General features: G+C 74.6%; 55 protein-coding genes and 1 riboswitch (2 of these 56 running past the window's edge). Of the genes, 23 read left to right on the top strand and 32 right to left on the bottom strand.

Annotation, left to right across the window (positions count from 1 at the left end):
* On the bottom strand, positions 1-648 hold the 5' portion of the coding sequence (locus tag ACZ3IL_RS16405) for an NAD(P)H-quinone oxidoreductase (protein ID WP_467390879.1). The gene continues 315 nt to the left of window position 1, outside the view; the window shows 648 of its 963 coding nt (coding positions 1-648); the start codon lies at positions 646-648; the stop codon falls past the left edge of the window.
* Between the two features lie 205 nt (positions 649-853).
* Between ACZ3IL_RS16405 and ACZ3IL_RS16410 the strand changes: the two genes are divergently transcribed.
* Together ACZ3IL_RS16410 and ACZ3IL_RS16415 are read left to right on the top strand one after the other, a co-directional pair.
* Entirely contained in the window at positions 854-2098 is a 1245-nt protein-coding gene (locus tag ACZ3IL_RS16410) for an NADH:flavin oxidoreductase/NADH oxidase family protein (protein WP_467390881.1), read from the top strand.
* A 162-nt stretch (positions 2099-2260) separates the two neighbouring features.
* The gene (locus tag ACZ3IL_RS16415; RefSeq protein ID WP_467390882.1) at positions 2261-2878 is read left to right on the top strand and encodes a TetR/AcrR family transcriptional regulator; all 618 of its coding nucleotides are present in this window, start codon (positions 2261-2263) and stop codon (positions 2876-2878) included.
* Between the two features lie 148 nt (positions 2879-3026).
* Here the strand turns inward: ACZ3IL_RS16415 and ACZ3IL_RS16420 are convergent, their stop codons facing one another.
* On the bottom strand, positions 3027-3602 hold the full coding sequence (locus ACZ3IL_RS16420) for a type 1 glutamine amidotransferase domain-containing protein (protein ID WP_467390884.1): 576 nt from the start codon (positions 3600-3602) through the stop codon (positions 3027-3029).
* Between the two features lie 118 nt (positions 3603-3720).
* Positions 3721-4065, bottom strand: coding sequence for a DUF3040 domain-containing protein (locus ACZ3IL_RS16425; RefSeq protein WP_467390886.1), 345 nt, complete (start codon positions 4063-4065; stop codon positions 3721-3723).
* A gap of 203 nt (positions 4066-4268) precedes the next feature.
* On the opposite strand from ACZ3IL_RS16425, the gene ACZ3IL_RS16430 reads away from it, so the two are divergent.
* Positions 4269-5189, top strand: a complete 921-nt coding sequence (locus ACZ3IL_RS16430) for a SigB/SigF/SigG family RNA polymerase sigma factor (RefSeq protein WP_467390888.1) — start codon at positions 4269-4271, stop codon at positions 5187-5189.
* Here the strand turns inward: ACZ3IL_RS16430 and ACZ3IL_RS16435 are convergent.
* Positions 5164-5508, bottom strand: coding sequence for an ATP-binding protein (locus ACZ3IL_RS16435; protein ID WP_467390890.1), 345 nt, complete (start codon positions 5506-5508; stop codon positions 5164-5166). The two genes, ACZ3IL_RS16430 and ACZ3IL_RS16435, sit on opposite strands and share 26 nt — an antisense overlap.
* 382 nt (positions 5509-5890) lie before the next feature.
* On the opposite strand from ACZ3IL_RS16435, the gene ACZ3IL_RS16440 reads away from it, so the two are divergent.
* Together ACZ3IL_RS16440 and ACZ3IL_RS16445 are read left to right on the top strand one after the other, a co-directional pair.
* Complete coding sequence (locus ACZ3IL_RS16440; protein WP_467390892.1) at positions 5891-6289, top strand: ATP-binding protein; 399 nt, start codon at positions 5891-5893, stop codon at positions 6287-6289.
* Positions 6290-6498: 209 nt separating this feature from the next.
* Entirely contained in the window at positions 6499-7536 is a 1038-nt protein-coding gene (locus ACZ3IL_RS16445; protein WP_467390894.1) for an NAD-dependent epimerase/dehydratase family protein, read from the top strand.
* 51 nt (positions 7537-7587) lie between these two features.
* On the opposite strand, the gene ACZ3IL_RS16450 is transcribed toward ACZ3IL_RS16445, so the two are convergent.
* The 3 genes from ACZ3IL_RS16450 to ACZ3IL_RS16460 all read right to left on the bottom strand — a co-directional run bounded on the left by ACZ3IL_RS16450 (position 7588) and on the right by ACZ3IL_RS16460 (position 10766).
* Positions 7588-8088: a hemerythrin domain-containing protein gene (locus ACZ3IL_RS16450; protein ID WP_467390896.1), complete on the bottom strand. Its 501-nt coding sequence runs from the start codon at positions 8086-8088 to the stop codon at positions 7588-7590.
* A 101-nt stretch (positions 8089-8189) separates the two neighbouring features.
* Positions 8190-9533, bottom strand: coding sequence for an MFS transporter (locus tag ACZ3IL_RS16455; protein ID WP_467390898.1), 1344 nt, complete (start codon positions 9531-9533; stop codon positions 8190-8192).
* Between the two features lie 168 nt (positions 9534-9701).
* Positions 9702-10766: a C45 family autoproteolytic acyltransferase/hydolase gene (locus ACZ3IL_RS16460; RefSeq protein ID WP_467390900.1), complete on the bottom strand. Its 1065-nt coding sequence runs from the start codon at positions 10764-10766 to the stop codon at positions 9702-9704.
* A gap of 196 nt (positions 10767-10962) precedes the next feature.
* On the opposite strand from ACZ3IL_RS16460, the gene ACZ3IL_RS16465 reads away from it, so the two are divergent.
* Positions 10963-11955, top strand: a complete 993-nt coding sequence (locus tag ACZ3IL_RS16465) for a LacI family DNA-binding transcriptional regulator (RefSeq protein WP_467390902.1) — start codon at positions 10963-10965, stop codon at positions 11953-11955.
* 115 nt (positions 11956-12070) lie between these two features.
* Here ACZ3IL_RS16465 and ACZ3IL_RS16470 read toward each other — a convergent pair whose 3' ends face one another.
* The 3 genes from ACZ3IL_RS16470 to ACZ3IL_RS16480 form a co-directional block, all read right to left on the bottom strand.
* A complete protein-coding gene (locus ACZ3IL_RS16470; protein ID WP_467390904.1) occupies positions 12071-13696 on the bottom strand; it encodes an FAD-dependent oxidoreductase in 1626 nt (541 codons plus the stop codon).
* A gap of 193 nt (positions 13697-13889) precedes the next feature.
* Positions 13890-14852 (bottom strand): AurF N-oxygenase family protein, encoded by a 963-nt coding sequence (locus tag ACZ3IL_RS16475; RefSeq protein ID WP_467390906.1) that lies wholly within the window; start codon positions 14850-14852, stop codon positions 13890-13892.
* A 53-nt stretch (positions 14853-14905) separates the two neighbouring features.
* Positions 14906-16417, bottom strand: a complete 1512-nt coding sequence (locus ACZ3IL_RS16480; RefSeq protein ID WP_467390908.1) for a flavin-containing monooxygenase — start codon at positions 16415-16417, stop codon at positions 14906-14908.
* A gap of 220 nt (positions 16418-16637) precedes the next feature.
* On the opposite strand from ACZ3IL_RS16480, the gene ACZ3IL_RS16485 reads away from it, so the two are divergent.
* The gene (locus ACZ3IL_RS16485; protein ID WP_467390910.1) at positions 16638-17390 is read left to right on the top strand and encodes a TetR/AcrR family transcriptional regulator; all 753 of its coding nucleotides are present in this window, start codon (positions 16638-16640) and stop codon (positions 17388-17390) included.
* 97 nt (positions 17391-17487) lie between these two features.
* Here the strand turns inward: ACZ3IL_RS16485 and ACZ3IL_RS16490 are convergent, their stop codons facing one another.
* The 3 genes from ACZ3IL_RS16490 to ACZ3IL_RS16500 form a co-directional block, all read right to left on the bottom strand.
* Positions 17488-18432 carry an arsenic resistance protein gene (locus tag ACZ3IL_RS16490; protein WP_467391339.1) on the bottom strand — a complete coding sequence of 315 codons (945 nt, stop codon included), beginning with the start codon at positions 18430-18432 and terminating at the stop codon, positions 17488-17490.
* 287 nt (positions 18433-18719) lie between these two features.
* The gene (gene gap / locus ACZ3IL_RS16495; RefSeq protein WP_467390912.1) at positions 18720-19718 is read right to left on the bottom strand and encodes a type I glyceraldehyde-3-phosphate dehydrogenase; all 999 of its coding nucleotides are present in this window, start codon (positions 19716-19718) and stop codon (positions 18720-18722) included.
* A 115-nt stretch (positions 19719-19833) separates the two neighbouring features.
* The gene (locus ACZ3IL_RS16500) at positions 19834-20790 is read right to left on the bottom strand and encodes a GlxA family transcriptional regulator (RefSeq protein WP_467390914.1); all 957 of its coding nucleotides are present in this window, start codon (positions 20788-20790) and stop codon (positions 19834-19836) included.
* Positions 20791-21016: 226 nt separating this feature from the next.
* Between ACZ3IL_RS16500 and ACZ3IL_RS16505 the strand changes: the two genes are divergently transcribed.
* Entirely contained in the window at positions 21017-22297 is a 1281-nt protein-coding gene (locus ACZ3IL_RS16505) for a serine hydrolase domain-containing protein (protein WP_467390916.1), read from the top strand.
* A 55-nt stretch (positions 22298-22352) separates the two neighbouring features.
* Here the strand turns inward: ACZ3IL_RS16505 and ACZ3IL_RS16510 are convergent, their stop codons facing one another.
* Both ACZ3IL_RS16510 and ACZ3IL_RS16515 read right to left on the bottom strand, forming a co-directional pair.
* Positions 22353-22886: a GNAT family N-acetyltransferase gene (locus ACZ3IL_RS16510; RefSeq protein ID WP_467390918.1), complete on the bottom strand. Its 534-nt coding sequence runs from the start codon at positions 22884-22886 to the stop codon at positions 22353-22355.
* A gap of 108 nt (positions 22887-22994) precedes the next feature.
* Positions 22995-23750, bottom strand: coding sequence for an alpha/beta fold hydrolase (locus ACZ3IL_RS16515; protein ID WP_467390920.1), 756 nt, complete (start codon positions 23748-23750; stop codon positions 22995-22997).
* Positions 23751-23916: 166 nt separating this feature from the next.
* On the opposite strand from ACZ3IL_RS16515, the gene ACZ3IL_RS16520 reads away from it, so the two are divergent.
* Positions 23917-24354, top strand: a complete 438-nt coding sequence (locus ACZ3IL_RS16520; RefSeq protein ID WP_467390922.1) for a nitroreductase family deazaflavin-dependent oxidoreductase — start codon at positions 23917-23919, stop codon at positions 24352-24354.
* A 382-nt stretch (positions 24355-24736) separates the two neighbouring features.
* Positions 24737-25186, top strand: coding sequence for a hypothetical protein (locus ACZ3IL_RS16525; protein ID WP_467390924.1), 450 nt, complete (start codon positions 24737-24739; stop codon positions 25184-25186).
* Between the two features lie 182 nt (positions 25187-25368).
* Here the strand turns inward: ACZ3IL_RS16525 and ACZ3IL_RS16530 are convergent, their stop codons facing one another.
* The 3 genes from ACZ3IL_RS16530 to ACZ3IL_RS16540 form a co-directional block, all read right to left on the bottom strand.
* Positions 25369-26445, bottom strand: a complete 1077-nt coding sequence (locus tag ACZ3IL_RS16530) for a hypothetical protein (RefSeq protein ID WP_467390926.1) — start codon at positions 26443-26445, stop codon at positions 25369-25371.
* 205 nt (positions 26446-26650) lie between these two features.
* The gene (locus ACZ3IL_RS16535) at positions 26651-27487 is read right to left on the bottom strand and encodes a class II fructose-bisphosphate aldolase (protein WP_467390928.1); all 837 of its coding nucleotides are present in this window, start codon (positions 27485-27487) and stop codon (positions 26651-26653) included.
* A gap of 42 nt (positions 27488-27529) precedes the next feature.
* On the bottom strand, positions 27530-28453 hold the full coding sequence (locus ACZ3IL_RS16540) for an SIS domain-containing protein (protein WP_467390930.1): 924 nt from the start codon (positions 28451-28453) through the stop codon (positions 27530-27532).
* A 149-nt stretch (positions 28454-28602) separates the two neighbouring features.
* Here ACZ3IL_RS16540 and ACZ3IL_RS16545 point away from each other — a divergent pair, with 149 nt between their 5' ends.
* Complete coding sequence (locus ACZ3IL_RS16545) at positions 28603-29409, top strand: DeoR/GlpR family DNA-binding transcription regulator (RefSeq protein ID WP_467390932.1); 807 nt, start codon at positions 28603-28605, stop codon at positions 29407-29409.
* A 365-nt stretch (positions 29410-29774) separates the two neighbouring features.
* Here the strand turns inward: ACZ3IL_RS16545 and ACZ3IL_RS16550 are convergent, their stop codons facing one another.
* A complete protein-coding gene (locus ACZ3IL_RS16550; RefSeq protein ID WP_467390934.1) occupies positions 29775-30404 on the bottom strand; it encodes a DUF6197 family protein in 630 nt (209 codons plus the stop codon).
* A 375-nt stretch (positions 30405-30779) separates the two neighbouring features.
* A riboswitch (cyclic di-AMP (ydaO/yuaA leader) is annotated at positions 30780-30963 on the top strand.
* A 4-nt stretch (positions 30964-30967) separates the two neighbouring features.
* Here ACZ3IL_RS16550 and ACZ3IL_RS16555 point away from each other — a divergent pair.
* Positions 30968-31897 carry a LysM peptidoglycan-binding domain-containing protein gene (locus ACZ3IL_RS16555; RefSeq protein WP_467390936.1) on the top strand — a complete coding sequence of 310 codons (930 nt, stop codon included), beginning with the start codon at positions 30968-30970 and terminating at the stop codon, positions 31895-31897.
* Here ACZ3IL_RS16555 and ACZ3IL_RS16560 read toward each other — a convergent pair.
* On the bottom strand, positions 31881-33212 hold the full coding sequence (locus ACZ3IL_RS16560) for a phosphoribosyltransferase family protein (protein ID WP_467390938.1): 1332 nt from the start codon (positions 33210-33212) through the stop codon (positions 31881-31883). The genes ACZ3IL_RS16555 and ACZ3IL_RS16560 overlap by 17 nt on opposite strands.
* Positions 33213-33568: 356 nt before the next feature.
* Between ACZ3IL_RS16560 and ACZ3IL_RS16565 the strand changes: the two genes are divergently transcribed.
* Positions 33569-36088, top strand: coding sequence for a GAF domain-containing SpoIIE family protein phosphatase (locus tag ACZ3IL_RS16565; protein WP_467390940.1), 2520 nt, complete (start codon positions 33569-33571; stop codon positions 36086-36088).
* A 192-nt stretch (positions 36089-36280) separates the two neighbouring features.
* Entirely contained in the window at positions 36281-36541 is a 261-nt protein-coding gene (locus ACZ3IL_RS16570) for a type B 50S ribosomal protein L31 (RefSeq protein WP_467390943.1), read from the top strand.
* A 119-nt stretch (positions 36542-36660) separates the two neighbouring features.
* On the opposite strand, the gene ACZ3IL_RS16575 is transcribed toward ACZ3IL_RS16570, so the two are convergent.
* From ACZ3IL_RS16575 to ACZ3IL_RS16600, 6 genes are all read right to left on the bottom strand, one after another.
* Complete coding sequence (locus ACZ3IL_RS16575) at positions 36661-37158, bottom strand: peptidylprolyl isomerase (RefSeq protein ID WP_467390945.1); 498 nt, start codon at positions 37156-37158, stop codon at positions 36661-36663.
* Positions 37159-37301: 143 nt separating this feature from the next.
* Entirely contained in the window at positions 37302-37520 is a 219-nt protein-coding gene (locus ACZ3IL_RS16580; protein ID WP_467390947.1) for a hypothetical protein, read from the bottom strand.
* Positions 37521-37550: 30 nt separating this feature from the next.
* Positions 37551-38192: a DUF6629 family protein gene (locus tag ACZ3IL_RS16585; protein WP_467390949.1), complete on the bottom strand. Its 642-nt coding sequence runs from the start codon at positions 38190-38192 to the stop codon at positions 37551-37553.
* A 117-nt stretch (positions 38193-38309) separates the two neighbouring features.
* On the bottom strand, positions 38310-38813 hold the full coding sequence (locus tag ACZ3IL_RS16590) for an NUDIX domain-containing protein (protein ID WP_467390951.1): 504 nt from the start codon (positions 38811-38813) through the stop codon (positions 38310-38312).
* 123 nt (positions 38814-38936) lie between these two features.
* Complete coding sequence (locus tag ACZ3IL_RS16595) at positions 38937-39806, bottom strand: YhjD/YihY/BrkB family envelope integrity protein (protein WP_467390953.1); 870 nt, start codon at positions 39804-39806, stop codon at positions 38937-38939.
* Between the two features lie 102 nt (positions 39807-39908).
* Entirely contained in the window at positions 39909-40274 is a 366-nt protein-coding gene (locus ACZ3IL_RS16600) for a luciferase domain-containing protein (RefSeq protein WP_467390955.1), read from the bottom strand.
* Positions 40275-40435: 161 nt separating this feature from the next.
* Between ACZ3IL_RS16600 and ACZ3IL_RS16605 the strand changes: the two genes are divergently transcribed.
* Positions 40436-41020: a nucleosidase gene (locus ACZ3IL_RS16605; RefSeq protein ID WP_467390957.1), complete on the top strand. Its 585-nt coding sequence runs from the start codon at positions 40436-40438 to the stop codon at positions 41018-41020.
* A gap of 116 nt (positions 41021-41136) precedes the next feature.
* Here the strand turns inward: ACZ3IL_RS16605 and ACZ3IL_RS16610 are convergent, their stop codons facing one another.
* Together ACZ3IL_RS16610 and ACZ3IL_RS16615 are read right to left on the bottom strand one after the other, a co-directional pair.
* Entirely contained in the window at positions 41137-42507 is a 1371-nt protein-coding gene (locus ACZ3IL_RS16610; protein ID WP_467390959.1) for an APC family permease, read from the bottom strand.
* Positions 42504-43436, bottom strand: coding sequence for a carbon-nitrogen hydrolase family protein (locus ACZ3IL_RS16615; RefSeq protein ID WP_467390961.1), 933 nt, complete (start codon positions 43434-43436; stop codon positions 42504-42506). The genes ACZ3IL_RS16610 and ACZ3IL_RS16615 overlap by 4 nt, the downstream gene beginning before the upstream one ends.
* Positions 43437-43613: 177 nt before the next feature.
* Here ACZ3IL_RS16615 and ACZ3IL_RS16620 point away from each other — a divergent pair, with 177 nt between their 5' ends.
* Positions 43614-44387 (top strand): TetR/AcrR family transcriptional regulator, encoded by a 774-nt coding sequence (locus ACZ3IL_RS16620; RefSeq protein WP_467390963.1) that lies wholly within the window; start codon positions 43614-43616, stop codon positions 44385-44387.
* Between the two features lie 21 nt (positions 44388-44408).
* Here the strand turns inward: ACZ3IL_RS16620 and ACZ3IL_RS16625 are convergent, their stop codons facing one another.
* Positions 44409-45902 (bottom strand): MFS transporter, encoded by a 1494-nt coding sequence (locus tag ACZ3IL_RS16625; RefSeq protein WP_467390965.1) that lies wholly within the window; start codon positions 45900-45902, stop codon positions 44409-44411.
* Positions 45899-46459, bottom strand: a complete 561-nt coding sequence (locus ACZ3IL_RS16630) for a TetR/AcrR family transcriptional regulator (protein ID WP_467391340.1) — start codon at positions 46457-46459, stop codon at positions 45899-45901. Before ACZ3IL_RS16630 ends, ACZ3IL_RS16625 begins: the two co-directional genes overlap by 4 nt.
* Before the next feature lie 399 nt (positions 46460-46858).
* Between ACZ3IL_RS16630 and ACZ3IL_RS16635 the strand changes: the two genes are divergently transcribed.
* The 4 genes from ACZ3IL_RS16635 (at position 46859) to ACZ3IL_RS16650 (ending at position 50514) form a co-directional block, all read left to right on the top strand.
* Positions 46859-47443: a TMEM165/GDT1 family protein gene (locus ACZ3IL_RS16635; RefSeq protein ID WP_467390967.1), complete on the top strand. Its 585-nt coding sequence runs from the start codon at positions 46859-46861 to the stop codon at positions 47441-47443.
* A 188-nt stretch (positions 47444-47631) separates the two neighbouring features.
* On the top strand, positions 47632-48249 hold the full coding sequence (locus tag ACZ3IL_RS16640) for a TetR family transcriptional regulator (RefSeq protein WP_467390969.1): 618 nt from the start codon (positions 47632-47634) through the stop codon (positions 48247-48249).
* On the top strand, positions 48233-49882 hold the full coding sequence (locus ACZ3IL_RS16645) for an acyl-CoA dehydrogenase family protein (protein WP_467390971.1): 1650 nt from the start codon (positions 48233-48235) through the stop codon (positions 49880-49882). The genes ACZ3IL_RS16640 and ACZ3IL_RS16645 overlap by 17 nt, the downstream gene beginning before the upstream one ends.
* A 311-nt stretch (positions 49883-50193) precedes the next feature.
* Positions 50194-50514, top strand: a complete 321-nt coding sequence (locus tag ACZ3IL_RS16650; protein WP_467390973.1) for a cupin domain-containing protein — start codon at positions 50194-50196, stop codon at positions 50512-50514.
* A 52-nt stretch (positions 50515-50566) separates the two neighbouring features.
* On the opposite strand, the gene ACZ3IL_RS16655 is transcribed toward ACZ3IL_RS16650, so the two are convergent.
* Complete coding sequence (locus tag ACZ3IL_RS16655) at positions 50567-51934, bottom strand: L,D-transpeptidase (protein ID WP_467390975.1); 1368 nt, start codon at positions 51932-51934, stop codon at positions 50567-50569.
* 238 nt (positions 51935-52172) lie between these two features.
* Positions 52173-52658 carry an SRPBCC family protein gene (locus tag ACZ3IL_RS16660; protein WP_467390976.1) on the bottom strand — a complete coding sequence of 162 codons (486 nt, stop codon included), beginning with the start codon at positions 52656-52658 and terminating at the stop codon, positions 52173-52175.
* Positions 52659-52836: 178 nt separating this feature from the next.
* Here ACZ3IL_RS16660 and ACZ3IL_RS16665 point away from each other — a divergent pair, with 178 nt between their 5' ends.
* The 3 genes from ACZ3IL_RS16665 to ACZ3IL_RS16675 form a co-directional block, all read left to right on the top strand.
* Positions 52837-53475 (top strand): PadR family transcriptional regulator, encoded by a 639-nt coding sequence (locus ACZ3IL_RS16665; protein WP_467390978.1) that lies wholly within the window; start codon positions 52837-52839, stop codon positions 53473-53475.
* A 62-nt stretch (positions 53476-53537) separates the two neighbouring features.
* Positions 53538-53987, top strand: coding sequence for a peroxiredoxin (locus tag ACZ3IL_RS16670; protein ID WP_467390980.1), 450 nt, complete (start codon positions 53538-53540; stop codon positions 53985-53987).
* A gap of 105 nt (positions 53988-54092) precedes the next feature.
* Positions 54093-54169, top strand: partial view of an RrF2 family transcriptional regulator gene (locus tag ACZ3IL_RS16675; RefSeq protein ID WP_467390982.1) — the beginning only. Its footprint extends 367 nt past the window's final position; 77 of the gene's 444 nt are visible here — the first part of the coding sequence; it begins with the start codon at positions 54093-54095; its stop codon lies beyond the right edge, outside the window.

Genomic DNA, 54169 nt, shown 5'->3' on the forward strand with positions numbered 1-54169 from the left:
GCGTTCGAGGTAGTCGCCGCCGACGACGTCGAGGATCACGTCGTAGGGGCCGTGCTCGGTGAAGTCCTCGGCGCGGTGGTCGACCGCCACGTCCGCGCCCAGTTCCCGCACCCGCGCCACCTTCTCCGGGCCGCCCACCGTGGTGACGACGCGGGCGCCCAGGGCCTTGGCGATCTGGACCGCCATGGAGCCCACGCCTCCGAGCCCGCCGTGCACGAGAAGGGTCTCCCCCGCCTTCAGTCCGGCGGTCATGACGAGGTTGGACCACACCGTGGCGGTGACCTCGGGCAGACCCGCCGCCTCCACCAGGCCGACCCCCTTCGGCACGGGCAGGAGCTGCCCGGCGGGAACGGCGACCTTCTGCGCGTAACCGCCGCCCGTCAGCAGGGCGCAGACCTCGTCACCCACCCGCCGGCCGGTGACGCCCTCGCCGAGGGCGCCGATGCGACCGGAGACCTCCAGACCCGGGTACGGCGACCAGCCGGGCCGCAGCGGATAGAGGCCCATGCGCTGCATGACGTCGGCCCGGTTCAGGCCACTGGCCACCACGTCGACGACGACCTCGCCGGCGGCGGGCGTCGGGTCCTCGACCTCCGTCCACTCCAGGACCTCGGGACCACCGTGCTCCCTGACCGACACAGCCTTCACGACGACTCCGTTCCTCTGCCCGAGCGGTGACTCTCCCGTCCGAGACAAGCACGACGGTCCGGCCCCGGCAAAAGGGAGGACGCCGACGGCCCGGCCGCCGGGCCGCGGCGTACTTCACGGACTCGAATGTTTACACCGATTACATCGAGGCGCTAATGTAAGTGATGCAAACATTTCGAGCGGTCCCGACAGAAGAGGAACCCCCATGACCAGCGAGCTGTTCTCGCCCCTGCCCCTGCGCTCCGGGCAGGTGCTGAGGAACCGGATCGCGAAGGCGGCCATGGAGGAGAACATGGCCGCCGACGGCCAGCTCCCCGGCGAGCGGCTGTTCACGCTGTACCGGCGCTGGGCCGCGGGCGGCACCGGGCTGCTGATCACCGGCAACGTCATGGTCCACGCCGAGGCGCTGACCGGACCCGCCGGCGTCGTCCTCGACGAGGACGCCCCCCTGGAACCGTTCGCCGAGTGGGCGCGGGCCGGCACGTCCGGCGGGGGCAAGATCTGGATGCAGATCAACCACCCCGGCCGCCAGGTCCCCTCCGGCATGCCCGGCGTCGTGTGGGGGCCGACCGACATCGGCGTCAGCCTGGGCAAGCACAGCAACCGCTTCGGCAAGCCGACCGCCATGACCCCGCGGCAGATCGAGGAGACCGTGGCGCGGTTCGCCGTCACGGCCCGGCGGGCCGAGAAGGCCGGCTTCGACGGCGTGGAGATCCACGCCGCCCACGGCTACCTGCTGTCGCAGTTCCTCTCGCCGCTGGTCAACCGGCGCACCGACCGGTGGGGCGGGCCCCTGGAGAACCGCGCCCGGATGCTCCTCGACACCGTCCGCGCCGTGCGGGCCGCCGTCTCGCCGTCCTTCGCGGTCGCGGTCAAGCTCAACTCCGCCGACTTCCAGCGCGGCGGCTTCGACGCCGACGACGCCCGCCGGGTCATCGGGATGCTCGAACCCCTCGGCGTCGACCTGGTCGAACTCTCCGGCGGCAGCTACGAGAGCCCCGCCATGACCGGACGCGCCGCCGACGACCGCACCCGGGCACGCGAGGCGTACTTCCTCGACCTGGCCGAGGACCTCGCGAGGACCAGCCCGCTCCCCCTGATGCTCACCGGCGGCGTCACCCGGCGCGCGACGGCGGAGAAGGTCCTCGCCGGCGGCGTGGCGGTCGCCGGCATGGGCACCGCCCTCGCCGTCACCCCCGACCTGCCCGACCGCTGGCGCCGGGGCCTCGAGGCCGACCGGCGGATGCGGCCGGTGACCTGGTCCGACAAGGCCCTCGCCTCCGCCGCGAGCATGGCCCAGGTCCGCCACCAGATGCGCCGCCTCGCCCGGGGCAGCCGCCCCGGGCCCGGCACCCACCCCGCGATCGCCCTGCTCTCCGAACAGCGCAGGCAGCGCAAGGCCCTGCGCGGCTACCGCGCCTGGCTGGCCACACCCCGGAACAAGGCCTGAGCGGCCCCGCCGGCGGCCGTCCGCCCCGCCCGCGGGAGCGGGGGGCGAGAACGGCTCGCGGGCCGTCCCGGTTCTCCCTTCCCCTGCGGCCCCTTACGATGTATACGGCGTTCACATGGGAGAGGACATGGGACCGCCGTGAACAGTGAGGATGTGCGGCCCATGGCTCCCGGCGACACGTACCACCACGGCGACCTGCGCGCCGCCTGTCTGCGCGCCGCGCGCGAACTCCTGGAGGAGGACGGCAGCGCGGGCCTCTCGCTGCGCGCGGTCGCCCGGCGTGCCGGCGTGTCGGCCACCGCCCCCTACCGCCACTACGCCGACCGCGACGCGCTCGTCTCCGCCGTGGCCGCCGAGGGGTACCGCGAACTCGCCGGCCACCTGGCCGAGGCCCACCCGGCGCCCTCGACGCCCGGCGAACTCGCCGCGGTGGCCGTCGCCTACGTGCGGTTCGCGCTGGAGCACCCGGCCCTGTTCCGGGCCATGTTCGCCGAGCCCTGCGACCCCACCAGCGAGGAGCGGGTCGCCGCGACCGCCGCCATCTCCGCGTACGTCCACGGCATCGTCCGCGACGCCTTCCCCGGCGCCGGCGACACCGATACCCTGGCGACCACGGTGTGGGCCCTCGTCCACGGCCTGGCCTTCCTGCACCTCGACGGCAAGCTCGACGCCTCCACCCCCGAGGCCGTCGCCGACCGGGTCACCTCCGCCGTCCACGCCCTGTTCGGTGCCTCCCCCGCGACGCCCGGGACGGCGGCGGCCGCGCGGACGGCCGTCTGAGCCCTCTCCTCCGCGGCGGCCTCCGCCGGGGCCCGCCCCGTGAGCGGGTCCGCGCGCCGTGCCGGTCCGGCCGGGACGGCGGTCCCGGCAACGGAACGTGCCCGGTCCCCGGCGGGATCCGCCGGGGACCGGGCACGGCGCCGTGCGGCTACGACGCGCTCCCCGATCCCTCCCGGCCTCCGAGGGCATGGATGATCGCCGCCGAGAAGGCGTCCAGGTCGCCCGGGTTGCGGGAGGTGATCAGGGGGTGGCTCCCGGAGGTGTCCACGACGACCTCCTCGTCCACCCAGGTCGCGCCCGCGTTCTCGAGGTCGGGGCGGAGCGAGAAGTACGAGGTCAGGCGGCGTTCTCCGGCGAGTCCGCCGTCCACGAGGAGCCACGGTCCGTGGCAGATGGCGGCCACCGGACGGCCCGCCTCCGCGAAGGCCGCGACCAGGCGGCGCGCGTCGTCGTCGGTGCGGAGCTGGTCGGCGTTCACGGTGCCGCCCGGCACGACCACGGCGTCGTACCCGTCCGCGGTCGCCTCGGCCAGGGTCGTGTCCGGCTGGACGACGGAACCCGGGTCCTTGTCCGACACGAGGGTCTGGACGCCCTCGTCCTTCTGCGCGGCGACCGTGACGCGGGCCCCCGCCTCGCGGAGGGCCGCCACCGGCTTCTCCAGTTCGTCCTGCTCCGTTCCGTAGTTGGTCGTGAGGACGAGCACGTTCTTTCCGTCGAGCGACACTGTCTGTTCCTCTCTGGACTCGTCGGTTTCCCGGGCCTCCGGCGCGGGTCTGTCCCGCCCGTGCGCCTCACCCTCATGGACCACCCTGAAACCCCGCATACCGGGCGGACCGTCCGGCCTATCCGGTATCGCGCGAACCGGTCACCCTGCGCCGCACCCAGTGGACGAGTGCGCCGAGGACGACGAGGAGGGTCAGGGCCCACACGACGGCGAAGGCCCAGACGAACGCCGGGGCCCCGGTGACCGCGGCGAGGACGAGGAGGACGAGGGGCGCGACCACCAGCAGGGCCAGGCAGACGGCCGGCAGGCGGCGGCGCACGCCGCGCTTCCGGGGCGGGGACGACCGGGGGCCGCGCCGCTCCGGGCGGGGCCGCCGGGGAGGGGCGGGACCGCCCCGCTCGAGCTGTTCCTCGATCTCCGCGAGGACACGTCGCTCGTACGCCGAGAGCCGGACCTCTCCCATCGCGGACACCTCCTCCTGGGGGCGCTTGCACCATGAGGTTCCGCGGCCCGCGCGGCCGCGACAGAGCCCTGCGACTACCCTAGAGAACTGGGTCAAACCTCACAAAATCGGGCATCATTCTTGAGGATGCCCGCCAGGCGGACCCCCGTCGCCGCTCTCGCGCAGCGGCGGCGGAGGCCCACCGCCACCGTCGAAGGAGCCTCATGTCCACCGTCGGAAACCGCTCCGCCCGCCCCCTCGGCGCCGGCTCGGGACCCGAACCGGGCACGTCCGGGAATCCGGGGGCCGCGGTGCGTCGGGCGGCGCTGGCCGGCCTGCCCGAACTCACCCGCCCCACCACCATCTCCACCGACGACGCCCAACCCCTCTCCGCCGCCCTCCTCACCCGACTGAACCAACTCGACGAAGGCACCCCCGAACACGCCTACGTCCGCAACACCCTGGTCGAACTCAACCTCAGCCTCGTCAAATTCGCCGCCCGCCGCTTCCGCAACCGCGCCGAACCCACCGAAGACATCATCCAAGTCGGCACCATCGGCCTCATCAAAGCCATCAACCGCTACGACCCCCACCGCAACACCGACTTCTCCGCCTTCGCCCTGCCCACCATCACCGGCGAAATGAAACGCTTCTTCCGCGACACCAGCTGGGCCGTCCGCGTCCCCCGACGCCTCCAGGAACTACGCATCGACCTCGCCAAAACCACCGACCACCTCGAACAACACCTCGGCCGACGCCCCACCCGCACCGAACTCGCCCACCACCTCCACCTCACCGAAGAAGAAATCACCCAGGGCCAACTCGCCGCCCACGGCTACACCACCCGCTCCCTCGACACCCCCACCACCGACCACGACACCACCCCCACCACCCAACCCCACCACCTCGCCACCACCGAACCCGCCTACGAACTCATCGAAACCCTCACCTCACTCCAACCCCTCCTCCAACACCTCCACCCCCGCGACCGCCACATCCTCCAACTCCGCTTCGGCGAAGAACTCACCCAAGCCGAAATCGGCCAACGCATCGGCCTCTCCCAAATGCAAGTCTCCCGCCTCCTCACCCGCATCCTCAAAGACCTCAAAACCGCCCTCCTCACCGACAACCCCACGGACCACTGACCTCCAACCACACCACCTTCCCGGTCAGTCCCGCACCCCTCTCCTCGCACCCCCAGGCGCCCGCCAGCCGGTCGAAGACCATCAGCCCGTGCCCGCCCGGCAGCGCGGGAGAGCGACGGACCTGGGCGCGCGGCGGTTCGGAGCTCCCGTCCGCCACCTCCACCCGCAGCCGTCCCCGCCCGTGCCGCAGCACGAACTCCTCCGGGCCCCCCGCGTGCAGGCAGGCGTTCGTCACCGCCTCCGACACCAGCAGCAGGACGTCCTCCACCCGTTCCCGCTCCGCCTCGTTCCTCGCCGGAGTCCATCCCCAGTCCGCCAACGCTTCGGCGGTGAAATCCCGGCAACGCGTCACCACGCCCCGCACCCCGCGCACCCTCAGCCTCCGCACCTGGACTCCTCCTCCGCCGTCAGCCATGACCCTGTCGGGGCCCGGGTCCTTCGTTTCCCGGCTCTGCGTTCTGCATGGATTTCACCGTTCCTCTCCTGCTTTTCGCTCTTTTACATCTTTCCGAGAACTGTGGCCGCATTCCTGTGAGTCAGGAGGTTGCGCGAGGGATTCAGGGCACGGGACGCGACGCGGAACACCGTCCCGGCGGACGGCGGCGCGAAGTCGCCGGCCGGGGTTTCCCGGCCGGTGCGGCGGGGTTCGGCGCGGGCGGCCGGGGCACCCGCAGCGTATGAACGGTCACCCCCCACACCCCGTGGCCACCGACGCCCGCCGGTACGAACTGACGGAGGACCCAGGGCTGGCGGGAACGTGCCGGGACCTCACGCGGCAGGCGCTGGACGAGTGGTTCGGCGCCGCCGGGCAGGTCGCCGTCGGGGACGCCCTGCTGCTGGTCTCCGAGGTCGTCACCAACGCGTTCACCCACGGGGGCGTGCCGTACGAACTGCGGCTCGGCCGCGTCGGGGGACGCCTGTCGGTGCAGGTCAGCGACACGAGCCCGGTGCGTCCCCGCCCCCGCGGCCCCCACTCCCCGAGCCGTGCCTCGGGACACGGCCTGTACCTCCTCGAACGGCTGGCGACGGCCTGGGGCTGTGTTCCCCGGGACGGCGGCAAGACCGTCTGGTTCGAGGTGGAGATGCTGCCCGGGTCCTGAGGGACACGGCGTTTACGGCGTACCCGGCGCGGTCACTCGCAGGACGTGGCCCGTTCCGCCGCCGGCGGAACGAACGGGTCCTCCTCCGTCCCCCCGCGATCGGACAGCGTCATGAACATCCTCCGCGCCGGTGCGCCGCGCCGCCCGCTCCCCCCGCACGACCCGGCCGGCCCGCCCGCCCGGCGCGCCACGGCGGGGAGGCGGGCGTCATGAGGGTCGTCGTCACCGGAGCCACCGGCAACGTCGGTACGAGCGTGGTCCGCGCCCTCGACCGCGATCCCGGGGTCACGGACGTCCTCGGCGTCGCCCGCCGCGTGCCGGAGCTCCGGATCGGCGGCGTGCGCTGGGCGGCGGCGGACGTCGACCCCGGAGGCCCCGACCTGGCCGGGCTGTTCGCGGGAGCGGACGCCGTGGTGCACCTGGCCTGGAAGTTCCGGCCCACCCGCGACCCGGTGGAGACCTGGCGCACCAACGTCCTGGGCAGCGTCAGGGTCTTCGAGGCGTGCGCCCGGGCGGGGGTGGGGGCCCTCGTGTACGCGTCCTCGGTCGGCGCCTACTCCCCCGGCCCCTCCCACGGGCGCCCCGTGGACGAGTCGTGGCCCACCCACGGCTGGCCCGGTGCCGCCTACACCCGGGAGAAGGCGTACCTGGAGCGCTACCTCGACGGCTTCCAGCTCGCCCATCCCGGGCTGCGGGTCGTACGGATGAGGCCGGCGTTCCTGTTCAAGGAGGGGGCCGCGAGCGAGCAGCGCCGCATCTTCGCCGGCCCCCTGCTGCCGTGGCGCGCCGTGCGCCCGGGGGTGCTTCCGGTGCTGCCCTCGGTCAGGGGACTGCGCTTCCAGGCCCTGCACACCGACGACGCGGCCGAGGCCTACCGCGCGGCCGTGGTGCGGCCGGTGCGCGGGGCGTTCAACCTGGCGGCCGATCCGGTGCTCGACACCGGTGTGATGGCCCGGCTCCTCGGGGCCCGTACCGTCCCGGTGCCGGCGGTGGCCGCCCGGACCGCGCTCGCCGCCGCCTGGCACCTGCGTCTCGTGCCCGCGACCCCGGGGCTGTTCGACGCGGTCGTGCGGCTGCCCCTGCTCGACTCCGGGCGGGCCCGCGAGGAGCTGGACTGGATGCCGGAGCGGAGTTCCGAGGAAGCGGTCGGCGAGTTCCTCGAAGGCCTCGGCCGGGGCGCGGGTCTCGGCACTCCGCCCCTGGTCGCCGACGCGGCGCACGCGAAGGCCGGCGGCGCGGCGGGATGAGCCGTGCCCCGCGGGCGGTCCCGGGGACCGTCCGCGGGGCACGGCCCGGGGTCACGCGCCCACGACGCGGCGCACGTTCTCCAGGCGCCCGCAGTCCGACGCGAGCTGCCGGGCCCGCTCCTTCAGGAACGCGCCGCCCAGTTCGGCCCTGCGCTCGTCGGGAACGGTCTCCCGGGCGTCGTTGAGGATGGTGCGCTCCTCCTCGTCCATGTGGTGGGTGACCGCCCCGACCAGTTCCTCGAGGCGCTCGTCCCACGCGTCGGAGCCGATGTCGTCCACTTCGAGGAGGGCGAGGAGCGCCTTGTTGCCCTCGTCGTGCTCCTCGACGCCGTGGTCCACCTCCTCGTCGTCGACGTCCTTGAAGCGCTTGAGGGCGCCGTAGACCTCGGCCTCCTCGGCCTCGCCGTGGGCGATGAGCAGGGCCGAGAACTCCTTCAGCGCGGCGGCCCGGTCGGCCTCGACGCTCCGCATCCGGCGGAACAGGTCCTCCATCGCGCGGTGGTCCTCCAGAATGGCCGCGACCACGTCCTGGTTCTCCTTGCTGCCCGCCATCGTCCCGTCTCCTCCTCGGTTCGTCTTCCCGTCGCGCCGCGGGGCGGCGCAGTGCGGCTGGTACCCCTGACCGGGAGAACGAACCGTGTCCGCCGGGCGGGTCAGACCGCCGTGGCGCCGTGGACCTCCTCCGCGGCGCGGTCGCCGGCCGGCGCGCCGAGCCGGGCGGTCGGCGTCCGGTACGTCTCCCGCAGGCCCCGGGCGCACAGGACCAGGACGAGCGCCGCCGCGGCGGAGTAGAGGCCGACGCCGACGGGGTCGCCGTCGCAGGCGATGAGGAGGGCGGTCGCGGCGGTGGCGGCCGTGCCGCCGCCCAGGGCCGCGCCGGTCTGGTAGGTGGCGGAGATGGAGGAGTAGCGGGTCGCGGCCGGGAACTGCTCGCCCAGGAAGGCGGGGACGCAGCCCTGCGGGGCGGCCATGAGGACGTTCAGGAGGACGTAGGCGAGGGTCGCGAGGACGAGGACGTGGCCGTCCACCAGGGGGAAGTAGAGGAAGAAGAAGGCGGCGTAGGCGAGGGTGCCGGCGATCACCACGGGCTTGCGGCCGCGCCGGTCGGAGAGCGCCGCCATGACCGGTACGGCGGCCGTGAAGGCGAGGGAGCCCGCCACCTGGAGCAGCAGGGACTCGGTGTAGCTGTAGCCGCGCTCCTCGGCGTACGTCACCGTGAAGATGGTGCCGATGTAGGCCAGCGTGTTGTAGCCGAAGGCGACGCCGATGGCCAGGAGCATGCGGCGCGGGTGCCGCCTGATCGAGTCGAGGATCGGGACGCGGGGCGCGTGGCCGGCGCGGCTCTCCTCCCGGGGCATGCGGCTGCGGGCCACGACGCCGACCAGCACGAGCAGGCCGCCCAGCCAGAACGGCACGCGCCAGGCCCAGGCCCGGAGCTGCTCCTCCGGCAGGAGGGTGACCAGGGTGAAGACGCCGGTGCCGAAGAGGCTGCCGATGCCGATGCCGGCGCTGGTGAAGCTGCCCCACAGGCCGCGGCGGCCCTCCGGGGCGTTCTCGATGCCGAAGAGGGACGCGCCGCCCCACTCGCCGCCGGCCGCGAAGCCCTGGACGAGGCGCAGGGCGACGAGCATGACGGGGGCGGCGAGGCCGACGGTTCCGTAGGAGGGCAGACAGCCGATGAGGAAGGTGCTGCCCCCCATGATCAGCAGGGTGAGCACCAGCATGGCCTTGCGGCCGATCCGGTCGCCGAAGTGGCCGATCACGATGCCGCCGAGGGGACGGGCGACGAAGCCGCTGCCGAACGCCGCGAAGGCCACCAGGGTGCCCACCGCGGGGTCGAAGCTCGGGAAGAAGACGGCGGGGAAGACGATCGCGGCGGCGAGGCCGTAGATGATGAAGTCGTAGAACTCCAGGGCCGTTCCGAAACCGGAGATGAAGAAGGTGCGCGTGCCTCCGGCCGCCGGGGCCTTCGGTTCGGGCCGGACGGTCTCCGTCATGGCGGGTCCTTCGGGTGGGAGGGGTGGGGAGGGAGCGGGGCGCGGACGTGCGCGGGACCGGCCCGCGCGGGGCGGGAGGACCGGGGCGGGGACGCGCGGGGCGGGGATACGGGATACGGGGGGGAAACGCGCGGGGCCGGGGATACGGGAGCGCGCAGGGGGGCGGGCTCAGAAGCGCGCGAGCCCCTTCGCCGCGGCCTCGTGCGGAGGGCCGGCCAGGTGGTCCAGGGCGCAGTGGGCGACGTCGAGGCCGATGGTGAGCAGGGTGCCCCACTGCTCGTGCGGCGGCCGGCTCCCGTCGGGGCGCATGCAGACGACGGCGTCGGCCCCGGCGGTGCCGCACAGGGCGCCGGCCCGCTCGGCGGGGGACAGTCCCGGCATCGCGGCGCGCACCTCGCGCAGGTGGGCGAATCGTTCCGCCGTCATCGAGTCGGCCGGGCCTGCCTCCCCCGCCGCGAGGCCGGGGTCGAGGAAGTGGTTGGTGTGCAGCAGCCAGCCGTCCTCGCCCGCCGGGACCACCGCGAGGCCGGCGGGAGAGAGCTCCAGGCTGGCGGCCGAGGAGTCGGCGGTGACCACGGTCAGGGAGGTCGAGGCGCTGACGCGGGCGGTCGAGGCGATCCCGACGGCCTGGTCGAGGGTGTCGGCCTCGTCGAGGATGCGCCGGGCGACCGCGTGCACGGGGACGCCGCCGCTGCCGGAGTCGGACGTGTGGAAGAGGATGTTGAAGTGCACGCCCAGGCCCGCGCTGTTGACGCCGATCTTGCCGGGGGCGCCGAACTCCGTGAAGAGCTTCACCGTGCGGCCCTCGCCCGGCGTCAGTTCGTGCAACAGCGCCTCGGGGGTGAGCAGGTCGTGCCAGTCCCAGGTCTGAAGGGTCTGCGGGGCGGCTCCGGCGGGCGCGAAGACGGCCGTGGAGCACTCGCCCTTGCCGGGCGCGGGGCATCCGGCGAGGACCTCGGTGCGGGCTCCGACGGCGGCCACCTTCCAGCGCTCGGTCCCGGCCGCGTCGGCGCAGGCGTCCGACTCCTCGGCCAGTCCCGGCGCCCAGGCGCGCAGGGCCTCGTGGCTCCGTTCCGCGACGGCGCGGACCCGCTCCCCGCTCAGGCCGAGGACGGCGAAGTGCTCCAGGTAAAGCTCCGCGGTCCTCCGGACGCTGTCGCCGAACCGGGTTCCGACCAGGGTGCCGCGCTCGTGGGGGTCGGTCGTCGCGGTCGTCAGGGTGCGCAGTTCCACGGGTGTTCCTCCGGAGGGGGGCGCCGGACTCGGAGACGTCCGGCGGGATCGCTCACGAACGGTGAGCGGTGCGCTTCAAGCTAGGAACGTAAAACGTTTTATGCAATGCTTCGGGAAACTCTTCGGGAACCAGCGGTTTCGGCCGGGGCGGGCGGGCGGCACGGTGACACGGTCACGGGGCATCACGATCAAGGACGTGGCGCGCAGGGCGGGGGTCTCGATCACCGCCGTCTCGCACGCCCTCAACGACAAGGGGACCCTGAGCGCGGCCACGCGCGCGCACATCCGCTCCGTCGCCGACGCCATGGGGTACGAGGCCGACGCCCTGGCGCGCGGTCTGCGCCGCTCCACGATGGGGGCGGTGGGGCTGGTGCTCCGTTCCCTCGACGCCCTGGGCGACTACGCGCCCGCCGGTGTGGACGTCTTCGAACGGTTCGTGGGCGCCACCGCCTCGCAGGCCCTGGCCCGGGGCCTGAGCCTCATGCTGGTGCCCGACCTGACGCGGACGCCGGTGCCGCCGCTCGCCTTCTCCCTGGACGGCTACATCGTCACCAACCCGCACGTGGACGACCCGGTCGTCGCCCGCCTGGAGGAGCGCGGCATCCCGTACGTGACCTACGGGCGTCCGCCGGGGCGCCCGGACTTCGTCCACTGGGCCTCGGAGGACGACGCGGCCTCGGCCCGTCTGGTCCTGGCCCACCTGGAGGCCGCCGGGGCCCGCAGCGTCGCCCTGGTGCGCGGCACCGACCCGAACGCCTGGAACCTGGACCACCAGGACGTCTACCTGGAGTGGTGCGCCGGGCGCGGCGGTACGCCCCGGCTGTACGAGCTGGCCGAGCGCGCGGGCGTCGAGGGCGGGGCGGAGCTCGCCGGCCGGATCGTGGAGGACGGCGTGCCCGACGCGGTCTTCTGCCTCACCGGACGGCACGCGGCCGGTGTCCAGCGCGGTCTGCTGGCGCGGGGCGTCCGGGTGCCCGAGGACACCATGGTGGCCGCGGGTTCCGACTCCGAGCACGCCCGCCACAGCCGTCCCGCCGTCTCGGCGGTCGCGCTGAACCCGGTGGAGAGTTCGGCGGCGCTGCTCGACATCCTCCAGTCCCTGATCGCGGGCGGGGAGACCGTCGCGCCCCGTCTCACCAGGGCCCGTCTCCGCCCCCGGGCGTCGACGCGGCGGCAGCACCCCGCGTGAGGCCCGGCCGTCCCGCGCCTGCGGAGGCGCCGGCCCCGGCCCGTGCCGCCGGTGCCTCCCGGGGCCGGACCACAGCGACGGGGCGGGCTCTCTCCCCCGGGCGGGCGCCGCTCGTTCAGACGGTGACGGGCCGGCCGTCCCGCGAGGCGCCGCGCGCGGCGGCCAGCAGGTCGTCCCGGGCGACGAGCTTGACGCGCGGGCGGCCCTGGGCGCGGCCCTCGGCGCGCTCGGCGGCGTCGATGGCCCGCCAGCCGTCGAGACCGACCGCGTCCGGGTGCGCCGCGGCGGCCGGCGGGCCGGCGGGGGCGGTCAGCCGACCGGCTTCGAGGTCGTCGAGGAGGGCGGAGACGGTCTCCTCCGCGCAGGACTTGTTGGTGCCGATGAAGCCGACGGGACCGCGTTTGATCCAGCCGGTCACGTAGACGCCCGGCTCGACCCGGCCCCGGTCGTGGGGCACCGTGCCGGTCTCCGCGTCGAACGGGAGGCCGGGGACGGGCTCGGCGCGGTAGCCGACCGCGCGCAGGACCAGCGACGCGTCGAGGGTCTCGGTCGTGGACGTGGGGACGGCCCGCACGGTGCCGTCGCCGGCGCGGCGCAGTGCGTTCCTCACGACGGTCAGGCCGGTCACCCGGTCGCCGCCGGTGATCCGGACCGGGCCGGTCAGGAAGCGCAGGACGATGCGGCGGCGGCCCGGCACGGGGGTCCGGGCGGCGAGTTCGGCGAGCACGGCGGTCTTGGGCGTGGCGTCCGCCGGCACGTCCTCCGGCCAGCCCTCCACGAGGACGTCGACGCCGTCGAGCGCGGCGAGCGCGATCAGCTCGGGCAGGGTGAACGCGGCCTCGGCCGGCCCGCGGCGGCCGAGCACGACGACTTCCCGTACGCGGGCGGCGCGCAGCGCGGCCAGGGCGCGGTCGGAGATGTCGGTGCGCGCGAGGGCGTCGGGGTCGGCGGTCAGGACGCGGGCCACGTCCAGGGCCACGTTGCCGTTGCCGATGACGACGGCCCGTTCGCCGTCCAGGCGGTGGGTGGCGGCGGCGTGGTCGGGGTGGCCGTTGTACCAGGCGACGAAGTCGGTCGCGGAGACGCTGCCGGGCAGGTCCTCGCCCTCGATGCCGAGCCGCCGGTCGGTGGCCGCGCCCACGGCGTAGACCACGGCGTGGTGGTCGCGGACCAGGTCCTCGTGGTGCAGGTCGCGGCCGATCCGGGTGTTGAGGCGGTACGCGAAGCCGGGCTGGTTCTCGATGGTCCGGAAGAGTTCGGCGACCCGCTTGGTGTCCTGGTGGTCGGGCGCCACCCCCGCCCGCGCCAGGCCGTACGGGGTGGGCAGCCGGTCGTACACGGTCACGCTCACCCCGGGGTGCCGCAGCAGCTCGTCGGCCGTGAAGAGGCCGGCCGGTCCGGCGCCGACCACCGCCACCCTCAGGCCTTCCGTCGCCGCCCGGCGCTGCGGGGGGACGAGGAACATGGGCGTGCGGTCCGCGTGCGGGGCGGAGTCGTAGTAGGCGCGGTTGAGTTCGAGGAACGGGAGTTCCGCCCGGGTGAGGCCGGTGTGCGGTTTGAGCGCGTCCACCGGGCAGGCCGTCGTGCAGGCGCCGCAGTCGACGCAGGTGCGGGGGTCGACGTAGAGCATGTCGGTCTTCCCGAAGTCCGGTTCGCCGGGTGCGGGGTGGATGCAGTTGACCGGACAGGCCATGACGCACGACGCGTCGGCGCAGCACGACCGGGTGACGACGTAGGGCATGAGGGGCGGTTCTCCGTTCGCGTTCGCGGAACAGGTGGGGCGGCCGGCGCGCCGGAGCGGGTCGGGGTGTGCCGTCGGGGCCGGGCGGGCCCGGTGGACCGGGGCCGTGCGCGGTCCCGGAGGCCGCGCGGCCGGGGCCGTGACGGCGTGCGGACCGGGTCCGCGCGCCGTCACGCCCCGGGCGGGACGCGGTTCAGGCGGCCCTCGGGGCCGGTTCGCCCCGGTAGCGGGAAGGGCGGCCGTCGATGCGCAGCGCCCGCCACACCTTCCGGGAGGTGCGGTTCATCAGGCCGATGTCCTCGGCGAGCATCCGCACGTCGGAGAAGAGGTCGCGGAGCATCTTCTCGCCCTCGGGGGACTTCCAGAAGATGTCCTTGATCACCCGGTGGGGGACGCCGATCCTCTCCGCGGTCCTGCGGTCGGGGACCATGATGACGTCGCCGAGCACCCGCATGATCACCGGGAAGGCCACGGAGAGGGCGCCCTTGCGGAACCTGCCGTAGCCGGGGACCTTGACGCGCAGGAACTCGTGGGCGAAGGAGATGTGGCGGGCCTCCTCGGCGACGTGGATCTGCATGAGCCGCCGCATCAGCGGGTGGATGTCCTCGCCGCCGCGCAGGATCGCCTTCTGGAGGTGGTCGATGGGCTCCTCGCCGGCGAGGACGCCGGTGAAGAACGACTCGGGTATCAGGGAGCCGGCCAGCGGCAGGAAGCGGCTGACCACCCGGAAGGAGCGCCTTCCGCCGGGCACGTCGGCGCCCGCGCGGTTCACGAACTCCTGGAACATCTGGGTGTGGTGGCACTCCTCCGTCGCCTCGTGGGTGAGGTAACGGAACTCCGGGTTCTGGTTGGGCAGCGAGAAGAGGTAGTCCATCACCCCGCGGATGAGGACGTTCTCGAACTGCATGCCCACCTTGACGATGTTGGCGTACCGCCACAGGCCGATCCTCGTCCGGACCTCCAGCGGCTGCGCCCGGTACCACGGGTGCCCGCCCAGCGGGTCCGCGGCCGGGAGGACCCAGCGGGGGTCCTTCGGGTCGATGGCGAAGTCGGGGTGGTCCCAGTCGATGTCGGTGAAGGCGTCGAAGTGGATGTGCACCGACGCCTCGGACAGGGTCCGGAGCCTTTCGTGGTAGCTCTCCTGGCTGGTGGTCATCGTCGTCCTCGGTCTCTCGCGATCTGCTGTCCGGAGGGGGTGGTGAGGGGGCGTCAGGCCGCCGGGGCCCGGTCCTTCCGGTCCGCGGGCCGCTCCTCGGGGGCGGCCCGGACGAAACGGAGGGCGGGGTCCTCGACCGGCGAGTCCCGCAGGGCGCGGCGGTCGCGGTAGTAGTCGTTCCAGATCCGCCACGGGTCCCGGACGCCCTGGCGGGGCATGATCGCGTCGCCGCGCGCGATGTAGCCGGAGGTCAGCGACTCGCCCATGACGGAGACCGGGGACCGGTCGTCGTCGGTGGCGACGGGGGTGGCGCTGGTGATGCCGTGCCGGTCCATGTGGGCGATCAGCCGGCTGAAGTAGGCGCAGGCGAGGTCGGCCTTGAGCGTCCAGGAGGCGTTGGTGTAGCCGATGACCATCGCCAGGTTGGGGACGCCGTCGAGCATCACGCCCTTGTGGAGGAGGCGGTCGCGGGTGACGACGGGCTCGCCGTCGACCGCGATCTCCATGCCGCCGGCGAGCTGCAGCCGCAGGCCGGTGGCGGTGACGACGATGTCGGCCGGGATCTCCTCGCCGGACCCCACCCGCACGCCGGTCTCGGTGAACGTCTCCACGTGGTCGGTGACCACGGAGGCCCTGCCGCTCCTGAGCGCCTTGAAGAGGTCGCCGCCGGGGACCACGCACAGCCGCTGGTCCCAGGGCTTGTACGACGGGGTGAAGTGGCGCATGTCGACGCTCTTGCCGACCCGCGCCCGCACCGCGCCGAGGAGGACCCGGCGCATGAGCCGGGGGGCCTTGCGGCACAGGACGTACAGGCCGCGCTGGAGCGCGATGTTGCGGACGCGCCCCACGCGGTGGACGAGTCCGGCCGGGACGCGCAGCCCGCGCAGGAGGGTGGAGACGGGGTCGTCGGCGGGCAGCGCCAGGACGTACGTGGGCGAGCGCTGGAGCATGGTGACGTGCGCGGCGGTGGCGGCCATCGAGGGGACCAGGGTGATGGCGGTGGCGCCGCTGCCGATGACGACCACGCGCTTGCCCGCGTGGTCGAGGTCCTCGGGCCAGTGCTGCGGGTGCACGAGGGTGCCGCCGAAGCGCTCCTCGCCGGGGAACTCCGGCCGGTGTCCGGCGTCGTAGTCGTAGTAGCCGGTGGCGCCCACGAGGAAGCGGGCGGTCCACGTCTCGGTCCCGCCGGTGGCCTCGTCCAGGGTCTCGACGGTCCACCGTCCCTCGTCGCTCGACCAGTCGGCGCGGACGGCCCGGCGGCCGAAGCGGATGTGCTCGGTGACGCCGTGCTCCTCGGCGGTGGCCCGGACGTAACGGCGGATGTCCGCGCCCTCGGCGAGGACCTTGGTGCCGTGCCAGGCGCGGAAGCCGTAGCCGAAGGTGTACATGTCCGAGTCCGAGCGGACGCCCGGGTAGCGGAACAGGTCCCAGGTGCCGCCGATCCGCGCGCGCCGCTCGACGATCGCGTACGTGGTGCCGGGGTTTCCGTCGGCCAGGTGGCAGGCGGCGCTGATGCCGGACAGTCCCGCGCCGATGATCAGTACATCGACGTGCTGGTGCTCCATCTCGATACCTCTCTGTCGCCGGTCCGCGCCCGGCCTCGTACCGGGGGCCGGGGCCGCCCGTTCCCGTCGCCGCCGGTTCCCGGGAGAGCCGGACGGGTCCGTCCGGTACCGGTATTTACCTGTGTCACTGCGTCCAAGGTACCGGCGGTAACACGATGTGCGCCACCCCCGGGAACGTCCGCGTCCCGTCCGCCGCGAGCGGCCGGGTACGATCCACGCCGTGGCGGAGGACAGGAACGCAGACGGCAACGCCCGGCCCGACGGCCGGGACACGCGCTGGTCCGGCCACCGCGCCGAACGCCGTGACCAGATCCTCACCGCGGCCCTCGCCGTCATCGGCCGGGAGGGGACGTCGGTCAGCGTGGCGGCCATCGGCGCCGAGGCCGGGGTGCCCCGCTCCGTGGTCTACCGGATCTTCCGCAGCCGCGAGGACCTGGACGAGCAGATCCGGGCGCGCATCGCCGACGACCTGCTGGCCTCGCTGTACCCGGCCCTCGACCCGAAGGGCACGATCCGGGAGGCCATCGAGCTGGCCTCCGCCACCTACGCGGGCTGGGTCGCGGAACACCCCCGGCTCCACCAGTTCCTCGGCATCGGCTCGCCCGAACACCGCCTCAGCGGCTCCCGGGTGGTCGCGGGCACCCGCACGGCCATCGCCCTCCACCTGGCGCGGCTGCTCGACTCGTACGCCGAGCAGATGCTCGACGGCGCGAAGGCGCCGGCGGGCTTCACCCTCAACCTGGCGTTCGGCATGGTCGGCCTGGTCGACGGGGTGGTCGACCAGTGGGCCGCCCGCCCCGGATCGAGGAGTTCCCTCGACGAACTGACGCACTTCCTGAGCGACGCCCTGTGGGGCGTGCTCTCGGGCTCCACCCCCCGGCTGGGGCTGAAGCTCGATCCGGACCAGCCGATCGGATCGGCGCTGGAGCTGCCGGTCCGCCTCCCGGCCGGCCCGGAGACCGCGGAGGACTGAACGGGCCGGAGCGGCACCCCGGTCCGGCCCCGCGCGGCCGGCGGAGGAGCCGGAGGGGCCCTCCGCTCCCCCGGTCCGGCCGGGCGGGGCCGCGTCCTCAGGCCGGGCCGGGGACCAGGCGGGGAACCAGGCGGACGCAGACGACCATGCCGAGGACCTCGACGAGGGTCTGGGTGACCACGACGGCCGGGGCGAGGGCCAGGGAGCCGGGCAGGGCCAGGGCCAGCGGCAGGACGACGAGGGAGTTGCGGGTCGCGCCCGTGAAGACGATCGCCCTTCCGGCGGACGGTCCGAGGCGGAACAGCCGGGCCACGGTCTTCCCGGCGAACGCCATGACGACCAGGAACAGCGCGTAGAACGGGACGACGGCGGCCACGTCGGACAGACGGCCGCCGAGGCCGGGCACCTGGGAGGCCACCACGACGAAGAGGACGGCCCCCATCAGGGGCACCGTCGCGGCGGTCGCCACGCCGGCGGCCTTGCGCCCGGCCGGGCGGCGGGCGGCCCACGCCTGGAGCACCCACGCGAGGGCCAGCGGGACGGCGATCAGGACGAGGAACGCCTCGGCGAAGGGACCGGCCCCGACCGCTCCGGACGGTTCCGGGCCCATGAACAGGCGCAGGAACAGCGGGAGGAGGGCCATCTGCGCGACCAGCAGGACGGGCGTGGCGGCCAGCAGACGGCGGCTGGAGCCGCCGGCCAGACCGGAGAAGACGATCACGTAGTCCACGCACGGGCAGAGCAGCACCAGCAGGACGCCGAGCCGGACCGCCCGGTCGTCCGGGAGGAACGCGAACATCGCGGCGACGACCAGCGGCACCACCACGAAGTTCACCACCAGCGCGGCGGCCAGGAACCTGCCGTCGCGCAGCGAACGCGCCAGCTCGGCGGCCGGGACCTGGAGGAAGGTGACGAACAGCAGGGCCCCGAGCACCGGATCGATCGCGTGCCCGAGTCCCGTTCCGAGGCCGGGGGCGGTCCGTCCGAGCAGGGCTCCGGCGGCCATCGCCACCAGGTAGACCGTGACCTGACGGCGTTCCATCCGCTCGACCGGGCCCTGTGGCTCCCGCTGCGACACCCGTACCGCTCCCTCGTACCGCGCGGGCCGTTCCGTGGCGACGGCCCGCGTCCATCCTCGCAGGTCACGGGCGCGTGAAGGACGGCCCGGCCCCTCCGGCGGCACGGCCGGCCGGGGAGGCCCCGCCCGGCCGTGCCGGAAACGCGCCACGCGCCGGCCCCGGGGGAGCGGGGTCGGCGCGTGGCGGGCGGTCCGCCGCCGTCACCGGGAGCCGGTGGCGACGGGGCCGGTTTCGCGGGCGGGCGGTTCCGTCAGCGGCCGGCGAGGAGTTCGAGCGTGTCGATCACACGGTTCGAGAAGCCCCACTCGTTGTCGTACCAGGCGACCACCTTGACGTGGCGGCCCTCGACGCGGGTGAGCGCCGAGTCGAAGATCGACGAGGCGGGGTTGCCCGTGATGTCGGAGGAGACCAGCGGGTCGTCCGAGTACTCCAGGACGCCCGCGAGCGGGCCCTCGGCGGCGGTGCGGTACGCCGCCAGGACGTCCTCGCGCGTCACGTCGCGGGAGACGGTCGTGTTGAGTTCGACGATCGAGCCCACCGGGACCGGCACGCGGATCGAGTCGCCCGACAGCTTGCCGTCCAGGTTGGGCAGCACGAGGCCGATGGCCTTGGCGGCACCCGTGGTGGTCGGCACGATGTTGACGCCGGCGGCGCGGGCGCGGCGGGGGTCGCGGTGCGGGCCGTCCTGCAGGTTCTGCTCCTGCGTGTAGGCGTGGACCGTCGTCATGAAGCCGTGCTCGATGCCGGCGAGGTCGTCGAGGACCGAGGCGAGCGGCGCGAGCGCGTTGGTCGTGCAGGAGGCGTTCGAGACGATCGTGTGCAGGTCCGCGTCGTACGCGTCGGTGTTGACGCCGTACGCGAGGGTGACGTCGGCACCGTCCGCCGGGGCGCTGACGAGCACCTTCTTCGCGCCGGCGTCGATGTGGGCGCGGGCGGCCTTGGCCGACGTGAAGCGGCCGGTCGCCTCCAGGACGATGTCGACGCCCAGTTCGGCCCAGGGAAGCCGCGCCGGCTCGCGCTCGGCGAGGACCTTGATGCGGTGGCCGTCGACCACGAGGGTGTCGCCGTCCACGCTCACCGGGCGGCCGAGACGACCGGAGGTCGAGTCGAAGGCGAGGAGCCGCGCGAGCGCGGTGGGCTCGGTGAGGTCGTTGACCGCGACGACCTCGAGGCCGCTGTCGCGCTCCAGCAGCGCGCGCAGCACGTTGCGTCCGATACGGCCGAATCCGTTGATGGCGATACGAGTCATGGCGATGTCCCTTCGGTTCGCCCCCCATGCTCGTGCGCGGCACCCGCCCGGGACAGCGGCGTGATCGCCACGGTCCGCAAGTATCCCGCCAGAACGCCACGGCCTGGGGAACCCTTCATTCCCCCCGGGTGAACGTGCGCCGGTACTCGGTCGGCGTGGTGCCCAGGATCCGCTGGAAGTGCAGCCGCAGATTGGCCCCGGTGCCCAGCCCCACGTCGGCGGCGATCTGCTCGACCCCCCGCTCCGAGCGTTCGAGGAGTTCACGGGCCATGTCGATGCGGGCCCGCATGACCCACTGCATCGGCGTGTACCCGGTGTCCTCGGCGAACCGGCGCGAGAACGTGCGCGCCGACACCGCCGCGTGCCGGGCCAGGACGTCGAGGGTGAGGGGTTCGCCGAGCCGGTGCAGTGCCCATTCGCGGGTGGCGGCGAAGCGTTCGCCGAGCGGTTCGGGCACGCTGCGCGGCACGTACTGCGCCTGGCCTCCGCTGCGGTAGGGGGCGGCGACCAGGCGCCGGGCCGCGTGGTTGGACGCGGCCACGCCGAGGTCCCCGCGCAGGATGTGCAGGCACAGGTCGATGCCCGAGGCGGCGCCGGCGGAGGTCAGGACGCTGCCCTCGTCGACGAAGAGCACGTTCTCGTCCACCTTGATCAGGGGCCGTTTCGCCGCGAGCGCCCGCGCGTAGTGCCAGTGCGTCGTGGCGCGCCTGCCGTCGAGGAGGCCCGTCGCGGCCAGCGCGAAGGCGCCCGTCGAGATCGCGGCGAGCCGCGCTCCCCGGTCGTGGGCGGCGATCAGCGCGTCCACGACGGCCCGGGGCGGGTCCTCGCGGTCCGGGAAGCGGTAGCCGGGGACGAACACGACGTCGGCCCACGCGAGCGCGTCCAGGCCGTGGGCGACCTGGTACGACAGGCCGTCGCCGCCGGCCACGACGCCGGGCTCCGCGCCGCAGACCCGCACCTCGTAGGGCATGCTCGCGCGGGTCGTGAACACCTGTGCGGGGATGCCGACGTCGAGGGGTTTCGCCCCTTCGAGGACGAGGACGGCGACGCGATGCAGACGGGAAACGGGCACGTCACGAGGGTACGCGGGGGCCCGGAGCGATCGGGCGGGAGCTCGGGACCACAACTGGAGCGATGCATTCCGCTTCCCGTGGCCCGTGTCAGGAACCCTTCCCGGGCGTGAGGACTCATGCTCCATGGGCCCGGGTCCGCACCACGACGGCGGTGCCCTCCCGCCCCTCGCGGCCGCCCCGCGGCGCGCCGCTCCGAACGACACCGACGAAGCCGAGGAAAACACCGTGTCCCTGACGTCGCACCGGCGCCTGGCCGTGAGCGCCACCCTGATCGCCGCGCTCGCCGCCGGTCTCGCGCCCGCCACCGGCGCGTTCGCCGCCACCCCGCAGGCGCCCGCCCCGGCGGCCACCGTGCCCGCCCCCGACACCGTGCCCGCCCCCGACATGGCGGGCGTGAGCGCCGCCCTGAACGCCGCCGTGGCCAACGGCGCGCCGGGGGCCATGGCCCGCTTCTCCGGCCCCGACGGCGTCCGGACCCGTACCGTCGGCGTCCGGGACCGGGTGACCGGCGCGCCCATGGACATCCGGTCGCGGTTCCGGGTCGGCAGCGTCAGCAAGACGTTCTCCGCGGTCGTCCTGCTCCAGCTGGTGCAGGAGGGACGGCTGACGCTCGACTCGCCGGTCAACACGTACCTGCCCGGTCTGCTCCCCGACGACCGCATCACGGTCCGCCACCTGCTCACCCACCGCAGCGGTCTCGCCGACTACACCGACCGGATGTTCGCCGACACGGTGCCGGGCTTCGAGTCCGTGCGGAACCGGGTGTTCGGCTACCAGGAGCTGGTGGACCTGTCCCTGGCGCTGCCCCGGACCACCGAGCCCGGCGTGTCCTACAAGTACTCGAACGCCAACTTCGTCGTGGTCGGCATGCTCATCGAGAAGCTCACGGGCCGCCCGGTGGCGGACGCGTACGAGCACCGCATCTTCGAACCGCTCGGACTGCGCGACACCTCGTACGTCCACCCCGAGACCCGCATCGAGGGCCGGCACGTGCGCGGGTACCTCCACCCCGACACCGCCGGCGACCCGCTGGTGGACTCCACGGAGCAGACCGTGTCCTGGGCGCAGTCCGCCGGCGCCGTCATCTCCAGCCCCGCCGACCTGAACGCCTTCACCAGCGCCCTCCTGCGCGGCCGTCTGCTGTCCCCGGCGATGACGGAGGAGATGACGACGGTGACGCCGACGGACGCCACCAACACCCGGTTCTACGGGCTCGGCCTGCGCCGTTACGACCTGTCGTGCGGCACCCGGGTGTACGGGCACACCGGCACCGTGCAGGGCTTCTACACGTACGCCTTCTCGACGCGCGACGGCCGGCGCAGCCTCTCGGCCATGGCGAACGCCTCGAACCGCGGCGCGGTGAACACCGCGCTCGGGGGGACGCTGGAGGCCGCGTTCTGTGGTGCGAAGCCGGCCGCGGCGCCGTCCTCGCGCGCCGCTTCCCCGTCCGGCGCCCGTGACTTCTCGTCGCTGCCGGCGGAGCGGGACCTGCCCGAGCGGCACTGACCCCTCCCGACGGGGGCGTCCGGGCCCGCACCACCGGCCGGGCGCCCCCCGGCGGTCACGCCAGGTACTCCGTGAGGTCGATGGCGTGGACGCGCAGCGGGACGCCGAAGACCGGGTGGTCCGTCTCGCGCTCGGGCTTCATGCCGAGCTTGCCGATGACGTTCTCGGACGCGCGGTTGCTGATGTGCGTGATGGCGACGACCCGGTCGAGGCCCCGGTCCTGGAGGGCCCACTCCAGGACCGCGTGGGCGGCCTCGGAGGCGTAGCCCTGGCCCCAGAACTGGCGGCCGAGGCGCCAGCCGATCTCGACGTCCGGCAGCACCTCCGGCAGGAACTCCGGCACGGAGAGCCCCGCGAAGCCGATCAGTTCGCCGGAGCCCAGCAGCTCGACGGCGAAGAGGCCGAAGCCCTCCTCGTCCCACTCCTCCTCGTAGCGCTCGATGTCCCCGGCGGTCTCCTCCAGGTCGCGGACCGATCCGTCGCCGATCCAGCGCATGACCTCCGGGTCGGCGTTGATCTCGGACAGCGGGACGAGGTCGTCGTCGGTCCAGCGGCGGAGGAGGAGGCGGGGGGTGCGGATCTCGGTCATGCCCCCATCCTGACGCACGGGGCGGGTGTCCCCGCCACCGGGAGCGGGCGGGGGCGCCGGAGGGAACCGGGCCCGGCCGCCGCCCGCTCCGGCGGGGACCGCCCTGCCCTACGGAAGGGAGCGGGCGAGCGCCGTGGCGAAGCCGTCCGGGTTGTCCAGCATCATGTTGTGCCCCGCCCGGGGGATCTCGACCACCGGTATGCCGAGGGCGGCGACCTTCTCCGCGTCCGCGTCCGGCAGGCTCGCCTCCCCCACGAGGAAGGTCCGGGGCACGGCGAGCCCCGCGAGGAGGTCGCCCGGGGCGGGCACGCTCCCCTCCACGAGCGCCGTCGCGCAGCGGTGGACCGCCCGCGGGTCGGCGAGGCGCAGCCGGGCGGCGTAGTCGGGACGTCCGGTGAGGGCGAGCATGCGGGCGAACCCCTTCGTCACGAACGCCTCCTCGCTCTGGGCGGCCACCGGCGAACTGAACGCGCCCCCGCCGCCGTACAGGTTCGGCTCCGCCACCACGAGGCGGGCGACCAGGTCGGGCCGGGCCGCCGCCAGGTGGATCGCCACGGCGCCGCCCATGGAGTGCCCGACGAGGTCGGTCCCCCGCACCCCGAGGTGGTCGAGGACGGCGGCGACCACGCCGGCCTGGGACTCCGTGCGGTAGTCGAAGTCCGCGGGCCGGTCGCTCAGTCCGTGGCCCAGCAGGTCCACCAGGAGGGCCCGGCCGCCGCGGAGCGCGGGGTGGGTGGCGATGTGGGCGAAGTCCGAGGCGGCCGTGCATCCGAGGCCGTGGACGAACACCCGCACCGGGCCGTCGCCCGGCAGGTCGATCCACCGGACGTACGCCCGCTGCCGTTCCAGGAACAACTCCCGCATGCCGCTCTCCCCCGCGCCGTGGTGGTGCCGTGCTCGTCGGGAACCACCCTACGGAACGGCACCGACAACGCCTCCCGGAGCCGCCTGCTGCCGGGGGCGCGGGGCGTCCGATAGCGTCGGTTCAGAGCCGAGCCGGCGACGCCGGACGCGACCCGAAAGGACACCCATGCCCCTCGAAGGTGAGTACGAGCCCAGCCCGACGCAGTGGGTCCGGGAGCAGGTCGAGCTCTACGAGTCGTCCGGAGGCACGGAGGGCACGACCATGCGCGGCATGCCCGTGGTGCTGGTGACGACCCGCGGCGCGAAGAGCGGCAAGCTCCGCAAGACCCCGCTGATGCGGGTGGAGCACGACGGGGCGTACGCGCTCGTCGCGTCGAACGGCGGCGCCGAGGCGCATCCCGTCTGGTACCACAACGTCGTCGCCTCGCCCCTCGTCGAGCTGCGCGACGGCACCGAGACGTGGGACATGAGGGCCCGGCTCGTCACCGGCGAGGAGCGCCGCACGTGGTGGGACCGGGCCGTCGCCGCCTTCCCGGACTACGCGGACTACCAGGTCAAAACCGACCGGGAGATCCCCGTCTTCGTGGCGGAGCGGGTCGGCTAGGGCGTGTGTCGAAAGTGGCGTCGTCTGCCCGGAGGGCAGGCCCGGCGGTGTCCGGTGCGTGCGATCGCAAGGCGGAGGGTCGCCCCGATACTGGGTGTATCGGGGTGATCCCGACAACGCGGCGAGCGTGCGTGCCGGGCGCCGCCGGGCAGACGGGACTTTCGACACACGCCCTAGGGGCTGTCCGACGGGCCGTTGGGGGCAGTCGGGGCAGTGGCTGAGCCGCAGCCGAGCTCCTCCGGGGCGCCGTCGTCGCGCTCTGGCGCCGAGGGCTCGCCGGTGCCGAGGGCTCGTTCGCCGTTCCACCCGCCCCTGCCCGCGCCGGCCGGCCGGCCGAGGAATCGGGTTGCGGTGGGCCGGGCGGATGCGGTGATACTCCGGCATGAGTAGAGACGCCGAGGTCATCGTGCTCGCCCGCTGGTCGGACGAGGTGATGGAACCGCTGACCCGGGAAGACCCGGAACGCACGTGGCGAGGTCACTTCGTCCCGATAGCGGGCCACTGGGGCTACGCGTTCGGGTGGGCCCTGGAGTTCGAGAAAATGCATGCCCGCAAGGGCCTGCTCAGGCACCTCGAGTCGCTGCCGTGGCCGCACCCGCACACGGTGCAGGTCCTGCTCCGCGACCAGGACGACGACTGTTTCGGGATGTGGATGTTCCAGGAGGGCCGTCTGGTGGAAGTCGCCATTCCGCACACCGGGCGTTTCCACCGGCCGGCACCGCCCGACGAGGACTCCGACCCCGAGCCGGGCGTGCTGCTGCGCACCGACCAGGACACGGCTCTGCCCGAGCAGACCCCGGAAGCACTCCGCGACACCCGCTCACCCTGGTAGACCGGGTGCGACAGCTCGTCCCGGGACGTCGGGGCCGTCGACGCGCGCCTGCTCAGCGATCCGCGCCGCCACTCCCCAGACGCCGATGAGCCCTGGACGAGGCGTCCCGCCGCGGGCCGGCCGACGCGGACGCGCGCGGGGCGGCCCGGCGGACGCCGGGCGGGAACGGGTCCGGCGCCCCGTCAGCACCAGCGCGTACGGGGGCAGTTCCAGCCGCCGCCTCCTCCGCCGCCGCTCGACGAGCCGCCCGATCCGCTCGGCAGGCCGTTCGGGAAGGCGCTGTTGCGGTGCCGGTCGCGGGGGAACGGGTCGTGGTAGTCGGGGTCGCCGTCGTCGTCCCGGTCCGGCAGGCTCGGCCGGTCACCGTCCTTCCGGGCGGGTTCGGGGCAGCCGTTGTCCGGGTGGGTCAGTCCGAGCGTCACCCCCGTGTCGACGGTGACGTCCCCGCCCTTCGCCGGGTCGGTCACGCACACCCGCCAGTCGTCGTACTCCCCCTCGTCGGGGAGCTGGTCGTTGACGTACGCCTCGGACGCCCTGACGCGGTCGGCCGGGACGATCCCGAGGGCGGCGACCTCCTTGCGCGCCGTCTTCCACGTCTTCCAGACCAGGTCCGGCATCGTCGGCCACGGGATCGCGCCGCCGTCCTCCCGGGGACAGGGGGCGCCCTTCGTCACCGCGCCGAAGTCGATCGTCCGCGTGTCGAACGAGGTCCAGCCGGTGCGCTGGAAGCAGACGGTCCAGTTCATCCGCATCCAGATGCTCTTGCCCCGGTCGGACGCGTCGTGCTCCTCCACGCCGAACCCGGCGGCCTCCGCGGCCTTCCGCGCGTCGTCCAGGGCCATCCCCCGGTAGTCCTTCGCCGTGGGCCGGGGCTTGGGGGCCGGCGACGGCGAGGACGTCGGCGGCGTCCGGACCGGGACGCGCACCGCGCCCGCGTCCACCGCCGTCTTCCCGTCCGTCCGCGCCGCGGTGGGCGGCGTGCCGTCCTCGGGCCGGTCCGGGGCGACCGAGCCGAGCAGCGCGAACGCCGCCACCGTGGCGACCGTCTTCACGCCCCGGCTCCAGGAACGCTCCTTCCAGACCAGCACGACCGTGACGACCATCATCACGAATCCCAGGTACGGACTGATCAGCCCCAGCAGGGGGATCGCGAGGAAGAAGCCGACGCGGGCGGGGGCGGCCGACCACCAGCGGGCGCGGGGAGCCGCCGGGGCCGGAGCCGGCGGCGGAGGAGGGGAGGGAACGGGCGGGCGGTGCATGGGCGGTGCCTTTTCTGCGGCGGGGTCGTGACGGCCCGTGAGGTCCCCGGGACATCTGTCGAGCGACCGCATCGTACAGAACGCGGACGGTGTCCCCCGCCCGGGTCCGGCGCCCGCCGCCCGCCCGTTCGCGCTGGTCACGCCGGGTACGGCCGCCGGTGCCCCGCCCGGGACCGTGGGGCCGGACGGGCGGGGGCCGGGAGGGTCAGGCCGGGGCCAGGACCGTCAGGAGACGGGCGACCTCCCCGGCCACGGCCGCGCGGGCCGGGGCCAGGTAGCGGCGGGGGTCGACCGTGTCGGGGTGGTCCGCGAGGTGGTCGCGGACGGCCCGGGTGAAGGCCTTGTTGAGGTGCGTGGAGACGTTCACCTTGGTCATGCCGGCCGTGACGGCGGCGACGAGGTCCGCGTCCGGGACGCCCGAGGAGCCGTGCAGGACCAGCGGGACGTCGACGGCGGCGCGCAGGCGGGCGATGAGGTCGAAGTCGAGGACCGCGTCCCGGGTCAGCATCCGGTGGGAACTGCCGACGGCGACCGCGAGGGCGTCGGCCCCGGTGGCGGCGACGAAGGCGCGGGCCTCCTCCGGGTCCGTGCGCACGCCCGGGGCGTGGGCGCCGCCCTTGCCGCCGACCTCGCCGAGTTCGGCCTCGACCCAGACGCCGTGGCGGTGGCACTCCTCCACGACCTCGCGGGTCGTGGCGACGTTCTCGTCGTAGGGGAGCTTCGAGGCGTCGAACATGACGGAGCCCAGGCCGAGTCCGACCGCCTCGCGGACGAGGTCGGGGGACTCGGCGTGGTCGAGGTGGACGGCGACCGGGACCTTGGCGGCGCGGGCGACGGCCAGGGAGGCGAGGGCCACCGGCTCCAGGGCTCCGTGGTAGCGGACGGTGTTCTCGCTGATCTGGAGGACGACCGGCCGGTCGGCGCTCTCCGCACCGGCGACGATGGCCTGGGCGTGTTCGAGCTGGAGGACGTTGAAGGCCCCCACCCCGGTCCCCGCCGCGCGGGCGCGGCGGGCGATCTCGTCGGTGGGCGTCAGCGGCATGGTTCTTCTTCTCCCGGGATGCGGTCGGCGGTGGGGCGGGGCTCAGGCGTGGACGCCGGAGAGGACCACGGAACGGGTCAGGTTGCGGGGGGTGTCCGGGTTCAGGCCCCGCGCCTCGGCGACGGCGACGGCGAGGCGCTGGGCCCGGATCAGGTCCGCGAGCGGGTCGAGGCCGCTCTCGGAGAGGATGCCGCCGACCTTTCGCACGTCGTCCGCGAGTCCCTCGGGGAGGGTGCCGAAGCCCCAGGCGACCCGGCCCGGGCCGGTGACGCTGATCGGGCCGTGGCGGTACTCCATCGCCGGGTACGCCTCCGTCCACGCGCCCGCGGCCTCACGCATCTTCAGGCCGGCCTCCAGGGCGAGTCCGTAGGTCCAGCCGGAGCCGAGGAAGGTGAACTGCTCGGCCGTGCGGACGTTCTCGTCCAGCGTGGAGGCCAGGGCCCGCTCGGCGTCGCGGGCGGCCTCCTCGACGGTGGCCACTCCTTCGGGGAGGGCGTCCTCGGCCTCCAGGTGCGCGCGGAAGAGGGCGAGCGCCGTGGTCGCGAAGCGGGTCTGGACGACCGACTCCTCGTCCGCGAAGTCGAGGACGGCGACCTCGTCGGCGAGGTCCATCACCGGGGTGGCGGGGTCCGCCGTGACCGCGCCCGTGGGCACGGTGCCGCGCAGCCGGGAAAGGACGGCGAGCACCTCGCTGGTGGTGCCGGACCGGGTGAGGGCCACGACCCGGTCGTAGTGGCGTCCGTAAGGGAACTCGGAGGCCGCGAAGGCGTCGGTCTCGCCGTGGCCGCCGGTCTCGCGCAGTGCGGCGTAGGCCAGGGCCATGAACCAGGAGGTGCCGCAGCCGATCACCGCGACCCGCTCGCCCCGCCGGGGAAGGGCGGCGGTGTGCTGGGACAGGGTGCGGGCCGCCTGTCGCCAGGTCGCCGGCTGGGAGTCGATCTCCAGGACGGTGCGGGTGGTGCTCATGCCGGTCTCCTTGCAAGAAAGACTGCGAGATGTTGAACGAACATGCTTGAAGCCGAGGTCATTCAAGCAGAAACATGCACGCTGTTTCCAGATCCCTCACCCTCCGGCAGCTAGAATCGGACGCTCGCACGACCGGGAGGGAGGGACCCATGTCCAAGCACGAGCGGTGGAACACGCTCCTCGAACTACTGGCGGCCTCGGGAAGGATCGAGGTGGAGGAGGCGGCGGCGGCGCTCGACGTCTCCGCGGCCACGATCCGCCGGGACCTCGACGAGCTCGCCGAGCGGCAGCTCCTCGTGCGGACGCGGGGCGGTGCGGTCGCGCACGGCGTGTCGTACGAACTCCCCCTGCGGTACAAGTCGGCGCGGCACGCGCCGGAGAAGAAGCGGATCGCGGAGACCGCGGCCGGTCTGGTCGCGCCCGGCGAGGTCGTCGGGCTCAACGGCGGCACGACGACGACGGAGGTGGCGCGGACGCTGGCGCTGCGGTTCGCGGGCGGGCGCGCCGAGGCCCCGGGACCGGCGGCGCCCGCGGCTCCGGCGCTGACCGTGGTCACCAACGCCCTCAACATCGCGGGCGAGCTGGCGGTGCGCCCGCAGATCAAGATCGTCGCCACGGGCGGTGTCGCGCGCCCGCAGACCTACGAGCTGGTCGGCCCGCTGGCGGCCGGGGTGCTCGACGAGGTCGTGCTCGACGTGGTGATCCTCGGCGTCGACGGGATCGGCGCCGAACTGGGCGCGATGGCGCACCACGAGGACGAGGCGAGCATCAGCAGGCTCTTCGCGGAGCGGGCGAGCCGGGTCGTCGTGGTGACCGACTCCTCGAAGACGGGCCGCCGGGCGTTCGCGCGGATCTGCGGTCTGGACCGGGTCGACGTCCTGGTGACGGACACCGGCATCTCCCCGGAGGCGGTCGCCCAGTTCACCGAGGCCGGGGTGCGGGTCCTCACCGTCTGACACCGACTTCGCCACCGGTGCGCGGCCGGATCGACCGCCGGCCGGGGACACCGGGGCTTCCGGCCGGCGGCCCGTCGGTCACCGCGCGGGCGTGCGCCTTCGGCCGCCCCTCCCCCGTCGTCGTGCCGCCGGGGCGCGCCACGGCACGAGGGGCGGGGCGCGATTCCCGTGGACCGCAGGGGTCCGCCGCCGGGGCCTTCCCGGACACCGTGGCCCACCGGAGCGGCCGGTACGGCCTCACGGTCCTCGTCGGCATCGGCATCGGCGGGAGCCGGTCACGTCGGCGCACCGGCCGCCCCGGGACCGGAAACCGAGCACCGGCGGCCGACCCGGCACCCGGGCGCGGGGCCCGCCCCGGGGCGGCGTCAGCGGCCGGCGTGCGCGGCGCGGTGGATGGCGGCGTCGAGGAGGGCCACCGCGTCGGCGGCCGTACGGCCGGGGGCGCGGTTCCACGGGCCGATGAGGTCCCGCCATCCCCGCGACCGGAGTTCGGTCATGATCCAGGCGGCGGCCTCGTTCATGGTGTCCGCGCCGCCGTAGCCGAGGCGGTGGGCGGCGAGGAGGGCTCCGCAGACGCACCGGGCCCCACGCCTGTTCCGCAGTTTGTACGGGGCGTTCTGCCAGCCCCACTCCGTCAGGACGAGGCGCGCGTAGCCGAGGTGGACCGAGGGGCGCAGTTCGGCCTGGCCGATGCGGCGCCAGGCGTGCAGGCGGTCCGGCAGCACGGCCCCGAGCCGCCCGGGAAGGCGGCGCTCGGCGGGGAGGGGCGCCGGCAGCGCGTCGAGCGCCTCGGCCACGAGCCGGTCCACCGGCACGCTGAGCAGGTCCCGCCAGTTCCGCTCCTCCGGCGGGCCGGGTGCGGGTTCCTCCCCGGCCGTCCAGTCGGCGACGAACCGCCGCCAGGCGGCGCTCTCGTAGAGGGCGACCGCCTCGCGGTCGAGGGCGTCGGGGGCGGTCAGGGGGGCGGGACCGAGCGAGGGGGCGGAGGGGGGCATCGGGGCGGCTCCTGGGTCGGGCCCTCCATCCTTCAGGAGAAATGACCGTTTTGCCAGTTATGACCCGACGTGTCATGAGATGTAAATAAAGCACCCCCCGAACGGTCGGCGAATCGCAAGGACCTTTCCTCCCCCTTTATGGCAATCAATGGAATTACGGGGCATACAGGACATAGACCTCCGGGTGACGCGACTCACTCTGCGCGTCCCGCCGTCCGCCGCGCGCCCCGCGCCCCCGTGCCGCACAAGGAAGTTCGGGACCCCCGGGACCCGGTCGATCTTGGGCCGAACGAATTCGGTGATCCTTTTCCGGAGAGCACCGCTTTGATCCTCTTGTTATTCCTCGCATTACTGGCCTACGGTCACCTCCATTCGAGCGGAACGCCTAATCCTGCCGCCGCTCGGCACACCTCCCTTTTCACCCGACGGCAGGAGCGGGGGACCCACGAATACGCCGTTCCGGAATCCCCGGAGCGGCTCGGGGTGAAGCCGCGTGCTCGCGGCCGGACACCTCCCGTCCGAACCCGACAGCTCACCCCGCAGGCGCCGGAGAGGAATCCGTCATGCCCGCACACGGCAAGCACCGCCGCCCCCGCCGCACCCCCATCTCCCGTGGTATGGCCCTGATCGGCACCGGTGGGGCCGCTCTGACCCTGCCGCTCATCGTCCCCGCCACGGCCGGCGCCGCGCCCGCCGCCGGAACGCCGGGCACCGCGGCCACGGTGTTCACCGCCCCCGCCGCACCGGCTGCCGCCACCGCTCCCGCCGCGCCGGCCGCCTCGCGCACCTACACCGTCACAAACGGTGACTCGCTTTCCCTGATCGCCCGGAAGAAGGGAATTCAGGGAGGCTGGAAGAGCCTTTACCGCGCCAACCGGAGCATCGTGGGTGACAATCCGTCACTCATTCACCCCGGTCTTGAACTGACGATTCATCGGAATTCCGCGAAGACCGTTCCCGGGCAGGCGGAGACCACGGGCCGGACCGGTGCGAAGACCGCTCCGAAGGCGAAGAAGTCCGCTTCGACCGAACGGGCGAACCGTTCCGAGCGCCGCACCGCCACCCCGGCCGTCGCCACCACCACGGGAGCCTCCGCCGCCGGTGCCGTTCCCGCCGTCGCCCAGGCCGCCCCCGCTCCCGTCCGGGCGGCGGCCGTCGCCGCCACCGGCTACGCCGACAACCTCGACGGCTGGATACGGGAGTCGCTGGACATCATGGCCCGGCACGGCATCCCCGGTTCCTACGAGGGCATCCACCGCAACGTCATGCGCGAGTCCTCCGGAAACCCGCGGGCCATCAACAACTGGGACATCAACGCCGTCAACGGCACCCCCTCGAAGGGCCTCCTCCAGGTCATCGAGCCGACCTTCCTCGCCTACCACGTGCCGGGCACGGCCATGGACCTGTACGACCCGGTCGCCAACATCACCGCCGCCTGCAACTACGCGGCCGACCGCTACGGCTCCATCGACAACGTCAACGGGGCGTACTGACGCCCGGGTCCCGGAAGTGCCCGGTGAACCAGGAGGCGGCGAGTTCCGCTACCTCCTCCAGGGCACCGGGCTCCTCGAAGAGGTGGGTGGCGCCCTCCACGACGGCCAGCCGGTTCTCGCAGCGCAGCAGCGTCCGGGCCCGCCGGTTGAGGTCCAGGACCGAAGGGTCCTCGCCGCCCACCACCAGGAGGGTCGGGGCCCGTACCCGGCCCAGGCGCTCGGTGGCGAGATCCGGCCGGCCGCCGCGCGAGACGACGGCGCGGACGGGGGACCCGGGAGCGGCGGCCGCCCACAGCGCGGCCGCCGCTCCCGTGCTCGCGCCGAAGTAGCCGAGCGGGAGTTCCGTGCCGAGCCGTCCGGTCAGCCAGTCCGTGGCTCCGGCGAGCCGGCCGGCGAGCAGCGGGACGTCGAAGACCCGCGCCCGGTCGGCCGGCTCGTCCCCGGTGAGCAGGTCGAACAGGAGGGTCCCCAGACCGGCACCGCCGAGCGCCCCGGCGACGGCCCCGTTCCGGGGGCTGTGGCGGCCGCTGCCGCTGCCGTGGGCGAACAGGACGACGCCGAGGGCCCCTTCGGGAACGGTGAGGTGCCCGGCGAGAACGGTTCCGGCGACCGGTATCCGCACCTCCGCGTCCCCGGGGACGGGAACGCCGGCATCGGCGTCCGCGCCGGTGCGCGCGTGCGCGGCCCGGCTCCGGTCCAGGCAGGCGACGACCTCGGCGTCCGGCGTCTGCGGGAAGTCCCGGTAGAACTGGCCGACCGCCCAGAACCCTTCCGGCGCGTGGACGCCGACGGTCTCGTCGGCCTCACCGGCGAAACGGGCCGTCCAGCCCGCCGGGGCGACCGGGACCGCGAGGACGATCCGGGCCGCGCCCCGCGCGCGGACCACCCGGCAGGCGGCCAGGGCCGTGGCTCCGGTGGCCAGCCCGTCGTCGACGACCAGCACCGTCCGGCCGTCCAGGGGCAGGGACGGCCGACTGCCCCGGTAACGGCGGACCCGCTGCTCCAGTTCGGCGAGCTCGCGCTCCTCCACGGCGGCGAGCTCGCGCCCGTCCACGCCGGCCTCGCGGAGCACCCGCTCGTTGAGCACCCGCACGCCGCCCTCGCCGAGCGCGCCCATCGCCACCTCGGGCCGCCCCGGCACGCCCAGCTTCCGGACGAGACAGATGTCGAGCGGGGCGCCGAGGGCACGGGCGACCTCGGCGGCCACCGGCACGCCTCCGCGCGGGAGGCCGAGGACCACGACGTCGTCGTCCCTGAAGCGGTCCAGCCGGGCGGCGAGCCGCCGTCCCGCGTCACCGCGATCGTCGAAGAACACGGCCCACCGCCCTTCCGCCTGTGCGGAACGGCCCCGGAAGGACCCGCCCGCACCACTCGCCCGGGCCGGAGGGGAACGGCGCACCCGTTTCCCGTCCGCCCTTCCCAGGGTAGGACGCGCGGAGCCACCGGGGCCGGGCGGCCGTCGCGGACCCCGGCCCCCCGTCCCCCGACCCCGGCGCCCGCGCCCGCGTCGCCTCCGCCTCCGCGCCGAGCGCGAGGTCGGGGACGGACCGGCCGGGGTCCGGGCACGGACCGGCCGGGGTCCGGGCACGCGGAGGGGGCGGCCCGGCGGAGGCTGCGGCCCGGCCCGGGTCCGGGATGCGGAGGCTTTCGTCCCGGGGGCATCCTGGCTGTGTGACCTCGCACGGCGCGTCCGGCCCCGGCCCGGCGGAGGGTACCGGGCGTCCGCCCGGGAGCGAACCCGGCGACGGGCCCGCTCCCGGGACGACGGCCTGGACGCTCGCGGAGACGGTGCTGGGCGCGGTGGAGGAGACCGGGGGCTACGCGGGCGGGGTGTACCTGCGTTCCGAGACACCCGGTCTGTTGCGGCTCGCGGTCCTCGTGGGGCTTCCGGGCCCGTTGTTCCGCCCGTGGTGGCGGATGCACGTCAACCGGCCGTTCCCGGTGGCCGAGGTCCACCGGTCGGGCCAGGCCGTCCACCTCGCGGACGTCGAGGAGGCGATGCGGCGGTTCCCCCAGCTGGTGGCGAGCCTGCCGTTCCCCTTCGCCTCGCTGTACGCGCCGGTGACCGCGGGCCGCGAGCGCTTCGGCGTGCTCGTGGTGCTGCGGTCCCCCACACCGGGCGTCCCGGTGAACGCGCGGGACCGCGACCTGCTGACACGGCACGCGCTCCGGCTCGGCGAGACCCTCTCCGGCCTGTCCCGCCGGGGGACGCCGGTCGACTGGTCCGGCGACCCGGTGTGCGTCCAGCTGCCGACCGGTTCGGGGGCGCCGGTCCGGTCCGGCTCCTTCGACTGGGACCTGGGCACGGGCACCGTCACGATGGACGACGGGCTCCTGGCGATCCTCGGGGCGGGCGTGACCTCGCCCTGCCCGATCGGGCTCCTCACCTCCCTCCTGGCGCCGGAGGACGGGTACGCGCTGTGGTCGGCGGCCCGGCACGCGACGGTCGCGGGCGGGCGGCCCCTCGCGCGCAGGCTCCGCCTCAGGGGCCCGGACGGCGGGCTGCACCTCCTGGAGGTGTCCGCCCGGGCCCGGCGGACCACCCCCGGGGAAGCGGTCCGGCTCACGGGCACCCTCGTCGACCTCGGGACGGGCCTGGTCGGCTCGGACGCCACCGACCGGCTGCCGTGGGCGATCCTGGCGGTGGACCGGCTCGGCCGCGTCACGTACGTCAGCGAACGTACGGAGCGGCTGCTCGGCGAGCCCCGCGGGGTGCTGACGGGGCGGCCGCTGTGGGAGGCGCTGCCCTGGTTCGGGCACGCCTTCCAGGAGGAGCAGTTGCGCGCCGCCCTGCTCTCCGGCGGGCCGGTGCGCTTCCTGGCCCGTCCGGAGGGGGGACTGTGGCTGTCGGTCTCGCTGCATCCGGGCCGGGACGGGGTGACGATGGTGCTCACCCCCGAGGAGGACCCGGTGCGGCTCACGTACAGGACCGGGACCGGCCGGCGCGCCGAGGACGCCCTCACCTCCCCGGGGGACCGGGCGGCCGCCCTGTACCGGCCGGTGGCCCTGGCGATCGCGCTCACCGAGGCCGTGACCGCGCGCCAGGTGTCGGCGGTGGTGACGGAGGAGCTGCTGCCGGCGTTCGGCGGGCGGCAGCTGGCGATCTACCTGCTGAGCGACCGGCGTCTCTACCTGGCGTGGGAGAAGGGCTTCCCCCGGGGCTTCCTCGAACCCTTCGACGGGATGGGGCTCGACGCGCGGACGCCGGGGGTGGAGACGCTGACGACGGGACGGCCGCTGTTCTTCGAGTCGATGGAGCAGCTGGGCCGGGCGTATCCGGGTCTTCCGCTGGACGCGGAGGAAGGGGCGCGGGCGTTCCTGCCGCTGATCGCCTCGGGCCGGCCGGTGGGCTCCTGCGTCCTGGGGTTCGACCGGCCGCGCGGGTTCGCCCCGGAGGAGCGGACGGTGCTCACGGCGCTCGCCGGGCTGATCGCGCAGGCCCTGGAGCGGGCGCGGCGGTACGACACGGAGTCGACGGTCGCGCGGGGGCTCCAGGACGCGCTGCTGCCGCACCGGCTGCCGGTGCGGGACGGGGTGGACACGGTGGGCCGCTATCTGCCGGGCACGCAGGGCATGGACGTGGGCGGGGACTGGTACGACGTGATCGAGACGGGGCAGGGGCGGCTCGCCCTGGTCATCGGCGACGTGCAGGGGCACGGGGTGGCGGCCGCGGCCACGATGGGTCAGCTGCGCAGCGCGGTACGGGCGTTCGCGCTGGGGGGACACCGGCCGCAGGACGTGATGCGGGGCACCAACCGGCTGTTGATCGATCTGGACCCGGGGCAGTTCGCGAGCTGCTGCTACGTGCTGCTCGATCCGGAGACGGGCGAGGCGCGCGCGGTGCGGGCGGGGCATCCGCAGCCGCTGCTGCGGCGGCCGGACGGGACGGCGGAGGTGGTGGACCTGGCGGGCGGGGTGGTGCTCGGGATCGACGACCGCGCCTCGTATCCGGTGACCCGGCTGCGGCTGGCCCCCGGCGCGGTCCTCGCCCTGTTCACGGACGGGCTGGTGGAGCAGCCGGGCCGGGACATCGACGAGGGGATCGAACGGCTGCGCCGGTCGCTCGCCGCGACGGCCTCCCTGCCGCTCGCGGAGGCGGCCGACCGGCTGACCGGAGAGGCCCGGCAGGCGGCGTCCCGGCCCGACGACATCGCCCTGTTGCTGGCCGCGCGCTGGCCGGGGGACGACTGAACCGTCCGCGCGGCGCGGACCGGCCGTGCGGGACCCGCCCCCCGTACGGCCGCGGGAAGGGGTGGGGCCGCGGGAAGGGGGACGTCACCCGGTCGGGCCCTTGGCGCTGGTCGGCGGGCGCGGTGCCGGGGAGGCTGGGGGTGCCGTGCCGATCAGGCCGGACGAGTCAGGGCGGCAGCCCGAGGAGGACACGTGCAGCAGGACGAGCAGCCCGAGTACGGCCCCGTGGTCTTCCGTGACCGCTCGGCCGGATACGCGTTTCTGACCCGCTCCACCGCGACCAGCGACCGGACCATCGAGTGGGACGACGGCAACACGTATCCCGTGATCGACGTCGAGATCTCCTCCGAGAGCCACCCGTTCTACACGGGCAGGGCCCGGACGGTGGACACCGAGGGCAGGATCGCCAGGTTCGAGCGGCGTTTCGGGGAGCGGGGCCCCTCCGGGGACTGACCCCTCCGGGCGTACCCCGCCGGCACACGCGGCGGGGCGGGGACGCGTGTCCGCGTTCCCCGCCCCGGCCGGACGGACGAGCGTGGGCGCGGGGCCCTCCGCTCGGCTCCGGGAGGCGATCAGGCCTTCACGACACCGGAGTCGGCGACCTTGATGCTGGCGCTGGTGGCGCCGGAGCGGGAGCCGAGGCCCTCGATCTTCTTGACCAGGTCCTCGCCCTCGACGACCTCGCCGAAGACGACGTGCTTGCCGTCGAGCCAGTCGGTGACGACCGTGGTGATGAAGAACTGCGAGCCGTTGCTGTTCGGGCCGGCGTTGGCCATCGAGAGCAGGAACGGGCGGTCGTGCTTCAGCTGGAAGTTCTCGTCCGCGAACTTCTCGCCGTAGATGCTCTTGCCGCCGGTGCCGTTGCCCCGGGTGAAGTCGCCGCCCTGGAGCATGAACTGCGGGATGACGCGGTGGAACGGGGAGCCGGCGTAACCGAAGCCGTGCTCGCCGGTGGCGAGCTCGCGGAAGTTCCGCGCCGTCTTCGGCACGACGTCGTCGAACAGCTTGAAGACGATGCGTCCCGCGGGCTCGTCGTTGATGGAGATGTCGAAGTACACGTTGTCGCTCATGGGGTCCATCCTGTCATTACTCGCGCGCCGGGCGCGCACGGGCCGCCCCCTCCCGTGTCACGGCACGCCGGTGCCCCGCCGCCCGTGGGGCGCGGGGCACCGTGCGTGTCGCCGGACACCGGACGGACGGGGCGGGTGTGGCGTCAGAGCAGTCCGCCGGTCTCCGGGGTCTGGAGGGCGCCCCCGGCTCCCTGGACGGTGTCGTGGAGGACGCTCTCGACGCCACGGTCCTCCTGGAGGAGGCCGGTGGCGCCGCCGAGCGGGCTCTCGACGGCGGCGTTCGCCTGCGGCGGAGGCGTGATGAGGGCGGTGACGACGCCGGCGGCGAGGGAGGCGATGGCGAGCATGCTGCGCTTCTTCATGGCCTGGTCAACTGCTGAACGGCCGGGGGGTTACGGGTGTGACCGGATCGGACGCGGATCGGGGCCGGCCCGGCGCCGGGTCCAGGCGAGCAGCAGCAGCGAGGCCACCGCGGCGAGGGCGCACCAGGTGGAGACGAACTCGGTGGTCCAGAGGAGGGCGCAGACGGCCGCCCCGGCCCCGGTCAGGACTCCGAGGAGCCGCAGGAGCCGGTCACGGGCGAGGAGCAGGGAGCCGACGGTGGCGAGGAGGTACGCGGCGAGGACCGGCGGCGCGTACGGCAGGTCGACGGCGTAGCCGACGGTGTGGCCGCGGATCTCGGCGGTGACGGGGCGGGTGGCGAGCCGGTGGGCGAGGAACCCCGCGGTCGCGAGGCCGAGGGCGAGCGGCGCCAGGAGGCGGGGACGGTCGGCGGGCCGGGCCGCCGCCAGGACGCCGGCCGGCACCCAGAGGGGCAGCAGGGGCAGGGCGACGACGGCCCAGGCGAGGGTGGCGGGCCCGGCCCCGCCGCCGCCGTGCCAGACGGCGGCCTCCAGGATCTGGTGGGCGCCGAGGAGCAGGGGCAGGGCGGCGAGCGGCACGTCCCCGGGGCGGCGTACGGAGGCGAGGGAGGCCACCCCCGCGGCACCGATCCCGAGGCCCGCCCAGAGGTCGGCCGTCGCGCTCCAGCACATGGCGCACTTCTACCGCACGCCGGGCGGGTCCGTACGACCGCGGCCGGCGCCGTCCGCCGGACGGCGCGGGGCGCGGCCGGGCCCCGCGAGTGGCGCCGTCGCCCTGTCGCCGGGCGGTCAGGCCTCCGCCGGGGCGTCCTCCAGGTAGACGGACGTGCCGGTGCCGCGGGCGCGGTCGACCGCCGCCAGGCGGGTGAACTCCGCCGGCTCCATCTCCCGCTCCCACTCGGCGAGGGTGCGCAGCCGGTACTCGCTGTGTTCGCGCGGGTCGAGGACGACGGCGGCGATCTGCTCGTCCGTCAGCTCGCCGCCGTCGAAGACGAAGCCGATGTGGTTGGCGGGCCACTCGTCGCCCCGGTCGGTCGTGAAGTGGGTGGCGAGCAGGCGGGGTTCCCCGGTGAAGGTGATCCCGGTCTCCTCGTGGCACTCGCGCACCGCCGTCTCCCAGGGGGTCTCCCCCGGGTCCATGTTGCCGCCGGGCCACTGCCACAGCCCGGAGTGGTAGGTGGAGAGCAGCTGGAGGGGGCGGCCCCGGGTGTCGGTGAAGTAGAGGCAGGCGTACGCCGTCGCTCTCGGCAGGGTCGCGACGTACTCGGCGGGCGGCAGCCAGGTGTGCGTCATGGGCGGTTCTCTCTCGACGGGCCGGTGGGTCGTCCCCATCCAAGCGGGCCGGGCCGGGCCGTCCGGCCGCTCGCGGGGGGATCACCGGATCGTGTGAGCGCGGCCGGGCGGGGCGCGGCCGGGTCACCCGGCGTCCGGCCGGCGGCGGCGCAGGCGACGGCCGACGAGGTGTTCGTGGACGAGACGGCCGACGAGGGCGCCCCCGTACACGACGAAGCCGACGCCGACGAGCCAGGACTGGAGGACGAGGACGGTGCCGAACTCGCCGTACGTCACCGTGTTCGAGGCGATGAGCGGGGAGAAGACGACCTGGGAGAAGAGCCGCAGGCCGAGCAGGCCGAGGGCGGTGAGGACGGCCCCGGGAACGAGGGCGCGCCAGCTGATGCGGCCGCAGAGGAGGAGGCGCTGGGACCACCAGAAGAAGACGAAGGTGCCGGCGAGGTCCCCGAGGGCGACGGCGGCGGTGACGGCGGCGGAGGCGTGCTCGGGGGCGGGGAAGGCGACGAAGAGGAGGAGGGCCGCGACGAGGACGGCGAGCCAGACGACGTGCCGCCACATGGTGTGCCAACGGGCGGTGGGCAGGTCCCAGACCCGCTCGTACCCGGTCTGCACGGCGGAGCCGAACGTGACGCCGAAGGCGGCGAGGGCGGCGAGGCCGAAGGCGGTGGTGCGCTGGAGGGCCTGTCCCGGCTGGCCGAAGAGCCGTTCGACCTCCTCCTGGGAGACCTCGGAGACGCCGAGGCCCTGGATGAGCCAGCGGGCGAAGCCCTGGCCGCTGGCGAGGTCGGCCGCCGCGACGACGATGAGGAGGGGGACGAGGGTGAGCAGGCTGAGCGCCGCGAAGCCCATGGCCCGGTGCATGAGTTCCATGGCGCGGCCCCTGTTCCACGCGACGGCGACGGAGGAGGCGGCGACGCGGGCGTGGAGCCGGGGGAACCAGTGGCCGTGTTCGGTGGGGGCACCGTCGCGCGGCGGACCGGGTGTGGAGGGCATGCCTCGTGAGGTACCCGGCCGGGCGGCACCGCATCGCGGGATGCGGCCGAACGGGTGGGGGCGGGGCGCCGGGCGGGCCGCCGTCCCGCCGGCGGGCCCGGCTCAGCGGAACGCGGGGACCGGCCGGGTGCGGGTGCAGCCGTCCGGGACGGCGTCGGGAACGCCGCCGGCCTGGAGGGCCGCGCTCACCGGGGTGGCCAGCAGGTCGATGTCGGATCCCGTGTCCAGGCGGACCGTCACCCAGCCGGAGCCGGCGCGCAGGCGGACGGCGCTCGATCCGAGGAGGGCCGGACGCAGCTTCGCGACCATGGCGCGGGTGAGGTGGACGTCGGCCTCGTGCTCGCCGTGGAAGTGCACGATCTCCTGCGTCGCGGTGCCCAGTCCGACCTCGGCGCCGCAGTGGGCGCGGCCGGGGGTCAGCGAGGGCCGGCTCATCAGGCGTTCGCTGGCGTGCCTTGCCGTGTTCATACGAGGAGCGTGCCGGGCACCGGGACGGCGCACAAGCGTCCTGCGGGAAGAATCCGGCCGGGGAGGGAACGAACCCCCGGCGGGTCCCGTCGGCCGGACCGCCGGGAGGGGACCCCGGGCCGGTTGTACGGCGGGCCGGCCCTCGAACTAGCGTGGCCCCCATGGAACTCTTGGGACAGATCACGGCCGACCGCCCCCTGCTGGTGCTCGCCGTCAAGGAGGAGGCGCAGTTCCTCGACACGGAGCTGCCGGTCCTGCTCACCGGCATGGGCAAGGTGAACGCCGCGACCGCCCTCGCGACCGTGCTCGGCCGGGGGCCCCGGCCGTCCGGGATCGTGAACCTGGGGACGGCCGGCGCGCTGCGTCCCGGCCTGACCGGGACGCACGTCGTCGGCACCGTGGTGCAGCACGACTTCGACGGCCGGCTGCTCGCCATGCTGACGGGCGAGTCGTACGGGGCGCCGCTGACGCTGCCGGACGGCGGTGACGTGGTCCTGGCGACCGGGGACACGTTCATCTCGGACGAGGCGGCCCGCGCCCGCCTCGCGGAGGGGGCGGCCCTCGTCGACATGGAGGGGTACGCCCTCGCGCACGCCGCCGGGGCCGCCGGGGTGCCGCTGCGCATCGTGAAGCACGTCAGCGACGAGGCCGGGGAGGGCGCCGCGCGCACCTGGCGCGAGTCGGTCGCCGGGTGCGCGCGGGTGCTGGCCGACTGGGCGCGGGCGAACGTCCCGTACAGCTCCTGAGGGTCCTCCGGCTCCTGGGGGTCGTCCCGCTCCCGTGCATCCCCTCGCTCGCGGGAATCCCCGGGAGCCGGCCGGGCCCCGTCCGTCAGGCCCCGGGAGCCGGCCGGGCCCGTCCCTCAGGCCCCGGCCGGCTCCCCGGGCACTCCCCGGCCGGTGACCGGCGCCTCCTCGTCCGTGCCCAATTCGGGGGTGGGCCGGCGGAATCCGCCGGTGAGCCGGAGGAGGTGGAGGAAGCCGACGGCGAGCCAGCAGCCTCCGACGACGAGGGCCGTGGTGCTGAGCCGCGTCATCAGGTAGACCGTGACGCAGGTGCCGAGCGCGGGGAGCACCACGTGGCCGAGGAACCCGGGGCCGCGGGCGTCGCGGTGGCGGAGGAAGTGGAGGACGACGCACACGTTGACGGCGGTGAAGGCGAGGAACGCCCCGAAGTTGATGAACGACGTGGCCGTCTCCAGGGACAGGTTGAGGCCCACCAGGCACATGGCGCCGGTGACCAGGAGGGAGAACACCGGCGTCCCGGTGCGCGTGTTCAGCACGCCGAAGACGCGCCGGGGCAGGACTCCGTCGCGGCCCATGGTGTAGAGCAGCCGGCTGGAGGCGAGCTGCACCGCGAGGCCCGAGCCGAAGCCCGCCACGATGCCCGCCATGTTGGTCCAGTCGGCGAACGTCTGGCCGCCGACCTGGACGGACATCGTGTAGCCGACGATCTCGGGGGCGTCGAACACGCCGCCGGGGTGGACCAGCTGCATGACGTAGGCGACCGCGGCGAAGAGGAGTCCGCCGACCGCGACGACGAGGACGACGGCGCGCGGAATGGTCCGCTCCGCGTCGCGGGTCTCTTCGGAGAGCGTGGTGACCGCGTCGAAGCCGAGGTAGGAGTAGGCCGCCACCGCGGCCGCCGCCGAGACGCCGAGTGCCGTGCTGTCCGCGTTCCACAGCGGTTCCGTGACGGAGCGCGGCGGGTGGCCCGCGAGGTGGACCAGGCAGTAGGCGGCGAAGAGGAGGACGACGAGGAGGGCCGCGCCGGTCAGGAGCTTGTTGACGCGGTCGGTGAGGGCGAGTCCGACGATGTTGACGAGCGTGGTCAGGCCGGCGTTGACGAGCATCCACACCCAGACCGGGACGGCCGGGAACTGGGCGTTGAGGTACACCGACTGGACGAGCCAGGCGACCATCGGGAGGAACAGGTAGTCCAGCAGGACGGTCCAGCCGACGAGGAACCCGACCGGCGCGCCGATCGCCTTCCTGGCGTACGAGTAGGCCGAGCCGGCGCTGGGGAAGTAGCGGGCCATCTTCGCGTAGCTCAGCGCGGTGAGCAGCATCGCTCCGGTGGCGACGAGGAAAGCGGTCGGCGCGGTGCCCGCGCTGGTGACGGCGACCACCCCGAAGATCACCATCACCAGGCTGGGCGCCATGTAGGAGACGCCGAAGGCGACGACCGAGGCGAGGGAGAGGTTGCCGGTGAGACCGGGCCGGGTCGCGGTCACGACTCCTCGCCCCCGGCGGCCGGGCGGCGGAGGACGACGGGGCCGGCGGGGCGCAGTCCGGCCGGGGTCTCGGGGGAGATCGCGGGCCGCCAGGTGGCCGGGTCGATGCGGCCGTTGTAGAGGGGCAGCTCCAGGGGGGTGTCACCGGGGGCGAAGTGGTCCCAGGGCCAGGAGTCGCCGCCGGTGCCGTACTTCCTCGCGGCGGGGACGCGGTCGAAGTCGACGACGGCGAGCAGGGTGGTGTCCTCCGTGCCGACGGCGGCGGCCTGGACGTGTCCCTCGGGGTCGATCAGGAGGCTCCGGCCCTGGGCGGTCGGGGCGGCCCCGTTCACACTGGCCACCCAGATCTGGTTGACGATGGCGTTCGCCTGGTTGACCGGGATCTCCTGCGCGCGGCCGGTCGTGGTGGTCTGCACGAGGTTGACGACGAGTTCGGCGCCCATCCAGGCGAGGTGCCGGGTGACCTCCGGGTACCAGCTGTCGTAGCAGATCGACAGGCCGATCCTGCCGGTGCCCGGCATGTCGAAGACGACGAACTCCCGGCCGACGCACATCGGCTCGTAGGGGCGCCAGGTGAAGATCTTCCGGTAGGTCGCGACGAGTTCGCCCCGCGGGTCGTAGACCACGGCCGTGTTGTAGACGTTCCCGTTCTCGTCCCGTTCCAGGACGGTGCCGGGAACGAGCCAGATCCCCAGCTCGCGGGCGAGGCCGGAGAGGGCCTTCCCGCGCGGCCCGTCGAGGGGCTGGGCGTGGGCCGCGTAGTACTCCTCGACGCTCGTGGTGTCCCCCGCGGGGCACAGGTGCAGCTCGGGGTAGACGACGAGTTCCGCCGCGTTGGGCGACTTCATGCGGGCCCGCAGGCCGTCGGCGAACTGTTCGGGGCTCTCGTGGGCCGTCTGGACGAGGGCGACACGTAGGTACCGGCTCATGGGATTCCTGACTCGTCGGGCGAAGGGGGCCACGGACCGGAAGAAGGGGGTCCGGGTGGGGGGCGCGGACCACGGAACCCGATTCGAAACACTGTTGTCAATGGTGTTGCCAACTTCTGGTGAACAACCGTTGTAAGGTCGTGCACCGGCAGGGAGCGGCCCCGACCGAGGAGAGCGATGGCGAAGAAGACCGCGACCGAGGACTCCCGGAACGCCGGGGAGGACCCCGGCGGACCGCGCGGGCGGCGGGCGCGCGGGAGCCTGCGCCCGGAGGAGGCCGTGGAGGCCGCGTTCCGGGTCGCCGAGCGGGACGGCCCCGCCGGTCTCACCATGCGCAGGCTCGCCCGGGAACTCGACGTCGACGTGACCGCGCTCTACCGGATGTTCCGCGACAAGGACGAACTGCTGATCGCCCTGTGCGAGCGCACCATCGAGCTGGCGCTCGACGAGATCGGCGAGACGCCCGGGACGGAGTCCTGGCAGGACGCGCTGCGCCGCATCGCCGAGGCCACGTGGCGGGTCCAGACCCGCTATCCGGCGATCACCACCCTGACCTTCGCCCGCACCACCGGAGGTCCCGCCGAGCACCGGATGGTGGAGCTCCTGCTCTCCGGCTTCGCCCGCTCGGGCCTCGACCCCGACCGGGCGGCACTGTTCTACCGGACCTTCATCGAGACGGCCCTCGGGCTCTGCGCCGGCTCCGCCGCGCTCCTCTCGCTCCCCCCCGAGGACCGCGCCAAGGACGCCACCACCTGGACCCGGGTCTACACCCGGCTCCCGGCCGCGGACTACCCCACGACCCGGGCACACGCCGGCGCGCTGGCCCTGGTCGACGAGAAGGCGGTCTACGACACGGCCGTCGAGGCCGTGCTCACCGCCGCCGAACAGGCGGCCCGCTCCCGGGTGCCGTCCGGCCGGCGCCCGGAGGGCGGCGGGGGCCCGGAGGCGTAGGGCGGACGGACCGAGGCCGTCTCACGGCCGCACGCGGGGCCGACCGTCGGGACGGCGCGGCGCGGGCTCCGGACGCGTTCCCGGGCGTTCGGCGGCGCGGGGCAGGGCGAGGGCCGCGAGCAGCGCGAGGGCGGCGGGCACCGCCATGGCCGGGACGGCGGCGCCCCGGACCGGCACGAACCCTCCGTCCGGGACGAGGGTGAGCAGGAGGGTCGCGGTGGCGACGCCGACCGCCGGCCCGGCGTTCATCACGGTCTGCTGGAGCCCGCCGGCCACTCCGGCGTGGGCCCCGGGCGCTCGGCGCACGACGACCGAGGTCGCGACGACCATGAGCGTGACGAAGCCGGCGCCGAGGAGGGCGGAGCAGCCCCCGACGGCGACGGCACCGGCCGTCGCGTCCAGACGGGAGAGCAGCAGGACGCCGAGCGTGAGGAGCGCGGCGCCGCCCGTCGCCGTGCGGCGGGGGCCGAAGCGGCGCTGGAGGGGCGGGCAGAGCGGCGCGCCGAGCACCATGAGGAGGGCGAGCGGCAGGACGCGCAGCGCGCAGGCGAGGGGGTCGAGCCGCTGGACGTCCTGGAGGAAGTACGTCGCCACGAAGAGCGCGCCGAAGAGGGCCGCCGAGGCGGCGAGGAGCGCGGCGAGGCCCGCGACGACCGGCACGTTCCGGAGCACTTCGGGAGGCAGGAGGGGGTGCGCGGCGCGGCGCTCGTGACGGACGAGGACGATCCCGGCGGCGACGGCTCCGGCACAGCCGAGCGCGCCGGCCCCGGCACCGCCGGGACGGGCGGTCACGACGAGCCCGTGGACGAGCAGGCCCAGGGCGACGGCGAGCAGCAGGGCGCCGGGGAGATCGAGCGCCGCGAGGCCCCGCCCGGGTCCGGCCGACCCGCCCGGGAGCGGGCCCCGGGCGGGCCCCGGGAGCCCCGGCGCCTTCCCTGCGGGGGCGTCCGCCCCGTACGGCACCGGTTCCCGGGTCGCGAGGGCCAGGAGGCCGATCGCGACGGTCGGGGGCACACTCAGGAGGAAGACGGAGCGCCAGCCGTACGAGGAGACCAGCGCGCCGCCCACGAGGGGACCGGCCGCGGCCGCGAGGCCGATGACGGCGGTGCGGACGGCGATCGGGGTGGCGAGCCGGTCGGGCGGGAAGGCCGTGCGCAGCATGCCGAGGGTGGCGGGCTGGAGGAGCGCCCCGCACACTCCCTGGAGCACGCGCAGCGCGATCACGGTCCCGATGCCGGGGGCCAGGGCGATGCCGGCGGAGGCGGCGGCGAAGCCGAGGGCCCCCGCGGTGAAGACCCGGCGGTGGCCGTGGCGGTCACCGAGGCGGCCGGCGAACACCAGGAGGCTCGCGACGGCCACCAGGTAGCCGGTGCTGGTCCACTGGATCCGGCCGGTGTCGGCGCCCAGGTCGTGCTGGAGGGCGGGCTGGGCCACGGTCAGCACGGTGCCGTCGAGGGCGACGACGGCGGCGCCGACGACGCTGCAGGCGAGGACGGGGGTGCGACGCCGGGTCACGGGGCCGGCTCCGCCGGTCCGAGGTGGGCGTCGAGGGCGGCCGCGAGGAGCGGGGCGGGGTCGTCGCCGCCGGTCGCGAGCCGGAGGCTGCCCCAGTGGCGGAGCTGGGCGATGCCGTGCAGGTTGGCCCAGAGCGCTCCCGCGGCGACGACGGGATCGGCGTCGGGGCGGACGCGGGCGACCAGCCCGGTGAGCCGGGCGAAGAGCGGCAGGCTCGTCCCGCGCAGTCCGAGCCGTCCGCTCTCCAGGAGGTCGTGCCGGAACATCAGCTCGTACATGCCGCGCCGGGAACCGGCGTAGTCGAGGTAGACGCGGGCGAGGAGCGCGATCCGCTCGCGCGGTGCCGCGTCCTCCCGGTCCCCGGCGGCGATCCGGGCGGCCAGTTCGGCGAAGCCCTCCCGGGCGACGGCCGACAGGAGGTCGAGGTGGGCCGGGAAATGGCGGCGGGGGGCGCCGTGCGAGACGCCGGCCCGCCGGGCGATCTCGCGCAGCGAGAGGGCCTGGACGCCCTCGGCGTCCACCAGCTCGACCCCGGCCCGGACCAGCCGCCCGCGCAGCCCTCCGCCCCCGTGGTCCTCGCCGCCCCCTTCGTCCTCGTGGCCGTCGTGCTCGTCGTGGCCGTCGTAGTCGTTGTGACCGTCGTGGTCGTCGTCTCCCCGCACGGCCCCTGTCTACCAAGCCCGAGTAGACAGTGTCTACTCCCTTCGGGCCGCAGTCCGTTAGACTGGTGGGCAGCGAAGGGGAGTAGCCCCGCGAACCGGTCGTCGACACACTGGAACCCCCGGGTTCCCGGTGGCCGGGTCCACGGACGCCGTGGACGGGCGAGACCTTCGGCCAGGCATCAACCGCGCCCGCGCCTCCGTGGGCGTGGTCCGTCATGCCGGGCCGAGTGGTCCTCCTGCCGCCCGTAGAGGCGTCGCGCGGGCCCGGGCCCGGACCGAGCAGAGAGCCCCGGTATGCACCTCGACCCCTTGGCGATCCTCACCGCCTTCGGGCTGATCTTCCTCGCCGAACTTCCCGACAAGACGATGTTCGCGTCCCTCGCCATGGGCACGCGCATGCGTCCCCTGTACGTGTGGATCGGCACCTCCACCGCCTTCCTGGCGCACGTCGCCATCGCCGTGGGCGCCGGCAGCCTGCTCGGGCTCCTCCCGGGGTGGATCGTCAAACTCGTCTCGGCGCTGCTGTTCGGCTTCGGCGCCTTCATGCTGCTGCGCGGCGGGGACGACGACGAGGACGACGACACCGGCGGCCGGACGGTCACCGGCTTCTGGCCCGTCTTCTCGACCGCGTTCACGGCCGTCTTCATCAGCGAGTGGGGCGACCTGACCCAGATCACCACCGCCAACCTGGCCGCCACCAACGGCACCTGGTCCACGGCGATCGGTTCGCTCGCCGCCCTGATGAGCGTCTCCGCCCTCGCCCTGGTCGCGGGCCGTTTCATCGCGAAGCGCGTCCCCCTCAAGACCGTCCAGCGCGTCGGCGGCGTGTGCATGGCGGGGCTCGCGATCTGGTCCCTGGTCGAGGTCTTCACCGGCTGACCCCCCGTCCGCCCGGAACGGGCCCGTACGGAACCCCGCCGGGGTCCGCACGGGCCCGTTCGGCGTTCCGGGACCGGGAAGGGAACGAGAGGCCCCGGTTCGCGGGGAGCCTCCCGCCCCGGGCGCGGCGAGGAGAGGGCTCCGTCCGGCCCCTTGAGGAAGAACTGAATCGCTGCTTCACTTCTTCCGTGCCCTATCGACGCACCCCCGCCGTCCAGGCCCGGCTCGACGCCCAGCGCGCCTCCGTCGTGGAGGCGGCGCTCGGACTGCTCGCCGAGCGGGGATACGCGGGCTGCACCGTGGCCGCCGTCGCCGCCCGGGCCGGGATCGCCACCGGCAGCGTGTACCGCCACTTCGACGGCAAGGCCGAACTCGCCGTCGAACTCTTCAGGACCGTGGTCCGCCGGGAGGTCGCGGCCGTCTCCGACGCGGCCGGACATCCCGCGCAGCGCACGGCGGCCGGGCGGGTGGTCGCCGTGGTCGAGACCTTCGCCCGGCGCGCCCTGAGGTCGCCGCGCCTCGCCTACGCGCTGCTCGCCGAACCCGTCGACCCGGCCGTGGACGCCGAACGGCTCGTCTTCCGGCGCGCCTTCCGGGACGTGTTCGCCGCCCGGATCGAGGAGGGCGTCCGCACGGGCGAACTGCCGCCCCAGGACCCCGTCCTGACGGCCTCGGCACTGGTCGGGGCGGGCGCCGAGGCGCTCGTCGGCCCGCTGGCGGAGGGGTCCGTCGGGCCCGGCACCGTACCCGCACTCGTCACCTTCACCCTGCGCGCACTGGGAGTCCACGATGCCGACCACCCATGAGGTCACCAACCAGGTCCCCCCGCTGACCGGTCACGACGTCTCCGCCGATCCCGCGCTCCTGGAATCGCTGCGCCGGGAGGGCGCCGGCTGGGCCGAGGCGGAGGTGCGCGAGCTGGGCGAGCGGGCCGGTGGCGCGGAGGCCCAGGAGTGGGGACGCCTCGCCGAGCGCCACTCCCCCGTCCTCCACACCCACGACCGGTACGGCCACCGGATCGACGAGGTCGAGTTCCATCCCCACTGGCACTCCCTGATGGACGTGGCCGTGCGGCACGGACTGCACGGTGCGCCCTGGCGGGACGAACGGCCGGGCGCCCACGTGGCGCGCGCGGCCAAGGTGTTCGTGTGGGGACAGGCCGACGCCGGTCACCTGTGCCCGGTCTCGATGACGTACGCCGCCGTGCCCGCGCTGCGCGTCCAGCCGGAGCTCGCCGAGGTGTACGAGCCGCTGCTCGCCTCCCCGTCGTACGACTTCGGGCTGCGGGTGCCGACGGAGAAGCGCGGGATCATCGCCGGGATGTCGATGACCGAGAAGCAGGGCGGCTCGGACGTCCGGGCGAACACGACCCGGGCGGTCCCGGCGGGCGAACCCGGCCTGTACGCGCTGACCGGCCACAAGTGGTTCACCTCGGCCCCCATGTCCGACGTGTTCCTCACCCTCGCGCAGGCGCCCGGCGGCCTCTCCTGCTTCCTGGTGCCCCGCGTCCTGCCGGACGGCACCCGCAACGCGATCCGCCTCCAGCGTCTCAAGGACAAGCTGGGGAACCGGTCGAACGCCTCCTCCGAGATCGAGTACGAGGGCGCCCTCGGCCGGCTGGTCGGCGAGGAGGGGCGCGGGGTGGCGACCATCATCCGGATGGTCAACATGACGCGGCTCGACTGCGCGGTCAGCTCGGCGTCCGGAATGCGCCTCGGGCTCGTGCACGCGGTCCACCACGCCACGCACCGGCGGGCGTTCGGGGCGCGGCTCGTCGACCAGCCGCTGATGCGGAACGTCCTGGCCGACCTGGCGGTGGAGGCGGAGGCGGCCACGCTCGCGGCGCTGCGGCTCGCCGGGGCGGTGGACCGGGCGGCGCGCGGCGACGCGGAGGAGGAGCAGCTGCGGCGGCTCGGCCTGGCGGTCACCAAGTACTGGGTGTGCAAGCGGGCGCCCGCGCACGCGGCCGAGGCCCTGGAGTGCCTGGGCGGCAACGGCTACGTCGAGGACTCGGGCCTGCCGAGGCTCTACCGGGAGTCGCCGCTGCCCTCGATCTGGGAGGGGTCGGGGAACGTGGCCGCGCTCGACGTGCTGCGGGCGATGGACCGTCAGCCGCGGGCGGTGGAGGCGTTCTTCGCGGAGGTCGACCGGGGCGCGGGCGCCGACCGGCGCCTGGACGCGGCGGTCGCGGGGCTCCGCAAGGAGCTGTCGGGGTCAGGCGACCCCGACACGGCGGCGTACGGGGCGCGACGGCTCGTGGAACGCCTCGCCCTCGTGTTCCAGGGTTCGCTGCTCGTACGGCACGGGCACCCGGCGGTGGCGGACGCGTTCTGCGCCTCGCGGCTCGACGGCGACCGGGGCCTGGCCTTCGGCACGCTCCCGGCGGGCCTGGACACGGCGTCGGTCATCGCGCGGAGCGGCCCGGACGCGGCGGTCTGAGGGGGCGGCGCGGCGGAACGCCCCGCCCGGTGGAGGACTCCTCCCGGGACGCCTCTCCCCCGGCGGGGTTCTCCGCGGACGGGGTCCTCCCCGACGCGAAGCCGACGCGGACACCGCGCTCGCCCGGCCCCCGACGGCGGACCGGGGACTCTCGTCACCCGGGAGGGGGTCCCGGCGCGGGTGGGCGGCCTCCGGCGCGGCGACCGCCGCCGTGAAGGCCCCGAGCAGGACGGGGCGGCGGCCCCGACTTGCGTCCCCGCCGTCGCGGGAGACGCTGGGAACACCCGCCCGCGCACCCCGCAGGGAGAGACATGACCCCGGACCTCACCGCCCTCGCCGACGAGCACCTGGCCGCGGCCCGTACCGCGCCGCACGGGCGGAGCGCCCATCTGGTGGTGCACGACGGGGTGCTCCGCCAGACCGTCATCGCCCTGACGGCGGGCACGTCCCTGGACGAGCACAACGCGCCCCCCGCCGCGAGCCTCCAGGTGCTGCGGGGCCGGGTGGACCTCACGGCGGCCGGCCGGGCCGAGGAGTTGCGGACGGGCACGCTCCGCATGATCCCCAAGGAACGGCACGGACTGACCGCCCTGGAGGACGCGGTGGTCCTCCTGACGGCCGTGAACGACTGACGCGCACCTCCCCCGGCCCTCCGGTCCGCCGCCGCCCCCGCCGCCCGGCCGTTCAGAGCGCCGGGGCGAGCGCGCCGGAGCCGGGGGCCGGGCCGCCGGACTCGCCCGGGCCGAGGGCGCTGCCCCGCAGCCACTCGGACCAGCCGAGGTTCCAGTCGCCGAAGCCGTTGCCGAAGGGGGCCATGGGCTCGCCGCTGCCGTTGACCACCCGGACGACGTCCCCCTCGCGCACCGTGCGGAACAGCCAGGCGGCGTCCTCGGTGCTCATGCCGGTGCAGCCGTGGCTGACGTCCTCCTTGCCCTGCGCGTCGAGGGACCAGGGGGCGGCGTGCAGGTACTCGCCGCTCCAGGTCACCCGGGTGGCCCAGCGGACCCGGAGGTCGTAGGAGTCCGCGCTGCCCGGCCGGATGCCGATGGAGTCGCCGCGCATGCGGACCAGGGGTTCCTTTCCGAGAACGACCTTGGTGCCGCCCCGGGTGCGGTAGCCGGCCCTGCCGGTGGTGACCGGGAGCGTGCGGAGGGCCCGTCCGTCGCGGTACACGGTCATCTCGTGGGCGGCGACGTCGGTGACGGCCTCGATCCGGGCCCCGGTGGTGAAGGTGAGGGGGCGTGAGGGGCCGCCGTACAGACCGTCGGTGACACGGACCCCGTCGAGGCCGCCGCGGACCCGGACCGTGGCGTGGGCGGGCCAGTAGCCGCGCGGCCGGTAGTGGAGCGTGGTGGGGCCGACCCAGTGCCAGGCGCCTTCGACGCGGGGCTCGGTCCGTACGTCGAGGGCGCGTTCGACGACGCGCCGGGCCTCGGGGTCGTCCGCCGGTACGGGGTGGTCGAGTTCGGCGGTGACCGGCCGGCCGACGCCGTACGTGCCGCCGTCCTCCGGTCCGAAGGAGACCGTGAGCCGGTCCCCGGCGGGCGCCGGGGGCGTACGGAAGTCCAGGCGGGCGAGGGAGCGGTGGGGGCCGTCGGCCCCGGTGCGCTCCACGACGAGACGGGCGGCGTAACGGGTCCCCGACGGCAGGGGGGCGGTGCTGGTCCACCGGGTGCCGTCCGGGCTCGGCTCTCCCGCGATCCGGCGGCCGCGCCGGTCGGTGACGGTGACGTCGGCGAGCGCCCCGGGGGTGCGCAGCGTCAGTTCCACCGGCCCGGAGGACCGTGTGCCGAGCGTGAACGGCCGGGCGGTGAGGACGGGGCCGCCGCTCAGCGACACGGTGTGGAGGGGCGCGGCGCAGAGGCCTTTCCCCGTGGAGCAGTCGTCCACCGAGACGACGGCGGTGGAGTCCGGTGCCGGGGCGGCCGCCGCGTCACGGGCGGCGCCGCCCGTGACACGGACGGCGGGCGGCTGGACCGCCGCGCCGACGAGGGCGGCGCCGATCAGGAGGGAGAGGGTCCTGCCCCTCCGCGCGCGTCTGGGTGACGGCACCTCGGACTGCCTCCTCTTCGGTCTGGCGGTGTCGGCGGACGGTGCCGACCGGAGCATCAGAACCGATGGGACGGGAAGGGGTGGCCAAGGTTCCGGGCGTGGCGGCGGAGTCGGACACGGGACGACTCGAATGGGCCAGCGGGAGGGCGGCGAAGGGCGGCCACCGCCCGGGATCGGGAGGGGGCGCGGGCGGGGGGCGCGGGCGGCGGGGGGGGCGCGGGCGGCGGGGTCGCCGGGGTCAGCGGGGCGGTTCCGGAAGCTCTTCGCCGGTCTCCAGAAGCGATTTGAGGCTGGAGATCAGCGCGGGCCAGCCCTCGCCGACCAGTCGTCCGACGGTTCCGCCGGGTTCCAGGTCTCCGTGGGTGACCGTCAGCGCGACCGTGTCGCCGGACGGTTCGATCACGAAGGTCACCCGGGACCGGCGCTCCCGGGTGAGGCGTTCGTACGCGTCGTGTCCGAGGCCGACGGCCTCCGCCCAGGCCGGGGTGAAGGTGTGCCAGGTGTACGAGAGGCGGCGGCCGGGCTCGGCCTCGAGCACCACCTGTTCGGGGTCGGCGGTCGCGCGGCCGCCCTCGTGCCAGACCATGGGGGCGCCGGGCGTCCACTCCGTCTCGAAGGTCACGCCCCAGTAGCGGCGGGTCAGATCCGGTTCGGTGAGCGCCTTCCAGAGCTCGTCGGGGGTGGTCCGGATGTAAGTGGTGTAGACGAACGTGTCGCTGTCCATCGCGCTGCCCTCGGATCTGCTCCCCCACGGCCGGCCCCCCTCCAGCCTAGGCAGGGGCCGGACGGACGTGCCAGTGAAGAACCCCCGTCCGGTGCGCGCGGCCCCCGCCGGTCCGATGATCCTTCTTCCGTTGAATAGGTGCGGAGGAAACTATTCAACGGACTGCTAGCGTGTCCGGATGTCCCTCAAGCACGCCGTCCTCGCCGCTCTCCTGGAGGGCGAGGCCTCCGGATACGACCTGGCGAAGGTCTTCGACGTGTCCGTCGCCAACTTCTGGGCCGCCACCCCGCAGCAGCTCTACCGCGAGCTCGACCGGCTCGCCGAGGCCGGTCTGATCGCGGCCCGGGTGGTGGAGCAGGAACGGCGCCCCAACAAGAGGGTGTTCCGCCTGACGGAGTCCGGCCGGCGGGACCTGGCCGTCTACACGTCGGCACCCCCGCGCCTGAGCGCCGTCCGCGACGAGCTGATGGTCCAGGTCCAGGCGTGCGACGGAGGGGACACCGCGGCCGTCCGCGGGTCCGTGGCCCGGCGGATGGAGGTGGCCCGGGAGAAGCTGGCCCGTTACGACCGGCTGCGGGAGCGGATGCTCGACGGCCGGGACGAGGAGACGTACCTGGGCGAGGCGGAGCGGATCGGGCCGTACCTCACGCTGATGCGCGGCCGGTCCTTCGAGGAGGAGAACCTGCGCTGGTGCGCCCGCGTCCTCGCCGTGCTCGACCGGCGCGCCGCCACGGGAACCGGGACGGACGGAACGGCGGCGGACGGGGAGGCGCACCGGCCCCCCGAGGGGGTGACCGGCCGCCTTACCCTGCGGTAACGTCACCGGCCGGTCACCGGAGGCACCGGTGACGCAACGGGACGGATCGGGGACGGACCTCCATGAACGTCGGTGACCTCGTCGAGGACTTCAGCCTTCCGGACGAGACGGGCACTCCGCGCTCCCTGACCGCGCTGCTGGCCGAGGGGCCGGTCGTCCTCTTCTTCTACCCGGCGGCGCTCACCCCCGGCTGCACCGCCGAGGCCTGCCACTTCCGCGACCTCGCGGCCGAGTTCCGTGCCGCCGGGGCGCTGCCCGTCGGCATCAGCTCCGACGGGGTGGAGCGGCAGCGCGAGTTCGCCGGGCGCCACTCCCTCGGCTACCCCCTGCTGTCCGATCCGGACGGCGCCGTACGGGAACGGTTCGGGGTCAGGCGCGGGTTCTCGCTCGCGCCGACGAAGCGGGTCACGTTCGTGATCGGCCAGGACCGGCGGGTGCGGGAGGTCGTGCGCAGCGAGCTGCGGATGAGCGCGCACGCGGACCGCGCCCTGGCCGCTCTGCGCCGCGGCTGAGCCGTGCCCCCGGGAAGAGGGGGCCGGAGCGGACTTCGGACGCCCGGAGGCACGGATGACACCCCCTAACCGGTAGATCAAATACCACTTTGATACGGTCGGGTCGTGAGGCTGACGAAGTTCACCGACCTGGCGCTCCGCGCCGTGATGCGCCTGGCGGTCACCCCCCGGGAGGAGTCCGT

It is taken from the genome of Streptomyces sp. NPDC014907 (genome assembly GCF_055562975.1).

What these genes read in the sequence shown, in the direction of transcription:
- ACZ3IL_RS16410 (WP_467390881.1), top strand. Translation starts at nt 854, where the DNA reads ATGACCAGCGAGCTGTTCTCGCCCCTGCCCCTGCGCTCCGGGCAGGTG.
- ACZ3IL_RS16415 (WP_467390882.1), top strand. Translation starts at nt 2,261, where the DNA reads ATGGCTCCCGGCGACACGTACCACCACGGCGACCTGCGCGCCGCCTGT.
- ACZ3IL_RS16425 (WP_467390886.1), bottom strand. Translation starts at nt 4,065, where the DNA reads ATGGGAGAGGTCCGGCTCTCGGCGTACGAGCGACGTGTCCTCGCGGAG.
- ACZ3IL_RS16430 (WP_467390888.1), top strand. Translation starts at nt 4,269, where the DNA reads ATGTCCACCGTCGGAAACCGCTCCGCCCGCCCCCTCGGCGCCGGCTCG.
- ACZ3IL_RS16445 (WP_467390894.1), top strand. Translation starts at nt 6,499, where the DNA reads ATGAGGGTCGTCGTCACCGGAGCCACCGGCAACGTCGGTACGAGCGTG.
- ACZ3IL_RS16450 (WP_467390896.1), bottom strand. Translation starts at nt 8,088, where the DNA reads ATGGCGGGCAGCAAGGAGAACCAGGACGTGGTCGCGGCCATTCTGGAG.
- ACZ3IL_RS16455 (WP_467390898.1), bottom strand. Translation starts at nt 9,533, where the DNA reads ATGACGGAGACCGTCCGGCCCGAACCGAAGGCCCCGGCGGCCGGAGGC.
- ACZ3IL_RS16470 (WP_467390904.1), bottom strand. Translation starts at nt 13,696, where the DNA reads ATGCCCTACGTCGTCACCCGGTCGTGCTGCGCCGACGCGTCGTGCGTC.
- ACZ3IL_RS16475 (WP_467390906.1), bottom strand. Translation starts at nt 14,852, where the DNA reads ATGACCACCAGCCAGGAGAGCTACCACGAAAGGCTCCGGACCCTGTCC.
- ACZ3IL_RS16480 (WP_467390908.1), bottom strand. Translation starts at nt 16,417, where the DNA reads ATGGAGCACCAGCACGTCGATGTACTGATCATCGGCGCGGGACTGTCC.
- ACZ3IL_RS16490 (WP_467391339.1), bottom strand. Translation starts at nt 18,432, where the DNA reads ATGGAACGCCGTCAGGTCACGGTCTACCTGGTGGCGATGGCCGCCGGA.
- gap (WP_467390912.1), bottom strand. Translation starts at nt 19,718, where the DNA reads ATGACTCGTATCGCCATCAACGGATTCGGCCGTATCGGACGCAACGTG.
- ACZ3IL_RS16510 (WP_467390918.1), bottom strand. Translation starts at nt 22,886, where the DNA reads ATGACCGAGATCCGCACCCCCCGCCTCCTCCTCCGCCGCTGGACCGAC.
- ACZ3IL_RS16515 (WP_467390920.1), bottom strand. Translation starts at nt 23,750, where the DNA reads ATGCGGGAGTTGTTCCTGGAACGGCAGCGGGCGTACGTCCGGTGGATC.
- ACZ3IL_RS16520 (WP_467390922.1), top strand. Translation starts at nt 23,917, where the DNA reads ATGCCCCTCGAAGGTGAGTACGAGCCCAGCCCGACGCAGTGGGTCCGG.
- ACZ3IL_RS16525 (WP_467390924.1), top strand. Translation starts at nt 24,737, where the DNA reads ATGAGTAGAGACGCCGAGGTCATCGTGCTCGCCCGCTGGTCGGACGAG.
- ACZ3IL_RS16530 (WP_467390926.1), bottom strand. Translation starts at nt 26,445, where the DNA reads ATGCACCGCCCGCCCGTTCCCTCCCCTCCTCCGCCGCCGGCTCCGGCC.
- ACZ3IL_RS16535 (WP_467390928.1), bottom strand. Translation starts at nt 27,487, where the DNA reads ATGCCGCTGACGCCCACCGACGAGATCGCCCGCCGCGCCCGCGCGGCG.
- ACZ3IL_RS16540 (WP_467390930.1), bottom strand. Translation starts at nt 28,453, where the DNA reads ATGAGCACCACCCGCACCGTCCTGGAGATCGACTCCCAGCCGGCGACC.
- ACZ3IL_RS16545 (WP_467390932.1), top strand. Translation starts at nt 28,603, where the DNA reads ATGTCCAAGCACGAGCGGTGGAACACGCTCCTCGAACTACTGGCGGCC.
- ACZ3IL_RS16550 (WP_467390934.1), bottom strand. Translation starts at nt 30,404, where the DNA reads ATGCCCCCCTCCGCCCCCTCGCTCGGTCCCGCCCCCCTGACCGCCCCC.
- ACZ3IL_RS16555 (WP_467390936.1), top strand. Translation starts at nt 30,968, where the DNA reads ATGCCCGCACACGGCAAGCACCGCCGCCCCCGCCGCACCCCCATCTCC.
- ACZ3IL_RS16575 (WP_467390945.1), bottom strand. Translation starts at nt 37,158, where the DNA reads ATGAGCGACAACGTGTACTTCGACATCTCCATCAACGACGAGCCCGCG.
- ACZ3IL_RS16580 (WP_467390947.1), bottom strand. Translation starts at nt 37,520, where the DNA reads ATGAAGAAGCGCAGCATGCTCGCCATCGCCTCCCTCGCCGCCGGCGTC.
- ACZ3IL_RS16585 (WP_467390949.1), bottom strand. Translation starts at nt 38,192, where the DNA reads ATGTGCTGGAGCGCGACGGCCGACCTCTGGGCGGGCCTCGGGATCGGT.
- ACZ3IL_RS16590 (WP_467390951.1), bottom strand. Translation starts at nt 38,813, where the DNA reads ATGACGCACACCTGGCTGCCGCCCGCCGAGTACGTCGCGACCCTGCCG.
- ACZ3IL_RS16595 (WP_467390953.1), bottom strand. Translation starts at nt 39,806, where the DNA reads ATGCCCTCCACACCCGGTCCGCCGCGCGACGGTGCCCCCACCGAACAC.
- ACZ3IL_RS16600 (WP_467390955.1), bottom strand. Translation starts at nt 40,274, where the DNA reads ATGAACACGGCAAGGCACGCCAGCGAACGCCTGATGAGCCGGCCCTCG.
- ACZ3IL_RS16605 (WP_467390957.1), top strand. Translation starts at nt 40,436, where the DNA reads ATGGAACTCTTGGGACAGATCACGGCCGACCGCCCCCTGCTGGTGCTC.
- ACZ3IL_RS16615 (WP_467390961.1), bottom strand. Translation starts at nt 43,436, where the DNA reads ATGAGCCGGTACCTACGTGTCGCCCTCGTCCAGACGGCCCACGAGAGC.
- ACZ3IL_RS16620 (WP_467390963.1), top strand. Translation starts at nt 43,614, where the DNA reads ATGGCGAAGAAGACCGCGACCGAGGACTCCCGGAACGCCGGGGAGGAC.
- ACZ3IL_RS16635 (WP_467390967.1), top strand. Translation starts at nt 46,859, where the DNA reads ATGCACCTCGACCCCTTGGCGATCCTCACCGCCTTCGGGCTGATCTTC.
- ACZ3IL_RS16645 (WP_467390971.1), top strand. Translation starts at nt 48,233, where the DNA reads ATGCCGACCACCCATGAGGTCACCAACCAGGTCCCCCCGCTGACCGGT.
- ACZ3IL_RS16650 (WP_467390973.1), top strand. Translation starts at nt 50,194, where the DNA reads ATGACCCCGGACCTCACCGCCCTCGCCGACGAGCACCTGGCCGCGGCC.
- ACZ3IL_RS16660 (WP_467390976.1), bottom strand. Translation starts at nt 52,658, where the DNA reads ATGGACAGCGACACGTTCGTCTACACCACTTACATCCGGACCACCCCC.
- ACZ3IL_RS16665 (WP_467390978.1), top strand. Translation starts at nt 52,837, where the DNA reads ATGTCCCTCAAGCACGCCGTCCTCGCCGCTCTCCTGGAGGGCGAGGCC.
- ACZ3IL_RS16670 (WP_467390980.1), top strand. Translation starts at nt 53,538, where the DNA reads ATGAACGTCGGTGACCTCGTCGAGGACTTCAGCCTTCCGGACGAGACG.